Genomic DNA, 57,671 nt, shown 5'->3' with positions numbered 1-57,671 from the left:
TTGACTGCCAGGCCGCCTTCGCGAGCAAGCCAGCTCACACTTTGGATCGTCGTGTGTCAGTCAGATCAGCGTCGCTGGCAGGTCGTCACGGGAGCAACAAGCCTCACTTCATGGCCCGGCGAGAAAATCCATTAACCACGATATAGAGCAAAGGCCCTACCGACACAAACACTGCCGTCAGTAAAAAATACGGCAGCACTGAGACCATCGACCGCCCTCGCCTACGCGCATCCCGGTACATCCACACACACGCCAGCACCGCCATCAGATACAGGTCAATCACCACCTGCGCCGTATCGGGCCGGGACATCAGTTCCCATCCAAATGCCAACAGTGATTGCTCGGCCGTGAGCATCGTCGCCACCGTATAGAGGGTAAACCCGAGCAAGGCAGCCAGGGCGATATAAGGTCTGTGCATGGTCTCTTCCTTGAAGTGCAACGTTAATCAACGCGGCCACCTTAGCGATAAAGGGCGGCCACTCGCAATGTTGCTGACGCCTTGCTTGGTGATGTCGTTCCCGCCGCCTACACGAAGTATGCCGCGCTGGTTTTGTGAAATATCTGTACGTAGACTGCCGCCATACCCCCACTTGAAGGCGGCGAAAAAAACGTGATGCAAGTTACTGAAGTCTCTATTGCCCAATTGCGCGCTGCGCTTGAAGCCGGCCAGACCACGGCAGTTGAACTGGTGCAGGCGTACCTGGCGCGGATCGATGCCTACGATGGCCCGCAGACGGCCACTGCACTGAACGCCGTGGTGGTACGCAACCCCGATGCGCTCAAAGAAGCCCAGGCGTCCGATGCGCGCCGTGCCAAGGGGCAAACCCTGGGGCCGCTGGATGGCATTCCTTACACCGCCAAGGACAGTTACCTGGTCAAGGGGTTGACGGCTGCATCCGGCAGCCCGGCGTTTGCCAAGCTGGTGGCCCAGCGCGATGCCTTCACCATTGAGCGTCTGCGTGCCGGTGGCGCTATCTGCCTGGGCAAGACCAACATGCCGCCGATGGCCAATGGCGGTATGCAGCGTGGCGTGTACGGTCGCGCCGAAAGCCCCTACAACGCCGACTACCTCACCGCGCCGTTTGCGTCGGGTTCCTCCAACGGCGCTGGTACCGCCACCGCCGCCAGCTTTGCCGCGTTCGGGCTGGCTGAAGAAACCTGGTCCAGCGGTCGCGGCCCGGCCTCCAATAATGGCTTGTGTGCCTACACGCCGTCCCGTGGCGTGATTTCGGTGCGCGGCAACTGGCCACTGACCCCGACCATGGACGTGGTGGTGCCTTATGCTCGCACCATGGCCGACCTGCTGGAAGTGCTCGACGTCGTGGTGGCCGAAGACCCGGACACACGTGGTGACCTGTGGCGCCTGCAACCCTGGGTGCCGATCCCCAGCGTCACCTCGGTGCGCCCGGTGTCCTACGCCGCGCTGGCAGTCGACAGCGAAAACCTGGCCGGCAAGCGCTTTGGCGTGCCGCGCATGTACATCAACGCCGACCCGGATGCTGGCACCAGCGAAAAACCGGGTATCGGCGGCCCGACCGGACAAAAGATCCACACCCGCGCCACGGTGATCGAACTGTGGCAAGCCGCGCGCCAGGCATTGGAAGCGGCGGGTGCCGAAGTGATCGAAGTGGATTTCCCGCTGGTGTCCAACTGCGAAGGCGACCGCCCCGGCGCGCCGACGGTGTTTACCCGTGGCCTGGTCTCTAAAGAGTTCCTCCACGACGAGTTGTGGGAGCTGTCTGCATGGGCCTTCGATGATTTCCTGCGTGCCAACGGCGACCCGCACCTGAACCGCCTGGCCGATGTGGACGGGCCGAACATCTTCCCCCACGACCCCGGCACCCTGCCCAACCGTGAAGACGACCTGGCCGCCGGCATGGACGAATACGTGCGCATGGCCCAACGCGGCATCACGCCATGGGACCAGATTAGCACCGTGCCCGATGGCCTGTGCGGCCTGGAGCAAACCCGGCGCCTGGACCTGGAAGACTGGATGGACACCCTCGGGCTCGACGCCGTGCTGTTCCCCACCGTGGCCGACGTAGGCCCGGCGGATGCCGATGTGAACGAAGCGTCTGCCGACATTGCCTGGAGCAACGGCGTGTGGGTGGCCAACGGCAACCTCGCCATCCGCCACCTGGGCGTGCCCACCGTCACCGTGCCGATGGGGGTGATGGCAGACATCGGCATGCCGGTGGGGCTGACCTTCGCCGGGCGTGCCTATGACGATTCGGCGCTGTTGCGCTTTGCCTCGGCGTTCGAAGCCACCGGCAGCAAACGGATGATCCCGCCGCGTACGCCACCGCTGGCGGCTATCTAGCTGGGCTCCTCACTCAAATGCGGGCTTGCTGTGGGCGAGCAAGCTTGCTTGCGCTGGGGTGCGTAGCGCCCCCAAAAAGCCGGCTCCAGCTGCGCTATCGAGCGGGAGCAAGCTCCCTCGCCACAGCAAGCCCGCTCCCACACTTTTTGTTCATATTTCAGTTCAAACACCGTGGTGCGAGGATCGAAGCACCTCGTTGCGACGCTGCCACTCCTCCACCACATCCCCCAAAGTCTTGGGTGCGCCGTTACGAATCCACGCCATGAATGGACGGTTGAACTTGAACGCCGGGCCACACTGCTCAAGCATAAAGCGGCGCACGTTTTGGGTGTTTTTATAGCTAGGGGTGACGGGTGTAGCGCGGGTGATGACGTCGCTGTGCCAGTCAAAATCCATGATGTACCTCGGCTGCGCGGATGGTGATGAACACTCTAGCGCCTACTCACCTCAAGCTCCTGCAAAATTTCACTTTCCTTCCGCCTTGAGAATATTGCATGGTTGTACGACGACGTACCTCGTCGTATTTCTTAACAACAATAAGGAAACACCCATGTCCAACTTCAAAGTGCTGATCGGATTTCTGTGCCTCTTCTCCGGCTACGTCGCCGCCGCGCCCGGCGCCGCCGAGAAGGATGTAGCCCAGGCAGTCGATCAATTGACCCAAGCCATGCTGCATCTGGACCTCAAGCAGCTTCATGCACTGACGTCCGACAAGCTCACCTACGGCCACTCCAGCGGCAAGGTGCAAAACAAGGCGCAATTCATTGCCGACCTGGAAACCCATACCAGCGCATTCAAAACCCTGGAGATGCAAAACCAGACCATCACCCTCAACGGCGATACCGCCCTGGTGCGCAACCACTTCCATGCCCTGGCGGTGAACAGCGGTGTGGACACACCAACCGATATCGACAACTTTCAGGTTTGGCAAAAACAGCACGGCCAATGGCTGCTGATTGGGCGCCAGGCTTACAAGTACTGAGCAAACCTCACCACGCCACCACCTTGCGCACCTTCACCAGCGCCTCACGCAATGCCGCCATGGGCACCGAACCCAGGGCCAGGCGCAGCGCGTGGGGCACCTGGGCCGAGACCGCGAACGGTTCGGCGGTTGAAACCGAGATGCCCGCGCGCTGCAAGGTCATGGCGACCTGATCGGCGCGGGCGTCTTCCGCCAACGGTAGCCACAGAAAGTAGGAGGACGGGTGACTGATGATCTTCACGCCCCTCAGCACCTGTGCTGCCAACGCTTGACGAGCCTGGGCATCCGCACGCTTTTGCGCCTCCAGTTGCGCCACCGTGCCGTCCTCGAGCCAGCCCACCGCAATCGCGCTCATCACCCCCGGCACGTTCCAGGTGGTGGCCATGATCGTGCGTTCCAACCCGCTTACCCACGCCATAGGCGCAGCGATAAAGCCCACGCGCAAACCGGTGGCGACACTTTTGGACAACCCGCCGATGTACACCGTGCGCTCCGGTGCAAGAGTTGCCAAAGGCGGCGGCGCTTCTTCGGCGAGAAACGCATAGGCGCCATCCTCGATGATCATCAGGTTGTGCTGCCGGGCGATTGCCACCAAGCGCTCGCGCTGCTCCAGGCTCATCACCCAGCCCAGCGGGTTATGCAGGGTCGGCATGCTGTACACCGCTCGCACCGGGCGCTGGCGACACAGGCTGTGCAGGTGGTCAAGATCAGGGCCGTTGGCTGTGACTGGGATGGCGACCAGTTCCAGGTGCAGGGTTTCGGCCAGTACCTTAAACCCCGAATAGGTCAGCGCATCCACCGCGACCACATCCCCAGGCTTGAGCAAGGTCATCATGCTCACCGCCAGGCCATGCTGGGCGCCGCTGACCACCAGCACCTGCTCGGCTTGCACCGTCAACCCTCGGTTCAACAAGTGCCGGGCCACGGCGGCGCGCTCGTGCACACGCCCGGCATGGGGCTGGTAGCGCAGCAGCGCCTCCAGGTCGCCAGACAGGGCGAGTTGGCGCAACGCCGTGCGCAGCAGCTCGGCCTGGCCCGGCAAAGACGGATAGTTGAAATTCAGGTCAAGCAAACCCGCCGCAACCGTCATCTGCCCACTGCCCTGCCCCGATGGCAAGGCAATCTCACGTACGAAGGTGCCGCGCCCGGTTTCGCCACTGACCAGGCCCATGGCTTCCAGCTCGCTGTACACCCGGCTGGCGGTGACCAGTGCCAGGCCATGCTCGGCGGCCAATTGGCGATGGGTAGGCAACCGCGTGCCGGGCTGCAATTGGCCGCTGCGGATGGCCTCGGCGAAGGTATCGACCAGCGTCTTGTAGCGAGCACGGGGCATAGGGCTGTATCCATGACAATTTTTTGATTGTCTTAATCTTCAATCCTAGGATGCCCAGCACGCAACTGCCATTTTCGGACAGGTCCCCCATGGAACGCACTTCTCCTCTCGGCACTCTGGACAGCAGCACCCAGGGTTGGATCAACGGTTTTATCGGTGTGGTGATTTTCAGCGGCTCGCTGCCAGCCACGCGCCTGGCGGTCATGGAATTCGATCCGGTGTTCCTGACCATGATCCGCGCCACTCTCGCGGCGCTACTGGGGTTGTGCCTATTGGGGGTATTCAAGGAAAGACGCCCCACGCGCCAGCAATGGGCACCGCTGGTTATCGTCGCGCTTGGCGTGGTGATCGGCTTTCCACTGCTGACGGCCCTGGCCCTGCAGTACGTGACCTCGGCCCACTCCATCGTCTTTATCGGCCTGCTGCCACTGGCTACGGCGGTGTTCGGTGTGCTGCGCGGCGGTGAACGGCCGAGGCCGGTGTTCTGGTTGTTTTCGATCCTGGGCAGCCTGTTGGTGATGGGATATGCCGTTGCCCAAGGCTTGAGCGCCGCACCCGCGGGCGATGTGTTGAAGCTGTTGGCCGTGCTGGCATGCGGCCTGGGGTATGCCGAAGGCGCCAAGCTGTCGCGCAGCCTGGGCGGCTGGAAGGTGATCTGCTGGGCGCTGGTGGTGTCGCTGCCGGTGGTGGCGCCCTTGAGCCTGTTGTTGGCGCCGTCTACCCTCAGCGGTATCAGCTTGCCGGCCTGGTTGAGCCTGGGCTACGTGGCGGTGTTCAGCATGTTGATCGGCTTTGTATTCTGGTACTGCGGCCTGGCCCAGGGCGGGATTGCCGCGGTCGGCCAGTTGCAGTTGCTGCAACCGTTCTTCGGCCTGGCGCTGGCGGCGGGTTTGCTGCATGAACAGGTCAGCCTGGGCATGGTTCTGGTGACGGTGGCGGTGATCGGCTGCGTGGCCGGGGCGAAGAAGTTTGCTCGCTAACCCCTGGCCTGCTAAATAGAAGCGTCGCCCAAACAACAACAAGGACTCTGCATGCACAGCGCTTCTCTCCAGGACACCACGGCGCCGGAAGGCATCTGCTACGGCTGCGGCAGCAGCAACCCTCATGGCCTGCACATCAAGAGCCGCTGGGATGACGATGGCGTACACGTCATTGCCGAGCATCAACCCGAGGCCAAATACAGCGGCTGGCCAGACCTGGTCTACGGTGGCCTGATCGCCATGCTGGTGGACTGCCATTCCAACTGGACCGCCATGGCCTACCACTACCGCGCCGAACAGCGTGAACCCGGCAGCCTGCCGCGCATCGACTGCGTCACCGGTAACCTGGGGATCAAATTCATCAAGCCCACGCCCATGGGTGTGCCCCTGGTCCTGCGGGCGCGGGTCGAAGGCGAAATCGGTCGCAAAAGCCGGGTGGTCTGCGAAGTGTATGCAGGCAGCGTGCTCACCGCCGTCGGCGACTCGGTGTTCGTGCGCGTCGACACCGGGCAACTGGCCGCCGCCGCCCATGGCCGCGAGGTTTGATCCTGGTCTACAGTGACGGCAACCGCTAATCGAGGACTGCACCGATGACTCGTCTGACCGCGAAAGACTTTGCTCCCGAACTGCTGGAACTCTACGACGGCTATGCCCACGGCAAGATCAACCGCCGCGAATTTCTCGACCGCGCCGCGCTGCTCACCCTCGGTGGCCTCACCGCTTCGGCATTGCTCGCGGCCCTGAGCCCCAATTACGCCCTGGCCGAGCAGGTGAAATTCACCGACCCGGATATCGTCGCCGACTACATCACCTACCCCTCGCCCAAAGGCAACGGCACCGTGCGCGGCTATCTGGTACGCCCAGCCAGGGCGGCAGGCAAGCTGCCCGCCGTGGTGGTGGTGCATGAAAACCGGGGCCTGAACCCCTATATCGAAGACGTCGCCCGACGCCTGGCCAAGGCCGGCTTTATCGCCTTGGCCCCGGACGGCCTGACCTCGGTGGGCGGCTACCCTGGCAATGATGAAAAAGGCGTGGCCCTGCAGCAGACCGTCGACCCGACCAAACTGATGAACGACTTCTTCGCCGCCATCGAGTGGCTGATGCAGCACGACAGCAGCACGGGCAAAGTCGGCATCACCGGGTTCTGTTACGGCGGTGGCGTGACCAATGCAGCGGCGGTGGCCTACCCGGAACTGGGCGCGGCAGTGTCGTTCTACGGGCGCCAACCCGACGCCAAGGACGTGCCGCGCATCAAGGCGCCGGTCATGTTGCATTTCGGTGAGCTGGATACGCGCATCAATGAAGGCTGGCCGGCGTATGAACAGGCATTGAAGGCCGCGGGGACGAGGTATGAGGCGTTTATCTACAAGGGTGCCAATCACGGTTTCCATAATGATTCGACACCGCGCTATGACGAAGCAGCGGCGAACCTTGCCTGGGAACGCACCCTGGGATGGTTCCGCCAATACCTGATGTAGGAGCGAGCTTGCTCGCGAAAAACGACAACGATAACGCGGGCGTCCTGGATAGACGCGGCGCCTGGGAGTTTTTCGCGAGCAAGCTCGCTCCTACATAAATGAGGACCTGCCTCCCCAAATGTTATCCAACACTTGCCTGCAACCACCCCTTGAACGCCAACATCGCGGGTGTCTCAGCCCGCGACTGCAAGCGCGTCAACCAATAGCTGCCGGTGGTGATCCCCACCTCGAACGGCTGGCGGATCACATCGTTCTCCAATTGCCGTGAAAACATCAGGGCTGGCGCCAGTGCTACGCCAGTTCCTTGCAGCGCGGCCTCCATCATCGCCAGCGAAGAGTCGAACACCACGCTGCGCGGCACCCGTGTATCGCTGGGCAAACCGGCGGCCTGGAACCACAGGTTCCACTCATCGGCACGGTAGGAACGCAGCAAGGTGTGCTTCAGTACGTCAGCCGGGCTGTGCAGTTGTTCGGCAATCTGCGGCACGCACAACACCGTCAGCGGTGCCTCAAGCAAGGGGCAGGCGTCGGTGCCGTGCCACGCGCCGGCGCCAAAGCGGATGGCATAATCCAGGCCCTCGGCGGCGACATCCACGCGATTGTTGTGGGTGGACAAGCGCAAGTCGATCAACGGGTAGCGGCTGTGAAAATCCGCCAGGCGTGGCAACAACCAGCCCACCGCAAAGGTACCGACCGCCCCCACCGTCAGGACTTCACGGTAATGCCCGCCTTCAAACTGATCCAAGGTCAGGGCAATACGGTCGAAGGCGTCACGCAGCACGGGCAGCAGGGATTCGCCTTCGCTGGTGAGCATCAAGCCCCGTGGCAGGCGCTTGAACAGCGTGACGTTGAGTTGCGCTTCGAGACTTTTGACCTGATGACTGACCGCCGCCTGGGTCACGCACAGCTCAATGGCCGCACGGGTAAAGCTCAAATGGCGCGCCGACGCTTCGAAAGCGCGCAACGCATTGAGCGGCAGGTGGGAACGCAACATGGCTTGACCCAAATTTTTCTAATGGCAGGTGCGAGATATCATCGTTTGCCGACACCCGGAAATCCACCTACATTTGCCACGCCTGCGCAGGTTCCGATCGTCATTGCCTTATTTACATGGAAGCGAACCATGAAACACACCCTGAAAAAATATGCGGTTTCAGCCTTGTTGCTCGGCGCCGGCAGCTGCATGGCCGCCACCGACATGCGCCAGGTCGTGGACAGCCACGTCACCCCTCTGATGAAACAGCAAGGCATCCCGGGCCTGACGGTCGCGGTCGTCCAACAGGGCAAGGTGCAATACTTTAACTACGGCGTCGCCGCCAAAGACACCCAGGCACCCGTCACCGAAAACACCCTGTTCGAAATCGGCTCAGTGAGCAAAACCTTCAACGCCACCCTCGGCGGGTATGCCCAGGCCATCGGCAAGCTCAAGCTGTCGGACATGACCAGCCAACACTTGCCCATCCTGGCAGGCAGCGCGTTCGATCGCATCAGCCTGCTGCAACTGGCCACTTATACCGCCGGCGGCCTGACGCTGCAGTTTCCGGATGCCGCCGACAGTGCAACCACCATGATGGATTACTTCCAGCATTGGAAACCCACTTATGCGCCGGGGGAACAACGCCTTTACTCCAACCCCAGCATTGGCCTGTTCGGTTACGTGACCGCAAAAAGCCTGGGCCAGCCTTTCACCGTCGCCATGGAAAAAACCCTGCTGCCCAAGCTGGGCTTGACCAATACCTATACCCGCGTCCCCGCCGACAAGGCCGGCCAATACGCCCAGGGCTATGACAGCCAGCAGAAACCGGTACGCGTCAACCCTGGCGCCCTGGACTTCGAAGCCTATGGCCTCAAGAGCAGCAGCCAGGACCTGGCCCGCTACGTGATCGCGAACATGCACCCCCAAACCCTGGAACAACCGGTGCAACAGGCCATTGCCACCACTCACGCCGGCTACTACACCGTCAACGGCATGACCCAGGGGCTGAGCTGGGAACGCTACCCCTACCCCATCGGCCTGCAAGCGTTACTGGACGGCAACTCCACACCGATGGCGATGGAGCCGCACAAGGTCACCTGGTTGACACCCGCCCAGGCCGAGCCGGCCAACGTGCTGTACAACAAAACCGGGTCCACTGGCGGCTTTGGTGCTTACGTGGCGTACGTGCCAAGCAAGGACATGGGGGTGGTGATCCTGGCGAACCGGAACTACCCGAATGCCGAAAGGGTGAAAGTAGCGCACGCGATCTTGAGTGCGATGGACCAATAAGGCCGCCATCGCAGGCAAGCCAGCTCCCACATTTGGATCGCGGCGCGTCAGTTAGATCAGCGTCCGCCGTTGGGTAGTCACGGGAGCAAGCTCCCTCGCCACAGGGCCTGCGTCGTCCCTGAGTTGTGTAGATACCTATGCCCCGATGAGGGAGTGTCTGACTCATCGCCATCGGGGCAAGCCCCCTCCCACCCTACATTCCGAGCCACTGCGGCAGCGCCAGGGAAATGAACGGCAAGTACGTCACCATGATCAGGAACACCAACAGGATCATCAGCCACGGCATCGCCGCGCGAATAGTCTGCCCCAATGTCAGCCCGGTCACCGCCGAGGTCACGAACAGGTTCAGCCCCACCGGCGGGTGCACCAGGCCGATTTCCATGTTCACCACCATCACAATCCCCAGGTGAATCGGGTCAATGCCCAGCTTCATCGCAATCGGAAAAAAGATCGGGGCCAGGATCAGCACAATGGCCGAAGGCTCCATAAAGCTGCCGGCAATCAGCAGCACCACGTTGACCATGATCAAAAAGCCAATCGGCGTCAGCCCTTCCGAGATTACCCACGCGGTGATTTGCTGGGGGATCTGTTCGGTGGTCAGCACGTGGGCAAACAGCATGGCGTTGGCGATGATGAACATCAGCATGATCGACAAGCGCCCCGACTCCAGCAGCACCTTGGGGCAGTCGCGCAGCTTCATGTCCTTGTAGACGAACAGCGCGACGAATGCTGAATACACGGCCGCCACTGCCGCCGCTTCGGTCGGGGTGAACATGCCGCTGTAAATGCCGCCGAGGATGATCACCAGTAGCAACAGGCCCCAGAACGCTCGACGTGCACAGCTCAGCCATTCACGGAATGTCGCCCGGGGTTGCGCCGGCAGCTTCTTGATGCGGGCGACGATGTAGATCGCGACCATCAACATCAGGCCCAGCAGCAAGCCCGGAATCACCCCGGCCATGAACAACTTGCCCACCGAGGTTTCGGTCGCCGCCGAATACACCACCATCACAATCGACGGCGGGATCAGAATGCCCAAGGTCCCGGCATTGCAGATGATGTCCGCACCAAATTCCTTCGGATAACCGGAGCGCACCATGCCCGCCACGGCAATCGAACCCACTGCTGCCACCGTGGCCGGTGACGACCCGGACAGCGCTGCAAACAGCATGCACGCCAGCACCGCCGCAATCGCCAGGCCACCGCGGATATGCCCGACACAGGCGTTGGCAAAGTCGATCAGCCGCTGGGCCACGCCGCCGGTGGTCATGAAGGCACCGGACAACAGGAAAAACGGAATCGCCAGGAAGGTGTAGGCATCGCTGGTTTCAAACAGCTTGATCGCCAGGGAACTCACCGAGTCCTGGCTGAACATCAGGATCGACACCGCACCGGACAGCCCCAGGGCAATCGCAATCGGCACGCCCAGGAACATGAACACGAACAACAGCAAAAACAGACAGAGCACGGCCATCAGTGACGCTCCTCATGGCTGCCGGCCAACTTGCTGGCCTCACCGGCCTCGTCGGCCAACCCCAACCCGACCTGGCGGTGGGTAAAGATGCGGTAGAAAATTTCCAGGTAGCGGATCAATACCAACGCAAAGCCAATGGGCACGATCACCACGATGTCGCCGACATCGATGCCGAACTGGTCGAGGTCTTCGGCGCCGATATGCGCGGTCATCACCGCACTTACCCACTTGTAGCTGGCCACCATGAACAGCCCGGCATAGGCCAGGCAGCACAGGCAGGCGAGCATGCCGAGCAGACGCTGCACCGGGCGCCGGGTCAGCCGCACCAGCGCGTCCACACCCAGGTGGCCAGCAGTGCGCACGCCGTAGGAAATGCCGAAGAAAATCAACCAGCCGAACATGGCCTTGGTCAGCGCCACACTCCAGGTCATCTCTTGGGCCCACGTCATGCTGCCGTCGCCCAGGGCATTGAAGAAGGGGCTGCTCCAGGCCCATTTGTCGGCCAGGGTAAAGAACAGGGTGTAGACGTTGTTGAGCATGACGTAGACGAACGTCACCAGGGTCATGGCGGCCAGCAGGAAAGCGATAAAGCCTTCCTCCAGGTGCTCCCAGACGCGTCTTAGCGTTTGCATGGCAAAACCTCGCGAGGCAGAGATAGGTAAAAAGCCAGGTCAACCTGCTAGATCGTTCTCACGCTCCGCGTGGTAATGCCGCCCCGGACGTTCCACGTTCTGTATCACGCCGTGCGTAAGGCGACGCGGAGCGTCACGGGATGCATTACCACGCGGAGCGTGGGAACGATCAGTCGCGGGCAAGCCCGCTCCCACAGGGGATTACTGATTGGACTGGTCCGCCGCCTTGATCAGGCCGGCCCCAATCTCGCCTTCGAACTTCTGCCACACCGGGCGCATGGCTTCGCGCCACAGCGCACGTTGCTCGGGGGTCAGTTCGATGATTTCGCTGGTCTTGGCGTCGATGATCTTCTGCTTGGCCGACTGGTTCAGCGCTTCGGCCTGCTTGTTCACCTCCACGGTGACCTCGGCCATGATCTGCTCCAGGGTGCTGCGCACATCCGGCGCCAGGCCGTTCCAGAATGTCGCGTTAGTGATCACCATGTAGTCGATCAGGCCGTGGTTGGACTCGGTGAAGTACTTCTGCACTTCGTTGACCTTCTGGCTTTCATAGTTCGACCAAGTGTTCTCGGTGCCATTCACGGTACCGGTCTGCAGGCCCTGGTAAACCTCGGCAAAGCTCATCTTGCGCGGGTTGGCGCGGATCGCCTTGAACTGTTCTTCGAGCACACTGGAAGCCTGCACGCGGAACTTCAGGCCACGGGCGTCCTTGGGTTCATGCAGGGCCTTGTTGGCAGAGAGTTGTTTGAGGCCGTTGTGCCAATAGGCCAGGCCGAGGATGTTTTTATCCTGCATCGAGGTCAGCAGTTGCTTGCCCTGGGCCGCCTGGAAACGGTCGACGGCGGCCAGGTCGTTGAACAGGAACGGCAAGTCGTAGATCTGCACTTGCTTGGTGTAGTGCTCGAATTTGGCCAGGGACGGGGCCAGCATCTGCACATCACCCAGCAGCAATGCTTCCATTTCCTTGCCATCGCCAAACAGCGACGAGTTCGGGTACACCTCGACCTTGACCTTGCCGGGCAGGCGCTCTTCAGCAAGCTTTTTGAACAGCAGCGCGCCTTGGCCTTTAGGGGTGTTTTCAGCAACCACGTGGGCGAACTTGATCACAATCGGGTCTGCCGCCTGGGCCAGGCCAGCGGTAAACAAGGTGGCGGCGCACAGCAGCGCCCGGGAAAGCTTGAGCATGGGAATCACCTTCTTATTGTTGTGTTTAAGGCAAGGTGCCTGATGTTACGCGTGTCGTGAATTTCGAATTTTAGATACCTGCGTTCGGCCTGGCCGAATGCGTCCAGTGTGGGAGCTGGCTTGCCTGCGATAGCGGTGTGTCAGGCAACACAGACATTGACTGTTCTGCCGCTATCGCAGGCAAGCCAGCTCCCACATTTGGCTCCAGGTTCCGTCAGTCAGAGCTGGCAGTGAGCAGCCGTTGCGCGCGCAGCAAGACCGGCGCATCCACCATCTGCCCATCAATCTGATAAGCCCCTGCCCCATGGGCGCCCGCCTCCACCACCCGCCTGGCCCAGGCCAGCTCTTGGGCGCTCGGCGCTAGCGCGGCATGGATCACCGCCACTTGCTTGGGATGAATGCACAACGCCCCGGCAAAACCCATCTCATAGGCGTGCCGGATCGAACGGTGCAGGCCTTCGGGGTCGTCGATGGCCGGGTGCACGCCGTCCAGCGGCGCCGCCAGGCCCGCGGCGCGCGAATGCACGATCAACGCCAGGCGCGCCTGGTCGAGGGCCAATTCGGCGGCACGGGAGTGACTGCTCAGGTTCAGGTCCAGCGCCAGGTCCAAGCCACCGAACGACAGGCGCTCCACCTGGGGCGCCTGGGCAATCTGCGCCAGTGCCAGCAAACCGCGTGCGCTTTCGATAATCGGCCAGATAGCCTTGCCGGTCGCGGCCATCACAGCCACCTGGGCCGCGCTTTCGACCTTGGGCAGCAATACCCCGGCGACATTTGCATGGGCCTTGCAGAACGCCACGTCCTCAAAATGCTCGGCATGTTGCGGCGCGTTGATGCGCACCCACACCTGGGCCTCAGGATGGGCGTGCAGGAACGCGCCCAGATTATCCCGGGCCTGACGTTTGAGCGGCTCTTCCACCGCGTCTTCAAAATCCACAATCACTGCGTCGGCGCCGCTGGCCAGGGCCTTGGCAAACCGCTCCGGGCGGCTGCCCGGCACAAACAGCGCAGAACGTACTAAAGGCTTTGGCATCACGTGATTCCTGATTAGATAACGCCGCGCTCACGCAGACTGTTAATGGCCTCAACGGAGTAACCCAACTGGTCGAGGATGCCTTGGCTGTGTTGCCCCAGCGCTGGAACGCCGTCCATGCGCGGGGTAAACGCGGCGTTACGGGCCGGTGGCAGCAGCGAGGGCAACGGCCCCGCCGGGCTGTCGACGTCACGCCAGCTGTCGCGGGCCTTGAGTTGCGGGTGGTCCCACACGCCTTGCATGTCGTTGACCCGGGCACTGGCAATTTGCGCGTGCTCCAGGCGCTGGATCACCGCCTCGACGTCCAGTTGGGCAAAGCGCTCCACAATGATCTGGCGCAGCACCTCGCGGTTGGCCGAGCGCTTGAAATTGGCGCTGAAGCGCTCGTCCGTCGCCAATGCCGGGGTGAGCAGCACTTTGTCGCAGAACGCCGCCCATTCGCGCTCGTTCTGCAAGCCGAGCATCACCGTGCCGCCGCCCCCGGTGGGAAACGGCCCGTAGGGGTAAATCGTCGAATGCGCGGCACCCGCACGCGGTGGCGGCGGCGCGCCGTCGAAGGCGTAATACATCGGGTAGCCCATCCACTCCACCAGGCTTTCGAGCATGCTCACATCGATGCGACTGCCCTGGCCGGTTTTGCCGCGCAGCAGCAGCGCCGACAGAATGCCGCTGTAGGCGTACATCCCGGCGGAGATATCCGCGATGGAGCAACCGGCCTTGGCCATCTGCTCTTCACCTGGGCCACCGGTCACCGAGAGAAAGCCGCCCTCGCTCTGGATCAGCAGGTCGTAGGCTTTCTTTTTCTCGTAGGGCCCGCCTTCGCCGTAGCCGGAAATATCGCAGACGATCAGGCGTGGAAAGCGCACGTGCAGCGCCTCGAACGATAAGCCCATGCGCGCTGCCGCGCCGGGGGCAAGGTTCTGCACCAACACATCGGCATCGGCCAAAAGCGCATCCAGAATAGCGCCCGCCTCGTCCTGCTTGAGGTCCAGGGTCAGGCTTTCCTTGGAGCGGTTGGTCCAGACGAAATGCGACGCCAGGCCACGCACCCGCTCGTCATAGCCACGGGCGAAGTCGCCGGTGCCGGGTCGCTCTACCTTGATGACCCGGGCACCGAGGTCGGCCAGCTGGCGCGTGCAAAATGGCGCGGCAATCGCGTGTTCCAGGCTGACGACGGTGATGCCGTCCAGCGGTCGTTGTTCAGTCATGACAAATCCCTCAAAGCCAATGGGCCATGGACGCGGTAGTACGCAGGTTCCACACCTGCTCGATCAGGCCTCTGGCCTGGGTCGGGGTGCGGGCGCCGCTGAAGTGGGCCAGGCGCTGGAACTTATCCGCCAGTTCGGCCCGACTCAGGGTGTTGCCCGGGTCGCCCTTGGGTTCATCAATGGCACCGCGCAGCGTGCGGCCATCGGTGGTGGTGACCGTGACGCGGCCCAGCCAACGTTGCGGGTAGGCGCTGTCGACTTCCGCGTCCAGGGTCATGCTGACCTTGTCGCGAAACGCCGCGACCGCAGGATCGGTCAACGCCAGCTCATGGAATTCAGGCAACCCGGCCTTGCCATGCACAGCGATCAGCCCAAGCACGGTGCCCATGGAAAACTTCGCCTGGTGCACGGTGGCCGGTACCGTCACTCGGCCGAGTACGTCAATGGCGCCTTGGTGCACGTGGGTTCGCACCTGGGAGATCTGCGCAGCGCTCAAGCCTTCACGCTGCATCACGGCCAGCAGCGCGTCGGCAGCAGGATGGGTGTGGCGACAGGAGGCGTGGAACTTGAACGAGGTTTCCACCAGCGCCCAACGGCTGCCCAGCTCGGCAGACAATTTGCCCGGCTGGGCATCACTGGACATACCTGCCGCCAAACCTTGCTCACCTTCAAGGATATTGCGCGCGCCGGTCAGCCCATCGGCCGTAAGGTAAGCCGCCAGCAAGCCGTCCGCCGCCGCCTTGGCCGTGTGCAGTTGTTTGGAGTCGGCGGCATCGCGCAGAAACTCCCACAGCCCGGCAGCCTGGGTGCCGGCGCTGCCGAGCAGGTTGATGAATTGTTCTTCGTTGAAATCGAGCAACTTGCCCACCGCGACCGCCGCCGCCAGGGTGCCGACCGTGGCCGTGGTGTGGAAGATGCGGTAGTGCGAGCGGCCCATGAACTCACCGATGCGAATCCCCGCCTCGTAGCCGGCCACCGAGGCCAGCAAGAGTTCACGGCCAGCCTTGCCGAGGTCCTGGGCAGCCGCCAACGCGGCGGGAAACACCACGGTGGCCGGGTGCAGCACGGAGCTGTTGTGCAGGTCATCCTGCTCCACCAGGTGTGAGGAGGCGGCGTTGACCAGTGCGGCGAAATACGCGCTGGTGCCGGTGCCGTTGACGATCACCTGGGCCGGGCCGCTGCTCGGGCCCATCTTCTGCGCGTAGCGTTCAAACAAGGGAATCGGGTGCGCGCCTTGGCTGGCCAAGGCGGACGCGAGCCAATCCAGGTACAGCTCTTCGGTACGCGCCAGCACGGGCTCGGGCAATTGTGAGTACGTCAGCTCGGCCAGGAACCGGCACAGGGCTTGGGTATGATGCATGCTCAAGGCCCTCAGAAGCTGCGTGGCAATTCGAGCAAATGCTCGGCCACGTAGGACAGGATCAGGTTGGTGGAGATCGGCGCCACCTGGTACAGGCGGGTTTCGCGGAACTTGCGCTCCACGTCGTACTCGCAGGCAAAGCCGAAGCCGCCGTGGGTTTGCAGGCAGGCGTTGGCCGCTTCCCAGGACGCCTTGGCCGCCAGGTACTTGGCCATGTTGGCACTGGCCCCGGCGTTCTTGCCGCTGTCGTATTCCTCGCAGGCACGCCAGCGCATCAGGTCGGCCGCTTCGATCTCGATATGCGCCTCGGCAATCGGGAACTGCACGCCCTGGTTCTGCCCGATTGGCCGGCCAAACACCACACGGTCGCGGGCATAGGCGCTGGCCTTTTCGATGAACCAGCGGCCGTCACCGATGCACTCGGCGGCAATCAGCGTACGCTCGGCATTCAGGCCATCGAGGATGTATTTGAAGCCCTTGCCCTCCTCGCCAATCAGGCTGTCCAGGGGCAGCTCCAGGTTGTCGAAGAACAGCTCGTTGGTCTCGTGGTTGACCATATTGGCGATGGGCTGCACGGTGAGGCCGTTGCCGATGGCCTGGCGCAGGTCCACTAGGAAGATCGACATGCCTTCGGACTTTTTCTTTACGTCGGCCAAAGGCGTGGTGCGCGCCAGCAGGATCATCAGGTCGGAATGCTGTACCCGAGAGATCCAGACTTTCTGGCCGTTGATCACGTACTTGTCGCCGCGCTTGATCGCCGTGGTCTTGATCTTGGTGGTGTCGGTGCCGGTAGTGGGCTCGGTGACGGCCATCGACTGCAGGCGCAATTCACCGCTGGCCAGCTTGGGCAGGTAGTAGCGTTTTTGCGCCTCGCTGCCGTGACGCAGCAGGGTGAACATGTTGTACATCTGGCCGTGTACGGTGCCCGAGTTGCCGCCGCAGCGGTTGACTTCCTCAAGGATCACCGAGGCTTCGGCCAGGCCCAGGCCGGAACCGCCGTATTCCTCGGGGATCATGGCCGACAGCCAACCGGCGTCGGTCAGGGCCTTGACGAAGGCTTCAGGGAAGCCTTTTTTTTCATCGATCTTGCGCCAGTAAGCGGCATCGAACTCGGCGCACAAGGCGCGCACGCCTTCGCGGATGGCCTTGAGTTCTTCGTTGTCATGGGCATTCATTAACGGCTCTCCGCCTGTTGTTATCGGGTTATTCGAAATGCACTTGGGCGGTCTGTGCCAGGCCTTCAGTGTTGCCAGCCCAGAGTTCTGCGACGCCGGTTGCGGTGATGCGCCCGCCGACCTCAAAAGGCTGTGGCGCAATCAGTGGGCGCACGCCGCGATAGGCAAAGCGGCGCAGGGTCGCCTCAGGGTGCGCCCGGCAGAACGCACGCAGGTTCAAAGTGGCGATCAGCGGGCCATGCACCACCAGGCCGGCATAGCCTTCGGTGCCGGTGACATAGGGGTAGTCGTAGTGGATGCGGTGGCCGTTGAACGTGACGGCGCTGTAGCGGAACAACAGGGTCGGCGTCGGCTCGACGGCCTCTGTCCATTCGCCCCGGGCCAGCGCGTCGCCGCTGCCAGGCTTGGGTGGCGTGGGTTCGCGGTAGACGATGTCCTGTTCCTCGCGGATGGCCAGCCGCCCTTCCTGGGAGTAGTCATGGCGCACAGTGACAAATAGCAGTGAGCCGGTGCGCCCGGTCTTTTCTTCGACCTGGGTGATGGTCGACACGCGCGTAGCCGCCTCGCCAGCCCGCAGTGGCTGCAGAAATTCAAGACGCCCACCGGCCCACATGCGATTGCGGTTATCGGCCGGCGGCAGGAACCCGCCGCGTGCCGGGTGGCCGTCGCTGCCCAACGCCACCTCCGGCAGCGGGTCCTGGAAAAAGCACCATTGCCACAACGCAGGCACAGCGTCGCCGTCGGCAGGCACCTCTTCACCTAACGTCGCGGCGATGCGCTTGAGCAGGTTATGACTCAGGTGGTCGTGGGCGGTCTCACTTCGGCCGATCCAATCAGTGGCGCTCATCGGGTGCAGGTCCTCAGGCAGTGGGTGTCTGCCGTGGATCATGCAAGGGCCTGCCCGTTCTGAGAATTTGCATTTCAATAAACCAGCGTTCGGTTAAGCTGAACGCACCATTCCTATGCGTACCTCTTGTGGCGAGGGAGCTTGCTCCCGTTGGGGCGCGAAGCGGCCCCAAAAAACAGGTCTGCTTCGCAGTCCAGCGGGAGCAAGCTCCCTCGCCACGGGTGATCACAAGCCTGGAGTTTTGCATGCACTTCGATCTCGCCGACCTGCGCCTGTTTATCCATATCGCCGAATCCCCCAGCCTCACCCAGGGTGCCAAGCGCGCCTTCCTGTCGCCGGCTGCCGCCAGTGCGCGGATCAAGGCCCTGGAAGGCCAGCTCGACACGCGCCTGTTGTACCGCGACAGCCGAGGCGTGGAGATCACCCCAGCAGGCGAGCGCCTGTTACACCATGCGCGGTTGATCATGCGCCAGGTGGATTACCTCAAAAGCGAGTTCACCCAATACGGCGTGGATTCGGCCGGGCATATCCGTATCTTCGCCAACACCACGGCGGTCACCGAGTTTTTGCCGGAGGTCTTGGCAGGCTTTCTGTCACAGCGCCCGGGCGTCACCGTCGACCTGCAGGAGCGCCTGTCGCGGGACATCGTGCGTGGGGTGCTCGATGGCACCAGTGACATGGGCATCATCGCCGGCCCCGTGGAAGCCTCCGGCCTGCAAGTGTTGCATTTCAGCACCGACGAACTGGTGCTGATGGTACCCGTCGGGCATCCGTTGGCCGACCAGCCTTCGGTGACCCTTGAGCAGACCCTGGCGTATCAGCATATCGGCCTGCATGAAGGCAGCACGCTGTTGAGTTTCCTGCGCGAACACGTCGAGCGTCTGGGCAAGCAATTGTCGCTGCGTATCCAGGTCTCGAGCTTCGAGGCGATCTGCCGGATGGTCGAGGCCGGCGTGGGCATCGGTATCATTCCCGAGTCCGCCGCCCTGCGTCACAGCCGCACCATGCAGCTGGTGACGGTAAAACTGGACGAGCCCTGGGCGATTCGCGAGCGCAGCATCCTGGTACGCGAGCTGGAAGCGCTGCCGGGGACCATTCGCGCCCTGATCGCCACGTTGATGCCCGCACCCCTGGGCAAATCCTGATGTTTTTATAAGCGGCCGTTAACAGTCTTTGACAGTTTCCCGACAAAGCACTCAAAGATTCTCGGCCCCCGCCGCCCTAGCATTCCAGCATCCAAATCATCATTCGGGTGCTCTTGATGTTTCGCAGATTGCGCGGTATTCCGCTCTTGGGTTGCCTGTTGGGCAGTATCGGTTGCCACTCGCAACCGCCTGTCCCGCCGCCGATTCAAAAAGGCGATTACGGCGCAATCATCCGCTACCTGCAAACCCGCATTCCCCGGGAGATGGCTCGGGACAATGTGGCGGGATTGTCGATTGCCCTGGTCAATGGCCAGGAGCTGATCTGGGCCCGCGGCTTTGGCCTGGCTGACAAAGACCTGGGGGTGCCGGTCACGCCCAATACCGCGTTTCGCGCAGGTGGCATCTCCAAGCTGCTGACCGCCACGGCGGCGCTGCAACTGGTGGAGCAGCAACACCTGGCGCTGGATGCGCCGATCCAGCAGACCCTGCGTGAGTTCTACGTGCGCTCCCGCTTTCACAGCGACCAGGCCAAGGCGGATCGAGCGATCACCTTGCGGCGCTTGCTCAGCCATCAATCCGGCTTGCCCAGCGAGCACCTGCGCGACCTGCGCAGCACCTATGCCATGGGGCAGATGCCGATGCGTGTGTCGGGTGTGTGGCTGAGCAGCCTGCCGGGCTCCCAAGTGGCGTATTCCAACCTTGGCTATGCCTTGGTGGGCGCCGCCATTGAGCGCAGCAGCGGCAAAAGCTTCGAAGCCCAGTTACAAAGCAGCCTGCTCACACCCTTGAGAATGAACCAGTCCAGTTTCCTGGGCACCGGTGCGCAAATGAGCTATCGCGCCCACGGCTACGAGGATGGCAAGGCCAGCACCGACCCACAGGTGCGTGACCTCGCCGCCGGCGGCCTGTGGACCAGCCCCAAAGACCTCAGCCGCTACGTACGCATGCTGTTTGCCAAGGGCACCTACAAGGGCAGCCAGATCCTCGGTAGCACGTCTATCGACGCCATGTTTACCCAGCAAAACACCGGCAATGCCTTGGATTTCGACTGCCAGATGGGCTTGGGCTGGTTCTTGGCGCCCTGTGGTGACGAGCCCATCGGCCCCGGTGTGCGCACCTACCAGCACAGCGGTGGCGGCGACGACTTCGTGGCCCAGTTGACCCTGCTGCCGGATCAGCAACTGGCCGTGGTCATCATGGCCAACGACAGCAACGCCGAAGACATGGTGGTGTCGCTGACCACCGACAGCCTGCGCCTGATGCTCCAGGCTCAGACCGGCAAGCCCGTATGCGCCGATGACTGCCAGGCCCCCAGCCACGGCCTCAAGCTGCGCCATGTACCGGCGGCGGTGGATCGCAAGCGCCTGGCAGGCTTCTACGCCACCGCCTGGGGCGTGTTCCGCATCAGGGATGAGCATGCGCGCTTGAGCGGTGAACTGGCCGGCTACAATTTCCAGCTATTGCGTGATGAGCAAGGCTGGCTGCGGGCGCAGAAAAAGATACTGGGTTTCTGGCGCAAGGACCTCGGCGAGTTGGGCCGCGTGCAGTTCGATGTGCTCACGGTACAAGGCCGCCAAATGCTCACCGCCCGCAGCCACGGCCAACGCATTGCCATCGGCGAGCGCATCGAGCCGCCGCCCTTGTCCGCCGCGTGGGCCAACACGGTCGGCACCTACCAGGTGCTCAACAGCCATGAACCCGACGCGCCATTGAGTGGCATCAGCGTGCGCCAGGAGGACGGTTTCCTGGTGATTCGCGGCCAATTGCACGGCGAGCCGTTGACCGACTACATCCTGCTGCCCATCGACAACGCCCATGCGGTGCTGGCCGGCAACGGCTACGGCCTGGGCGATACCGTCAGCCGCCAGGTCAACGGCCTGAGTGCTTCGGGCTACTCGTTCAAACGCACCCATTCACCCCACACACCCTTGAACCTCTAACCAGGAAAACACCCTGATGCACTCAAAAAACCTGTGCCTGTCATTGACCTCACTGTGCCTGCTCGCCGCCGCCGATACGGCGTTTGCCGAAGACTGGCAATACAGCCTCGAGGCCGGCATGGCCAACGCCCCCCGCTACAGTGGCAGCGACGAACGTATGACGGCGCCTGTGCTCGGTGGCAAAATCATCAGCCCCTGGGGCGTCTTCCTCGACACTGATACGGGCTTGGGCTGGGGTTACGAAGGTAATGCCCTGAGCTTCAGCGCATACGTTGGCGCAAGCGATTCGCGCAAGGATAAAAATGAAAGCATGCATGCCGGCTCCAAACGCCTCAAAGGCATGGGCGAGATCAAGTCACGTCCGCAATTGGGGGTGAGTGCCGCCTACAACCTCGGCGGTGTGATCATCGGCGCCACCCTGGAACATGCGCTTGAAGAAGATAAACACAAGGAAACCGGCAAGGCTTTTACCCACCTGGAGTTGAGCCTGGGTACCAATCTCTATGAAGGCCGCTACGGCTCCGTCGATGCCGCCATCAACAGCCACTTCGGTGACCGCAACTACCTGCAAACCTGGTACGGCGTGACTGCCGACCAGGCCACCCGCAGCCGCTTCAAGGAATACAAGGCAAGGGCCGGCAATATCAGCAATGGCATGAACCTTTCATGGAGCGTGCCGATCAACGAACACACGCAGTTCTCGACCTTGCTGGATGTGCAATACCTGGCCGATGAAGCAGGCAAGAGCCCGATCGTGGAGCAGCGGCTGCAGGCATCGGTGTTGGGGGAGCTGCAGTACACCTTCTGATCTGACTTGCCCTCTGTAGGAGCGAGCTTGCTCGCGAAAAACTCGCAGGCGCCGCGTTTATCCAGAGAACACGCGTTATCGTTGAGGCTTTTCGCGAGCAAGCTCGCTCCTACAGGATGGCATTGGGGCAAGCCCCCTTACTCTGCATAGGCCCACGTCATTCGAAACGACGCCCCGCCCCACTCCGAATCCTGCACTTCCACCTGCCCGCCATGCCACTGGCTGACACGCTTGACCAGCGCCAGGCCCAGACCAAATCCGCCTGTGCGGCGGTCGCGGCTGGCGTCAAGGCGCAGGAAGGGTTCGAATATCTTGGTGCGACCCTCCAGCGGTACTCCCGGCCCATCGTCGTTGACCCGCACTTCGTAACCGCTGCCAAACTTGACCAGCGACACTTCCACGCGACGATCGGCATAACGAATCGCGTTGCGCAGCAGGTTGATCACGGCCCGCGCCATAAAGCGTGGCTCGATCTGGATAACGTCCACCTCGCAGGTGCGCAACGACAACTGCACCCCTTCCGCTTCGGCCTCCAGGGCCACGCTGCCGATCACACTGTCGAGCCAACTGTGGGCCTCGATTTGCTCGCGAGTCACCTGGGTCGCGCCTGGCTCAAGGCTGGCATAGGTCAACAGCTCGGAGACCATTTCTTCCAGCTCACCGAGGTCGGCGTACATGTCGTTGATCAATGCTCGGCTTTGCCGTGGGTCGCTCTGCTGCCTGAGCTGGTCCAGCTCGAATGACAGCCGCGCAATCGGCGTACGCAATTCGTGGGAGACCGCGTTGGTGAGTTCGCGCTGGTTGGCGATCAAACCTTCGATGCGCTCGGCCATCTGGTTGAAGTGCCCGGCCAGTGAACGCACGGTGGAGCGAGTCGGCAACAAGATGCGCGAGCCCAGGTCATTGTCACCGAAACGTTGCGCTGCCAGGCGGATGTGCTCCAGGTCGCGCCAGTGTGGACGCACCCAGAAATACAGGACGATGGCCAGGCTCACGCCCAGGAAAGCGTAGGCCCAGAGGTACAACCACTTGGGTTCCTCCGGCAATCTGATTTCGAGCAGTTGCGGGCCGTCGTCGATAGGCGCAAGAAATTTCATGAAGTCCTCGCGCACCACCACCTGGCCAGCCGCCAGGAGTTTCTGTTCCCGTTCGCTCAAATCCTGGGTGTCGCGCTGCACCAGTTCGAGCCGCAAGCCGTAATGCGGTTGCAGTTCGTCCAGGCGTGCCTGGCGCGCCTCTGCCTGCACGGGGCGCAACTGTTCCACCAGGGCCCAGGCCGGGCCGCGCAGGGCTTCACGGTTATAGGTCTCGTTGGACTCGGGCATGTAAGCGTCCAGGCCGAAGTTGACCAGCCAGATCGACCCGGCCAGGCCGAGCGCGAGAATCAAATAGAGGCGCAGGTACAAGCGCAGCATCTACACCTCCCACGCGAACGGGTTGAACAGGTAGCCCTTGCCCCAGATGGTCTTGATGCACACCGGCTCGCGGGGGTTGTCATTGAGCTTGCCGCGCAGTTTGCTGATGTACACGTCTACGCTGCGGTTCAGCCCGTCAAAGGCAATGCCGCGCATGCGGTTGAGGATGTCGTCGCGAGAGAGAATCTTGCCCGCGCTGCTGGCCAGCAACCACAGCAACTCGAATTCCATGGTGGTGAGGTCAATGGTCTCGCCGCCCAGGCGGACCACCCGGCAACTGCGATCAATCGACAAGCGGCCAAATTCCAGGGCACCGCGCACGGTGGGCTCGGGCACTTGACGGCGCTGCAGCGCACGCAGGCGCGCCAACAACACCGGCGGTTTGATCGGCTTGATCACGTAGTCGTCAGCACCGGACTCAAGGCCAAGGATATGGTCCAGGTCATCTTCCTTGGCGGTGAGGATCACGATGGGCGTGTCCGACACGTTGCGAATCTCGCGGCAGACATGCAGCCCGCTCTGACCCGGCAGCATCAGATCGAGCACGACGATCTTCGGCTTGAAATCCAGGAACGCCGCCAAGGCTTCATCACCCCGGTACACCACCCGTACCTCGAAACCATGCTGCGACAGAAAATGCGAGACCAGCCCTGCCAGCTTTTCATCGTCCTCAACGAGCAGGACCTTGCCCAGACCCAGGTTTTCCATAAGTTCTCAGTGTGGATGCGCGGATTGAAATGGGGCCATTATAGGTGGCAAGCTGGCCGACAGAGGTGGCTGACCAGTCCCCAGCGAAGAAGCTTCATGCTTTTAAGAGTTTTTAACAAATAGCCTGCAGTTTTTAACGCCATTGACAGGGAGTTCCATGCGCAAGGATTACCTGGCGTTCTTCATTTCGCTGTTCCTTTCACGGCTGGCCGACCAGGTTCTGCTGTTTATCGTGCCACTGATCGTGTTCCAGACCACGCAAAGCGTGTCGTGGGCGGGGTTGGCATTTTTTGTCGAGTCACTGCCGCGCTACCTGGCGTTTCCGGTGTGCGGGGCGTTGTGCGACAGGTTTTCACCGGTGCGTATCCTGCATATCAGCCAGGTGTATCGGGCCCTGGCCTGCGTGGTGGCGATGGCGCTGTATGGGCTGTTCGACGGTATCCATTGGCTGGTGATGCTGTCCGCGTTGTGCGGCGTGCTGACCACCCAGGGCATCATGGCGCGGGAAGTGGTGATGCCGCATATCTTCGGGCAGTACACCTACGCCAAGACCTTGTCCTATTCGCAGATCGCCGACCAGGGCGGACTGGTGCTCGGGCCATTGGTGGCGGCGCTGATGCTGGAAGTCTGGGCGTGGCCATGGGTAGTGCTGGGCGTCGCCGCGCTGTTTGTGCTGGCAGACCTGGCGATGCTGATCTGGCAGCGCAACACCACGGTGGACCTGCACATCCATGAACAACAGCCGGGTAACTGGCTGCAACCCCTGCGCACCGCTTTTGGCCACATCCTCAACCGGGTGGAGTTGAAACGCATCATCGTCCTGGCGGTCGGTGTGAACCTGATGGTCGGCGTGACGCTGGCTACCTCGGCTGCCATGGTCACCGGCCACTACGCAGCGGGCAAAGACGCCTATGCCCTGCTGCAAGCCGCCGGGGCGCTGGTGACAATCGCGATTCTGTTCTACCTGGCGCATTCATCACTGAAGCTGAAGGTACTGGGCGGGTTGTCGTACTCGATGATCACCGTCGGCGCGCTGATCACCGCGCTCAGCCCCGGCGTGTGGGCCTACACGGTGGGGTTCCTGCTGCTGACCGGCTTCGACAAGATGTTCAACGTGTACCTGCGCAGCACCCGCCAACGGGTGATTCCGGTGCAGGACTTCGGCAAGACCGTTGGCGTGATGACCTTGCTCAACAACCTGGCCCAGCCCTTGGCGGGCTTGATGATTGCCGTGTTGGCAGCGCCTTTGGGCACGCCAACGGTGATCCTGCTGCTGACCGGGATCACCGCCTTGATCGGTGTGGCCGTGGCCTCAGGCTGGCACGCCACTGTGAAAGCGGAACTCGACGTCGGGTGATTCGATCAGGTCCTGCTCGGTGGCCCGTACCCGCTCGATCACCTGGGCGATATCCTTGGCGTCGCCGTACTGGTATGCCAGCTTCAAGTAGCCCTGGAAGTGCCGCGCCTCGCTTTTGAGCAAGCCGAAATAGAACTTGCCGAGTTCTTCGTCCAAATGCGGCACCAGCGCTTCGAACCGCTCGCAACTGCGCGCTTCGATAAAGGCCCCCACCACCAGGGTATCCACCAGCTTGACCGGCTCATGGCTGCGCACCACCTTGCGCAAACCCGAGGCGTAACGGCCGGCGTGCAGTTGACGCAGTTCGACCTTGCGCTTTTTCATCAGGCGCATGACCTGCTCGTGGTGCACCAACTCTTCGCGGGCCAGGCGCGACATCATGTTGATCAGGTCAACGTGGCCGTAGTACTTGGCCATCAGGCTCAAGGCGGTGCTGGCGGCTTTGAATTCGCAGTTCTTGTGGTCGATCAGCAGGGTTTCCTGATCGGCCAACGCGGCCTGGACCCAGGCATCGGGGGTGCGGCAGCCGAGGAATTCATGGATTTCGGGCAGGTTCATCGGGCTCACGGGCAAAGGATCACAAAAGGGCGCCGATTATACCGACCCCGCCGCAGACCACCAGCCACCGGCCTTGATGTGTATCAACATGACGGCTGCGTAGCAGCAACTATAGTTATCCAACGCCTGCCCTTTTGGAGATCCCGACCATGCAAGCCATCCGCAGCATCCTGGTGGTCATCGAGGCCGAGCATTCGGAAAGCCTGGCCCTCAAGCGTGCCAAGCTGATTGCCAAAGTCACCGACGCGCACCTGCACTTGCTGGTCTGTGACAAGAAGCACGAGCATTCGGCGCTGCTGAGCCTGCTCAAGGAAGGCTTGAAAGAAGACGGCTACAGCGTCACCACCGAGCAGGCCTGGAACGACAGCCTGCATGAAACCATCATCGATGTGCAGCAAGCCGAAGGCTGTGGCCTGGTGATCAAACAGCACTTCCCCGACAACCCTCTGAAAAAAGCCCTGCTGACCCCGGCGGACTGGAAGTTGCTGCGCTACTGCCCAACGCCGGTGTTGCTGGTCAAGACCGCCACCCCCTGGGCGGGCGGCGTGATCCTGGCGGCCATCGACGTGGGCAACGCCGACGGCGAACACCGCTCGCTGCACAATTCGATCATCGACCATGGCTTTGATATCGCCAGCCTCGCCAAAGCGCAGTTGCATGTGATCAGCGCTCACCCCTCGCCCATGCTGTCGGCGGCAGACCCGACCTTTCAGCTCAAGGAAACCATTGAGGCGCGCTACCGCGAGCAATGCAAGGCCTTCCAGGCCGAGTTCGACGTGGACGACAGGCATCTGCATATCGAGGAAGGCCCGGCCGATGTGCTGATCCCACATATCGCCCATCGGTTGCAGGCGGCGGTGACCATTATCGGCACGGTGGCGCGCACGGGGATTTCCGGCGCGTTGATCGGCAATACCGCAGAAGTGGTGCTGGATGCGGTGCAAAGCGATGTGCTGGTGCTCAAACCGCAGACGCTCATGGACCATCTGGAAGAGCTGGCGACCAAGCCCTGACACCGACCTTCAGGCAATGTGGATCAAATGTGGGAGCTGGCTTGCCTGCGATTGCGGTGGGTAAGCGGGCGCATTTGCTCCTGACACACCGCTATCGCTGGCAAGCCAGCTCCCACATTGACCTCGCCAGTCAGTTACCCAGCGCATCTTTCAAGAACCCCGGCGCGATATAGCGCTGGTAATGCGCCTCGGACAAGATAAAGAACTCGCGATCAATGGCATCGCGCAGTTCAGGCAGCGCCCAGTCGCGAAACTCCGGCAACAGCACCATGCCATAGGCTTCCAGGTTATTGATCACCCGGGCCCCACGGGCGATCAACTGGTAGGCCCAGCAATACTCGGACTGGTGTGGCACAAAGCGAATCTTGCGTTGCTCCAACTGCCCGCGCAGGGTCTTGGGGTCGAAAACCTCCACTTTACCGGCCATGACCTGCACTAACAGCTGCTCAAGCCTGAGCCAGACCGCGCGTTTTTCTTCTTCGTTATAGCCGTTCCACTGGATCACTTCATGGTGGAAGCGCTTGCATCCACGGCACACGAGATCGCCGTAGACCGTGGAGCACAGGCCGACGCAGGGGGTCTTGATGGTTTGGTTGGGCATGGGCAGCAACACGCAAATCAGCGAAACAGTGCGCCATGTTAGCCCTTTGTCTAAGGTTGATCACCCAGCAAACTTGAGCAGGCAACTTACCTTTAGATTTTTTTTGCCGTAGAATCACCCGGCCTTGTAAGGCGCCAATAATCCGCTGGAAGCTGTTTTCAAAGCGTCACGAGCACAGTCGTTCCTTCAGAACGGTGTTGGCGCAGGTTCGACCCGGTAGGTCAGAGCCCGCGCCAACCCTCATCAGCTCCGTTCTGCAGGCGTAAAACTTTGAAAGCAGCTTCTGTAAGGAATGCCGGCAGCGCTGGCTTTGCGGCCCAAAAAGCCCCCGAGCGCATGCGTGCCGTTCATTTCTGGATGAGCGTCCCGTGGGACCACTGATGAGGGTAATAACTGTGCTTGAAGCCTACCGCAAACATATCGAAGAGCGTGCAGCACTGGGTATCGTTCCCCAGCCGCTCAACGCCGAACAAACCGCAGGCCTGGTCGAGCTGCTGAAAAATCCTCCGGCTGGCGAAGAAGAATTCCTCGTTGACCTGATCACCAACCGTATTCCACCAGGCGTTGACGAAGCCGCTTACGTCAAGGCCGGTTTCCTGTCTGCCCTGGCCAAGGGCGAAGCCACTTCCCCCCTGATCGACAAGAAACGCGCTGTTGAACTGCTCGGCACCATGCAAGGCGGCTACAACATCGTGACGTTGGTCGAGCTGCTGGACGACGCCGAACTGGCGCCCGTCGCAGCCGCCCAACTCAAGCACACCCTGCTGATGTTCGATGCGTTCCACGACGTCGCCGAAAAAGCCCGCAACGGCAACGAGCACGCCAAAGGCGTGATCCAGTCCTGGGCTGACGGCGAGTGGTTCCGCAACCGCCCTACCCTGGCCGACAAGATCAGCCTGCGCGTCTTCAAGGTCACCGGCGAAACCAACACCGACGACCTGTCGCCTGCGCCTGACGCCTGGTCCCGCCCTGACATCCCGCTGCACGCCCTGGCCATGCTGAAAATGGCTCGCGAAGGCATTGTGCCGGACGAGCAAGGCAAGACCGGCCCGATGAAGCAGATCGAAGAAATGCGCGGCCAAGGCTTCCCGATCGCCTACGTGGGTGACGTGGTCGGTACCGGCTCGTCGCGTAAGTCAGCGACCAACTCGGTACTGTGGTTCTTCGGTGACGACGTACCTTACGTGCCGAACAAGCGTGCCGGCGGTTTCTGCTTCGGCAGCAAGATCGCTCCGATCTTCTACAACACCATGGAAGATGCCGGCGCACTGCCAATCGAATTCGACGTCACCAACATGAACATGGGCGACGTGATCGACCTGTACCCGCATGCTGGCAAAGTCTGCAAGCACGGCACCGACGAAGTCCTGACCACCTTCGAAATGAAGACCCCAGTGCTGTTGGACGAAGTCCGTGCTGGCGGCCGTATCCCGCTGATCATCGGCCGTGGCCTGACCGACAAGGCACGCGCTGAGCTGGGCCTGGGCCCGACCGACCTGTTCAAGCTGCCTGAAGCGCCTGTCGACACCGGCAAAGGCTTCACCCTGGCGCAGAAAATGGTCGGCAAGGCCTGTGGCCTGCCAGAAGGCAAAGGCGTTCGTCCAGGCACCTACTGCGAGCCGAAGATGACCACCGTGGGGTCCCAGGACACCACCGGCCCAATGACCCGTGATGAACTCAAAGACTTGGCGTGCCTGGGCTTCTCGACCGACCTGGTGATGCAGTCCTTCTGCCACACCGCGGCTTACCCGAAGCCGATCGACGTGACCACCCACCACACCCTGCCTGACTTCATCATGACCCGTGGCGGTGTATCGCTGCGTCCAGGCGACGGCATCATCCACAGCTGGCTGAACCGCATGCTGCTGCCGGACACCGTCGGTACCGGTGGCGACTCCCACACCCGTTTCCCGATGGGCATCTCGTTCCCGGCCGGTTCTGGCCTGGTCGCGTTCGCTGCAGCCACTGGCGTAATGCCACTGGACATGCCGGAATCGATTCTGGTGCGCTTCAAAGGCAAGATGAAGCCTGGCATCACCCTGCGTGACCTGGTTCATGCCATTCCTTACTACGCGATCCAGGCTGGCCTGCTGACCGTAGAAAAGAAAGGCAAGAAGAACGCCTTCTCTGGCCGCATCCTGGAAATCGAAGGCCTGAACGACCTGACGCTGGAACAGGCTTTCGAGCTGTCCGACGCCTCGGCTGAACGTTCGGCTGCCGGTTGCACCATCAAGCTGTCCAAAGAGTCCGTCACCGAGTACCTGAACTCCAACATCACCCTGCTGCGCTGGATGATCGGCGAAGGCTACGGCGATGCACGCACCCTGGAACGTCGCGCCCAAGCGATGGAAGCCTGGGTTGCCAACCCGGAGCTGATGGAAGCCGATGCCGACGCCGAATACGCCGAAATCATCGAAATCGACCTGTCGGAAATCAACGAGCCGATCCTCTGCGCGCCAAACGACCCGGACGACGCCCGTCTGCTATCCAGCGTCGCTGGCGAGAAGATCGACGAAGTGTTCATCGGTTCGTGCATGACCAACATCGGTCACTTCCGCGCTGCCGGTAAGCTGCTGGAGCAGGTCAAGGGCCAGCTGCCTACCCGTCTGTGGCTGTCGCCGCCGACCAAGATGGACGCTCACCAACTGACCGAAGAAGGCTACTACGGCATCTACGGCAAGGCTGGCGCACGCATGGAAATGCCAGGCTGCTCGCTGTGCATGGGTAACCAGGCACGCGTTGAGCCGAACTCCACCGTCGTGTCTACCTCGACCCGTAACTTCCCGAACCGCCTGGGTGATGGTGCAAACGTCTACCTGGCATCGGCTGAGCTGGCGGCAGTCGCCTCCACTCTGGGTCGCCTGCCGACAGTCGAAGAGTACATGGGCTACGCAGCGAAACTGGACACCATGGCCAGTGACGTCTACCGCTACCTGAACTTCGACCAGATCGCCGAGTTCCGCAAGATCGCAGCAAGCGCCAACATCCCGGTGATTCAAGCTTAACGGTGTGTTGATGTGAAGAACGCCGCGTATCGCAAGGTACGCGGCGTTTTTTTATGCCTGGGATACAACGTCAATACCACCGCAAAACAAATGTGGGAGCTGGCTTGCCTGCGATAGCGGTGTATCAGTCATGAATGTAATGACTGACAGATAGCTATCGCAGGCAAGCCAGCTCCCACACTTTTAGAGCTGTGCAGTCAGACAGACCGCATCAGGGCTCAAGCAACCAGCGAATACACCAACGCCGTAATGGCAACCAAGCCGACTGCAGTCACAAACACATTCGACGCCTGCCCAAGGTACTTGGCCATGGCCGGCACCTTGCGGATGGCGTACATCGGCATCAGGAACAGAATCGACGCAATCACCGGCCCACCCAGGGTCTCGATCATGCCAAGGATGCTCGGGTTAAGCGTGGCGACGATCCAGCACACCACCAGCATGAAGGCGGCGGTCATGCGGTCCAGAGTCTTGGGTGCCGGACGGCGGCCAGTCTTGACCACCAGGCCCTTGAGGCCCTCGCTTGCACCGATGTAGTGGCCCAGGAACGACTTGGCAATCGCCACGAACGCAATCAACGGTGCGGCAAAGGCAATCGTCGGGTTATCGAAGTGGTTGGCCAGGTACGACAGGATCGACAGGTTTTGCGCTTTCGCTTCCGCCAACTGCGCGGGCGACAGGGTCAGCACGCAACTGAACACGAAGAACAGCACCATCGCCACCATCAGCAAGTGCGCGCGGGACAGGATCTGCGAACTGCGCTCCTCGGCGTGAGCGCCATACTGGCGCTTCTGGTCCACCGCAAAGGCCGAGATGATCGGCGAATGGTTGAACGAAAACACCATCACCGGAATCGCCAGCCACAGCGTGTTGAGCAACGCCGACGGTGCCGGCACTTCGCTGGCGGTACTGAGAATGCCGCCGGTCCAGTGCGGCACCAGGTACACCGCCAGGAACAGCAAGGCCACAATAAACGGGTACACCATCAGGCTCATGGCCTTGACGATCACCTGTTCACCGCAGCGCACAACGGCGAGCAGGCCGAGGATCAATACAAACGCCAGGATCGCCCGGGGCGGCGGCAGGATGTGCAGTTGGTGCTCCATGAAGCTGCTGACGGTATTGGTCAGCGCCACGCTGTAGATTAGCAGGATCGGGAAGATCGCAAAGAAGTACAGCAAGGTGATCAGTGCACCGGCCTTGATACCGAAATGCTCTTCAACCACGTCGGTGATGTCGGAACCTTCGCGGCCGGACAGCACGAAACGGGTCAGCCCACGGTGGGCAAAGAACGTCATCGGGAAGGCCAGCAACGCCAGGATCACCAGCGGCCAGAAGCCCCCCAGGCCCGCGTTGATCGGCAAGAACAAAGTACCGGCGCCAATGGCGGTACCGAACAGCCCGAGCATCCAGGTGGTGTCCTGGCGGCTCCAGCTTGTGAGCGTTGCAGGTGTCGTTGCATAGCGTTCGTCGACGCTATTGGCCTGATCATTCATCCGGTCGGATCTCCGCATTCACACGGCCAGGACGAGTCAGAAAAACCTGACAGGCAGCGCCCTGACCTTAACAGGGGCGCGATTGTCCGGGATTCTTGTGAATAAGCAAAGACTTAGCTGAGGAACGGCAATGCAGTGCAAAGCCTGGAAGGCGGTCCATGGGCAGCTCAGTTGAGTCAACGCCAGATGCGCACCGCCTTTACCCACCTCACGAGCCCCCCTGCCGGCGTGGCATTGGGAGGGTCGATCAGGCAAGGCCGGCGAAGCTGTGTTTAAACAAATCCAGTCATTCAAAGTTCTCCAGTGGCAAGCCGCTGACAGAAACCCAACATCAATTAAAGTTACGCACCCTCACATATAAGAAAGTTCTTACAGACAGTTAATCAGCGCATCTGGACTGAAACTCTAATTATTGCGGGTTTTGTTGCAAGGGTTTTCCCAAGCATTGAGAGCCCCTCCTATCACGTCTATATTCCAGCTCAGCTCAAAAAAACAAAGTCCTCTAAACCCACGACAGCAGAATTAAAAACCTCACTCGCCAGGAGCGACTTGATGAAAAAACACAACCTTATTTTCTCGCTGATACTTGCCACCGGAATGCTCAGCCCATTGGCCAGCCAAGCACAACCGGCAGTAGAAAACTCCGACGCAAGTGCCCTGGGCACATCCCCCCGCTGGCTGACGACAAAAGTTTATATAGAGGGCGCCCCAGAGATCGATGTAAAGGACAAGTACCCAGGTGTCGTTGGAATATCAGCGTGGGACCCTGAGCGTAATCGCTACGAATTTTTCTACACCGATACCGGGCTATCAAAATATGACAACGGCGGCGGCGGTTACTTCATGGTAACAGGGGACAGGAAAAACCATATCCTGATACCCGATAAAGGTGCAACGAGAACCATCGTCAGAAAACTTGAGACGTTGAACAATCAGGAATTCACTTACTCTCGTGAAGTGCCGCGCGACATGATCGACGCCAACCCTCTTGTTCGAATACATGTGGTTCATGCGCCCTATACCGGATCAGTAAAAACCACCCCCACCCACTAACCCTCAACACTCACCCCACGAGTAGCGACAATACTCATAAAAGGCCTCACTCAATGAAAACGCTATTAAAGCCTTTATTGGCGTCTGTTTTATTGTTCTCTACCCTTGTTTCAGGCGGCCTTCATGCGCAGGCTTCCACATCAGGAAAACCTGTCGCCATCAGCGCTGACAATGCGGTGCTGCTGACCGTTTTCCTCAAACATGACCAATCTCGCAACTTGAACGAAATAAGAACAAAACTCACCGAACAGGAACTCTTTAAAGTATTCCCTCCTGAAGGGGTAGAGATCGTCAGTTGGACCATCGCCATGGGGATCGGCCACGTCATCGTTCTACGCTTCCCCGCCTCGCGCCTGCGGGAGGTCAATCTCGCCATCGAACGCTCTGCATGGGGCCCCTTCAGGACAGAGTTCTTTCCTACCTACGATTACATGGACATCGTAGCGGCCGAACAGAGCAAGGTGCGCAAGCCTGCACCCGCTAAATAATTCGCCCGCGTGCAAACAGCGTCTCCCGCTCGCCGAGACGCTGGCACCTTTCGCAAAATCAGTCGCGCTTTCTCGGGTCCTCGGCATTTCGCGCAACAAAAATGCAGCATACTCAGAGCATCGAACTCACCGGAGAGCTGCCCCATGCCCACCACCGTTCTGGTCCTGGTTGAAACCATCAACGAGTACCTGCAAATCATCGAGAGCAATGACTTTCATGTGATTCTGGCGCCGACGCCCGTCGAACGCGCTCAGGCGATCAAGTTGCACGGTGGGCAGATCAAGGCCGTGCTGACCCGTGGCCCGCTGGGGTTGTACGCCGATGAAATCGCGGCACTGCCGTTGTTGGAAATCATCTGCGTGATCGGTGCCGGCTACGAACACGTGGACCTGCAGGCCGCGAGCAATCGTGGGATCGTGGTGACCAACGGTGCAGGGGTAAATGCGCCGTCGGTGGCCGACCATGCCATGGCGCTGCTGCTGTCGCTGGTGCGTGGCATTCCCCAGACGGATGCAGCGGTGCGGCGTGGCGAATGGCCGAAAGTGATGCGCCCTTCCCTGAGCGGTAAACACCTGGGGATTCTCGGGCTGGGTGCGGTGGGGATGGAGATTGCCCGGCGCGCCGCCCTGGGGTTCGGCATGGAGGTGAGTTATCACAACCGCCAACCCCGCGATGACGTGGATTACACCTACTGTGCGACGGCTGTCGAGCTGGCGCGTACCTCGGATTTCCTGGTGCTGGCTACGCCCGGCGGTGCCAGCACCCGTCACCTGATCGACCGTCACGCCCTGGACGCCCTGGGGCCGCACGGCTTTCTGGTCAACATCGGGCGCGGCAGCGTAGTGGTGACCGCCGACCTGGTCGCCGCGCTGGAGCAGCGCCGCATCGGCGGCGCCGCGCTGGACGTGTTTGACGATGAGCCTGCAGTGCCCGATGCCCTCAAGCGCCTGAGCAATACCGTGCTGACGTCCCACGTGGCCGGCCTGTCCCCGGAAGCGGCCCATGACACGGTGCAGCGCGTCGCTGATAATCTGGTGGAATACTTTGCCGGCCGCCCCGTGCTTACACCGGTGGCCTTGCCAGCGCCCGCAAAATGACCAATCAGGCACGCTGATCACCCTTCAACACGCTAACCTATTAAACCGCCCCGACCTTGTCGCTGGGCGGCTATGCGCATTAGATTAGGAAATAGTCCAAGGCCTTTAGAATAAGCAGAAGGGATAAGCATGGCGCTGAACGACCAATCGACCCAGATTCGCCCAGGCGAAGAACTTGATGCCAGCCTGATCGATCCCTACCTCAAAGCTCATATTCCGGGCCTGAGCGGTACCGTCAAAATCAGCCAGTTCCCTGGTGGCGCGTCGAACCTGACTTACCTGCTGGAATACCCCGACCAGGAATTCGTGCTGCGTCGCCCGCCATTTGGGCACAAGGCCAAGTCTGCCCACGACATGGGCCGCGAATACCGCATTCTCAACCAGCTCAAAGATGGCTTCCCGTACTGCCCCAAGGCTTATATGCACTGCACCGATGAATCGGTGATCGGCGCCGAGTTCTATGTGATGGAGCGCGTCAACGGCATCATCCTGCGTTCCGACCTGCCGGCTGAGCTGGGCCTGGACGCTACCCGCACCGAAGCCTTGTGCAAGAGCTTTATCGACAAGTTCGTCGAACTGCACCAGGTCGACTACCACGCCTGCGGCCTGGCCGACCTGGGCAAGCCTGAAGGCTACGTGGCACGGCAGATTCGCGGCTGGGGCGAGCGCTATGAAAAAGCCCTGACGCCCGACGCGCCAAAATGGCAGGCGGTACGCGCCTGGCTCAACGACAAGATGCCTGCCGACCACCCCACCTCCAGCATCGTGCACAACGACTACCGCTTCGACAACGTGATCCTCGACCCGCACAACCCGATGCAGATCATCGGCGTGCTGGACTGGGAGCTGACCACCCTGGGCGACCCGCTGATGGACCTGGGCAACACCCTCGCCTACTGGATCGAGGCCGCAGACCCGGCGCCGGTGCAATTGATGCGCCGCCAGCCGAGCAACGCCCCCGGCATGCTCACCCGCCGCCAGTTTGTCGACTACTACGCCGAGCGTTCCGGCATCCAGATCGACAATTTCGATTTCTATTACACCTACGGCCTGTTCCGTCTGGCCGGGATTGTGCAGCAGATCTACTACCGTTTCTTCCATGGCCAGACCCAGGACAAACGCTTCGCGCAGTTCATCCACATGAACAAACTGCTGGAGCAGATGAGCCTGAATGTCATCGGCAAATCAGCGCTCTGAGTGCAACTACAAGGAACCCTCATGTCCAAGACCAACCTGTTCGACCTCGATGGCAAGATTGCGTTTGTTTCCGGCGCCAGCCGTGGCATCGGTGAAGCCATCGCCAAGTTGCTGGCCCAGCAAGGCGCCCATGTGATCGTCTCCAGCCGCAAGCTGGAGGGTTGCCAGCACGTGGCCGATGCGATCATCGCCGAGGGCGGCAAAGCCACGGCCATTGCCTGCCATATTGGTGAAATGGAGCAGATCACCCAGGTGTTCGCCGGCATTCGTGAACAGTTCGGCCGCCTGGATATCCTGGTCAACAACGCCGCTACCAACCCGCAGTTCTGCAACGTACTGGACACGGACCTGGGCGCATTCCAGAAGACCGTTGACGTGAATATCCGTGGTTACTTCTTCATGTCGGTGGAAGCCGGCAAGCTGATGCGCGAGAACGGCGGCGGCAGCATCATCAACGTGGCCTCGATCAACGGCATCTCGCCGGGCGTATTCCAGGGCATCTACTCGGTGACCAAGGCCGCCGTGATCAACATGACCAAGGTATTCGCCAAGGAGTGCGCGGCGTTCGGTATCCGTTGCAACGCGCTGCTGCCGGGCCTGACCGATACCAAGTTCGCCTCCGCACTGGTCAAGAACGATTCGATCCTGAAAGTTGCCCTGGCGCAGATCCCGCTCAAGCGCGTGGCCGACCCCAGCGAAATGGCTGGCGCGGTGTTGTACCTGGCCAGTGACGCATCGAGCTACACCACGGGCGTTTCGCTCAACGTGGACGGTGGCTTCTTGTCCTGAAGCCACCGGCACTGTCGGTGGCGAACGGGCTCGCCTGTTTGTCACCGCGCACGTACAGCGCTCATGTCGATCTTAAATAGCACCAGTTTGCCATCTGGCAGGGTCGCACCAATGACCTTGAAAAGCCGTTGACGTGCCAGTGCATCCGCAACCTGCTGCCCGGCACCTGGATCGTGACTGTCCAGTTTGCTCAGGACCCGTGTGACCCAGCCATCCTCCATCTGGAAGTGCTGATTGACCCTAGCCATGCTGACGTGGCCGGATTTGGCATGTTTGACTTCAAGCACATAGACATCGCCCGCCGGCCCCATGAATACCAGATCGAAGCCATTCTGGCTGCCGCCGTAGGTCCCACCGGGAATGATTCGATAGCCATCATTTTTAAGTAACTCACGGTACATTTGCTCATTGGCCGCCCCACGCTGCCTGGTCTGCTTAATGTCCAACGCCCTCCATTGATCAAAAAAATCCTGTTCATCCCCGCGCCTGCCGCGATAGGGATAATGAAGCTGATCATTGACGGCAACGGCCTCTAGATTGAACGTTCCCTCACGACGGGCCGCCACGGTGGCCATGCCTTGAAACGCATCAAACTGCACAACACCCGGTGGTAGTGCGACGCCCTCAGCCCTGGCGTGCATCCCGAGCAACAGGCGGTCATACGGGTAGCCATGGGTCCAGATGTGTGCATCAATCATGCGATCTCGCTGCTGCACGGGCGCGTTGCGGATACGCGGGTTATCGAATGCAATCATCTGCCGCGCATATTGGCGCATATAGCAGTACGTCTGCTTGTCCACCGTCGACATCAAGCCCTGGCTCATGTCACTGGTAACACCGGTGTAGCCCAGCGATTTGCGGGCGGCGTTAATGATTGCGCCGATGCTGTCCAAGCGCATTTCGGGCACCCACGATGCCCGGCTGCCGCCAGTATCCAGGTAAATACCCGGCGCGCTGTTGGAACCATTCGGGATCAGTTGGTATTTATTTCTCGTGCTATCAAGCTCGACGCGAACCAGCACGCTCCCCACCTCCAAATAGGCGACGGCCGGGTCACCAGAGAGCTGAATCATCCCGTCTTCGGTGATGGAGCCGCGAGGCTGCAACACACCATTCGCATTCTGCATGTAGAGCCTGTTATCGCCTGCCTTGTAGTGGTCCAACGAAAACAGTTCATCACCGTAGTAGTTTTGCCCGCCAATGACGTACTGTTTTTTCCCCGGGATAGGAGTCCCCGTCGCTGCACCAGCACCTCGCGCATCGTAGAGCTGCAGATCCCACTGCGGATCTCGCGGCCCGGGTGCTGGCATCGTCACTGGCGTGGCTATCGGAACACTGGAATGCGCTGCGGTCGTCACGTTTGTCCAGGTTGAAGTATTCCCAACCCTCTGTACCACAGCGGAGCCGGCAGCCAGTTGATGCGCCAAGCGCGGGTGATAAGTACCACTGGCCGGCTGATGGACCACTTGCACCGTTTGCCCGGTATCCAGATTGACGTAACTGCGGCCGTTCACATCATGCATACCCTCGGCATTGACGGCTCCAAGCGTATCGCCTGTCACCCATACAGCCGTTGGCGGTGGCGGCCCAGGCAGATCCAAAGCACTTATTTGCGGGACCCCAAGCAAACCACCATTGCGGTATCGCGTGCGCTGCGCGCCTTGATACGCCGGTTGAGTGGTACTGGTCGGGCGGCCATAGTCCCTGACCATGACACTGTCGGCACCGTCACCGGCACGCCCAGAGGGTCGGCCGGCAGTTCTGGGCGATTGCGGTTTTTGCTGCATAAATAAAAAATCCCTTTTAATGATCAATCAGACTGAGTCAACACCGCTGAACCGCAAGTCCGCAGACGTTACGGTACGCAGCGGATCAACATCCGCCCCCCAGCAATCGCGGCCTGAATCGTAATGAACGCCTGACACCGTGCCGTCGCTCAGCTCCAAGCCGATAACGCGCAGCTGACGCGCCATCAAGGTTGACCACTGGCGAGAACGCCGCAACGCTTCCCAGACCTCGGCTACAGTCTGATAAGGGGAGGCATCCAGTTGCGCGAGATAGATGCCCCCCAGGTCCTGGCGGATGTCGTATTGCTCGCCCTGCTTGGTGAGTACGCTGACTTGTTCCAGCGGCACCGAAGGGTCTGTCACGGGTGGCAGCAGCACCTTCACGCTGCCGAGGGTCAGCGTGTTTTCGTTCAAGACGATGTGCGCCCGCTCAATCAGCTCACCAAGCTTGGCCGTGTTGATCCGCCAGAACGATGCGTCCGACTTTTTGGCCAGCGCGTCCGGCGTGGACAGGTAGATCGTTGAGCCGGTACTGGGCACCACTTCATAGGTCGACGCCCGCCCCATCAACGAGTAAGACTTTTGATAATGCGGTGGGGCAGGAATAACGACTTTCTGCGGCGACGATTGCAACCAGCCCCCCTTGGCGCTATGCGGTCGAAAAAAACCGTGTATCCCGGGCCTTTTTACCAATGCCGAGCTGCCATCGAAGGTATTGAAACCTGGTGAGGCGCGGTCCTGGCTATAGGTTTGCTGGGCCGCCTGTATCCGGTATGAGACGCCATCATTCATGACCAGTACAAACTGGCAGTCCAGTTTGAGGCTGACCGCGATGATGTTTGACGTCACGTTGGTGCGTATCGAGGATCGATCACTGGCATATTCGCAGAGGACCAACTGACTGCCGTCGGTGAAACTGATGGTTAATTTCACGTCGCTATAGGTCAGCGAATCGAAGTGAACCAACCTGCGTAGGGTCACACGGTAACCGGCCAATACCTGGAGAATCTCCTGCGACGAATAATCCACGTACAACACGCAAGCAGTCGCGTCGCTTTTAAGACGAACTTCGACCACCTTTCTGTGTGGCCCACGTTCGATGAAACAGCGGGTCGAACGCCCATGGGGCACCACGAACGTTCCGGCGTTCAACACCCTGTCCAGGCTGACGTCCTGGCCACCTGCTCTCACGGCGACGGTCACGTCGGCGTCCTCGTTGCCAACCAATGTCGGTTCGAGAATCGGCTCAAGCATGTAGCCGTCCTCCGTGAGAAACAGCAGGCTGTGCTTGTTCAACCAGCGCCGGTCATCACCTTGCGTATAGAGCTGCTCAAGCTTGATCACGTGCTGCGGCAGTTCGCCATTAACGCCCCGCCAGACCACAATGACCAACGCACACCCCTGGACGCCCCAATGGGCGATAGCCGAGAGAGGCCAGCGCATCTCGATCACGGCACCCTCGGCCCAGTCCTGCTCGTATAGCGAGACCGTGCCGCGGTTGGTGGCCAGAACATAACGGTCCTTGCCCGCTCCGCCGTCCACCCAGGCGTTGGAACCCAGCACGATCACCGTATCATTGCCCTGCGCGGCCTCGATCCGATCGCCATCGCCGTTTGCGATTATCGTATTGGCCTGTTCCGAACCCTTGACTTGGCTGGCAACCCCGGCTGGCGTGGCGATATTTTCTATCGAGTCGAGGCTGATCGAGTGATGAGGCAGCGGTTTGTCGATATCTTTGCGCCGCACGACGGTGCCCGCCTGCAGGTCGATGGCATAACCCTGCGTCTGGTGCTCATAGATGGCCGAGTTGGACAGGTAGAGCGTATCGCTGCCTGCCTCGCCACGCAGCTGACTGGCCGGGCGATGTGCGTCGGCCTCGTCCAGTGTGCCCGTCGGCATGTCATAGCTGAATACGTCGTCCCTGGCGCCACCGGTCAGCTGCTTTTGGCCTTCACCGAACTGAAAAATATTGGGGATCTCAGCGAAGCCTTTGACATCGTCATTGCCGCCCCCCAGCCGCCAAAGCACCGCGGAGTTCGCATCACCCTGACCAAGCACCACACCCGGCAGACGGCCAACCGAGGCGCTGGAAGCATCTATTTGATCATTCTGGTCGACGAGCATCGGCTCGGTGGTGTCGATGTAGGGATCCTCACCCTCGGCTTCGTTCCATCGATGCTTCCAATGCCGGACCGGGCTCAGCCGCACCTCAAACCCACCATTGACTACCGCCTGTACGGTGCCTCTGAGCGCCCCCCTGAGCCAGGTCTGGGCCTGATTGGTCAGGTGCTGCGCATACCAATTTTCCATCCTGGCCAGGGCGAACCGCTCACGTATTTCTTTCTCCGGTTCCTTGCCCTGAAATGCCAACCAGCCCGTGTGCAGCCGCTCGAAAACACTCAGCTCGATATAGTCATCAATTTCATCCACCTGACGAACCGCCGCATAGAGTTGCGCGCCAAACATCAATACGGCGGCGGCGGCAATACCCAGCGGGCCGGCCACGCCGAATCCAGCCAACGCTGCAACCCCCAGGGCCACACTGACGCTGGCGCTCACGATACTGAAGCCGGCGTTGACGTAATGATCAAGCGCTTCCTTGCCAGTGCTGTTCGCCGCCTTATGCAGCGATTGCTTGGCATTGTGATAGTCAAACGGCAACGTCAGCACCAGAGCGAACAGGCCGGCGCCCCGCCGCAGGGCCTGGCCAAGAGAACTGGCGCTGAAACCTGCTAACACCTTATGCCCGTTTTCCAGCAGTCGTCTGCCCAAGTGCTCCAGCGCCAACTCCAGTGCCGTGCCCGTGAGGTTGGCAAACAACTCTGCGCCTGTGACTACCGCCTCATTGATATCGCCGGTCTTGATCGCTTCGGCCAACGCGTTGATCGCACTGTAGTACCCGTAAACCTCCAGCCCCGCGCCCATTACCGCCAAGCTTCGGCTTTTCTTCGGCTCGACCCAACCAGGCATTCCCTCCAACTGCGCCGCTTGGTTGAGATTGGTTTTCTGCACTGAACGTAACAGCCTATCGAGCTTGCCCACTGCACCGGGATTTTCGTCTCCCGGCTTGACCACCAGTAAAGGCGCAGCTTGTGTAGAGCGCAACGCCGCGAACTCAAATAGCACAGCGGCGCTGCTGTCGCTGACAGAACTACTCCCACGAAGATAACGCTGCAGTCTGGATGCCGAGAACCGGATTGAATCCAGCAGCGTCTGATCTGCCTCGCGTACCGCCAGACGATGGGTCTTGACCGGTTTTCCCGCCACCTGGGCACCCATGGCGGCCAGGTCTATACGCGAGACAGTCAACTCGCCAACCACCAGCGGTCCCAGGCTCTGGTCCAGGGCGAGCAAGGTCTCAAGCCTCTTTTTAGTATGTGTTTTCGATGTCGTCATGAGTCCGGCTCCCTATGCCATCACGTTGAATAACGCGGGCGGCAGGCAATCGGTGCCTGCTATAGGGGAAATCATGGCGGCCGGTAATAGCCAGGCGACGGTAGATGCTTATACGCAGGGGCGACTGACTCATAGATATTTTGAGCCCGCACCGCAAGCGAGTAGTCTTGGCGCGGAGTGAAGCCTTGGGATGAAACATGGAACTGCACGTGGTAATCAATGGCCGCAAGGACCTGGCCGAACAGCTCTACCAGCAGTTGCGCGAAGCCATCGCCACCGGGCGGCTGTCGGCAGGCGCACAGCTGCCCCCCAGCCGACTGCTCGCCGAACAACTGGGCATCTCGCGCAAGACCGTGTCGGACACCTACGCCACCTTGACCTACGAGGGCCTGCTGATTGGCAAGATCGGCCGCGGTACTTTCGTCAATGCCTGGGCGCCACAGCCCGACCGCGTGCAAACCGCCACCGACCTGGCGTGTGCCGCCAACCTGGGCAAATGGGCGGCACTGCCCTCACCCATGGGCCACCCCGCCCGCGAGGAGATCCTGCGCTACGAATTTATCGGTGGCGCGACGACACGCCACCAATTCCCCCAGGATGAATGGCGGCGTTGCACCCAGGATGCGTTGCGTCGCATCGCCCAGAACAGTGGTTTTTACAGCCAGCCAGAAGGCGTGCCCGCCCTGCGCGATGCCATCGCCGGGCATATCGCGTTTTCCCGTGGGGTCAAATGCGGCGCCCGCGATATCGTAGTCACCAACGGCGCACAGCAGGCGCTGGACCTGCTTGCCCGCGTGGTGCTTGAGCCCGGCAGCATGGTCGCGATGGAAGACCCCGGCTACAGCCCCGCACGCCAATTGTTCGTCGCGATGGGCGCCCGCGTCGCCAGTGTTGCCGTCGACGAACAGGGCCTGCAGGTAGACCAGATCCCGGATGGCACGCGCCTGATCTATGTGACGCCGTCCCACCAGTTCCCCCTCGGCATGCCCATGAGCCAGGCGCGGCGCGAAGCCCTGCTGGACCGCGCCATTGCGCTCGGCGCGATCATCATCGAAGACGATTACGACAGCGAATTCCGCTACGAAGGCCGCCCCACCGACTCCCTGCAAAGCATGGATACCCGAGGCGTGGTCACCTACGTCGGCACCTTTTCCAAAACCCTGTCGCCGGAGTTACGCCTGGGCTACGCGGTGCTGCCGCCGGCCATTTATGGTGCGGTGCTCAAGGCCAAGCAATTGACCGACCAGCACAGCGCCACCTTGCCGCAGTGGGCGCTGGCCAAGTTCATCAGCGAAGGCTACCTGCTCAAACATATTCGCCGCTGTCACGGCGTCTACGCGGGGCGTCGCGAACGCATCCTGCAGCGTCTGGCGGGCGATCTGTCGCCGTGGTTCGAGGCAGTACCGACGGTGGCAGGCTTTCACCTGGCGGCCCTGTGCAAGGTGCCGGTGAATATTCCATTGCTGATGGAACGGGCGCGTCAGGTCGAGGTGGGTTTATATCCCTTGGACGTGTTTTTTCACGACCTCCCGGTGCGCTCGGGGCTGATTCTGGGGTTCGGCGCCATCGAGACCCTGGATATCGACCCGGCGCTGGACAAGGTGCGGGATATTCTCCTGCAGATTGGCTAGGCGGTTTTCCGGCGCATTGGTCATTGGTGGCAAGCCCTCGGCGGCGTAGGGTGAAGCGGTCTTTCACCCGATGGAACCCTCATCATGAAACGCTTGTTCGCTGCTACCCTGATGCTCGCCTCCCTCAGTGCATTTGCCCACGACCCGGTCTACAACAAGGAAACGCTCAAGGTGCTGCAAGAACACGCCTTGACCAACGTGCCGGGCAAGAAAACCATCATGCTCACCGTGGACTACGCCCCCGGCCAGGCCACCGTGCCCCACAGCCACACCGGCACCGCCGTGGCTTATGTGCTCGAAGGCGAGATCACCTCGCGGGTCAATGATGAAAAGGCGATCACCTACAAAGCCGGGCAATCGTTCTACGAACCGGCCGGCTCGCGGCATTTTGAGTCAAGCAATGCCAGCCAGACCCAACCGGCCAAGCTGCTGGTGGTGATGGTGCTGGATGACAAGGCTGAGGTACTTACCCCACTTCCCAAGTAATCAGCAACACCACAATACCCATGTGGGAGCTGGCTTGCCTGCAATAGCGGTGGACCAGCCAGCTCATCTTTTACTGGCCCACCGTTATCGCAGGCAAGCCAGCTCCCACAGTTTTAACCGTATCTGGTCAGGGACGTTTGAACAGGTTGCGCTGGTGTTCAATGCGCTGGCGGCACTCACAACCCTCCAGATGATCATTGACCATCCCCATCGCCTGCATCAGCGCATACATCGTGGTCGGGCCGACAAAGGTCCAGCCGCGTTTCTTCAGGGCTTTGGACAAGCGCACCGAAGCCGCTGAGGTCGGATTGGCCGTCCAGTAAGCCATGTCCACCACTGCCGGCCGCTCTTGCGCGCCGGGTTCGAACGCCCACAGCCAGCGCGCCAGCGAGCCGGTCTCTTCCACCAGTTCACAGGCCCGGCGCGCGTTGTTGATGGCCGAGACGATCTTCGCGCGATTGCGCACGATGCCCGGGTCGCTCATCAACCGCTCGATGTCCGCCTCGCCGTAGTGCGCCACCCGGCGAAAATCAAAACCCTCGAACGCCTGTCGAAAGTTTTCGCGCTTGCGCAGGATGGTGATCCACGCCATCCCCGCCTGAAAGCCCTCCAGGCAGATCTTCTCGTACAACGCGATGTCATCCGCCACCGGCACGCCCCATTCGTGGTCGTGGTAATGCAGGTAAGCAGGCGCTGCAGTGCGCCAGGCGCAGTACATGCGCCCTGCTTCGTCGGTTGTCAGCCCTGATTGGTCCATCCATCACCTCGTATGCCGAGGACGATGATACGCAAAAAAAATTAATCTCCGCCAACCGCTCAAGCATCGTACTTACCGACCAACTGGTCAGACCGGGACCTGCCAACCGCCAAATATTCACTTGTGATTTGAAAAAAACCGGGCGTAGACTGGCCCCGCACTGGACTTACCGGTAAGACCACAACAATTAAGCCCTGGAACCACCAGGGCACCGAATAGAGATCCCTCCCATGCTCAGATGGTGCTCGCGTTCGATTTTCCTGCAAGTCGTGATTGGCCTGATGCTCGGCATCGCCTGCGGCCTGGCCCTTCCCGAATTCTCCTCGCAACTCAAACCCCTGGGTGACGGCTTTATCAAGCTGATCAAAATGCTGATCGGCCTGATCGTGTTCTGCGTGGTGGTCAGCGGTATTTCCGGCGCGGGCGACTTGAAGAAGGTCGGACGCATCGGCCTCAAGTCGGTGATCTATTTTGAGATGCTGACCACCGTCGCCCTGGTGCTCGGCCTGATCATGGCCTTCAGCACCGGCATCGGCAGCGGCGCCAATATTCACCTGGAGCAACTCTCTTCCGCCGGTTTGAATGAACTGGCCGACAAGGGCCAGCACATCCGCGGCACCAGCCAGTTTCTGATGGAGTTGATCCCCAACTCGGTAGTTGGCGCCTTTGCCGATAATAACGTGCTGCAAGTGCTGTTGTTTTCGGTGCTGTTCGGCAGCGCGCTGAACCTGGTGGGCGAAGCGGCCAGCGGGATTTCGCGACTGATCAACGAATTGAGCCATGTGATCTTCCGCATCATGGGCATGATCGTGCGCCTGGCGCCGATTGGCGTATTCGGTGCCATCGCCTTCACCACCAGCACCTATGGCCTGGACTCACTGCAACACCTGGGCAGCCTGGTGGGGCTTTTCTACCTGACCTGCTTTGCCTTCGTGGCGGTGATCCTCGGGCTGGTGATGCGCCTGTCGGGCCTGCGCATGTTGCCGCTGCTCAAGTACCTGCGCGAAGAACTGCTGATCGTGATGGGCACCGCTTCGTCCGACGCTGTACTGCCGCAGATCATGCGCAAGCTGGAACATTTGGGCATTGGCAGCTCCACCGTGGGTTTGGTAATCCCCACCGGATACTCGTTCAACCTCGACGGTTTCTCGATCTACCTGACCCTGGCCATCGTCTTTATCGCCAACGCCACCGGCACGCCGCTGTCGATGACCGACTTGCTGACCATCCTCCTGGTATCGTTGATCACCTCCAAGGGCGCCCATGGCATTCCAGGCTCGGCGCTGGTGATCCTGGCGGCAACGCTCACGGCAATCCCGGCGATTCCGGTGGTCGGCCTGGTGTTGGTGCTGGCGGTGGACTGGTTCATGGGCATCGGCCGTGCGCTGACCAACCTGATCGGCAACTGCGTCGCCACGGTGGCGATTGCCCGTTGGGAAAAAGACATTGATATCCAGCGCGCCAACAAAGTGCTCGACGGCCAGCAAGGCTATGCCTTCCAGGCCAAGAAGCCGGTGCTGCCGGCGCATCAGGAGTTCTAGGACAACACCCACCCAATGTGGGAGCTGGCTTGCCTGCGATAGCGGTGGGTCAGCGTCAACTGTAGTGCCTGACACTCAGTCATCGCAGGCCTGCCAGCTCCCACACTGGACCTTCGCCAGACTGAATACTGTATGAGCAACATCAAGGAGCCTTCGACGTGATCAGCACCTCAACCGTCGTCAATTCAGTGGTAGAAAAACTGCGCGCCGCCTTGGCGCGAGGCCAGTGGCGCCGCGGTGAAATGCTGCCCGGTCAACGCGAACTGGCCGAACAGCTGGGCATCAGCCGCCCGAGCCTGCGTGAGGCTGTGATCGTGCTGGAGACCCTCGGCCTGGTGCGCTCCATGCCGGGCAAAGGCGTGGTCGTGCTGGAAACCAGCGTCAGCGAGCCGCAATCGAGCGACGCCGTGGCCGACGCCAGCCTCGAGGACATCCTACAACTGCGCTACACCCTCGAACCTTTCATCGTCGGCCTGGTGGCCCAGTCGATCAGCAGCAAGGAAATCGGCCAACTGCGCCTGACCCTGATGGACATGCGCGAAGCCCTGGATGCCGGCGATGCCGAAGCCGGCATGAACGCCTATATCGACTTCCATGAAGAACTCTTCGCCCTGACCTCCAACCCGATCTTCCAGAACGTGGTGCAGCAAACCAGCACCGCGCTCAAACAAAGCGCCCAGGTATTGCGCAACTCCCCTGAACACCTGGCCGAACGCTTGCAAGAGAACGAAGCCGTGGTACGCGCCATCCGCAACAAGAACAGCGCCCTGGCCAGTGCCGAAATGCGCCGGCACATCCTGCAGGAAGGCCTGCGCATGGGCATTCGCTTGAATATCCCGGACGACCATCTGGGCAGTTGATTTTCGGAGACCGGCCATGAACGCTCACGCCCTGCAACGCGACTCCACCCTCACGTCCCTACGCTGGACGCCCGAAAAAAAGCCCTCGGTGGACGATATCTACCCACGCTTGTTCGACGCCATTCTTGAGCAACGCATTGCGCCCGCCAGCCGCTTCACCGAAGAAGGCCTGGGCGAACTCTTTGGCGTGAGCCGCAGCGTGATTCGCCGGGTGCTCGCCAAGCTGTCCCATCAGCAAGTGGTCATCTTGCGCCCCAACCAGCGCGCCCAGGTCGCCGCGCCGGATGCCCAGCACACACGGCAGATTCTGGAAGCACGGCGCCTCACCGAAATGACCGTGGTGCAATTGGCCTCCGCCCAGGCCACAGCGATGCAAATTCGCCAACTGCGCGAGCTGATTGCACAGGAGCGCACCGCCATTGAGCGTGACCAGCGGGGGCCGGCGATCCGGTTTTCGGGAGAGTTTCATCTGCAACTGGCGCACATGGCAGGCAATGCGCCGTTGGCACAGTTTCTCAACAGCCTGGTGCCGTTGACGTCGTTGATCATTGCGCAATTTGAAACAAAGGCCTGCACCTATTGCGCATGGCAGGAGCATGTGGCGATTGTGGATGCCGTGGAACAGCGCGACGCCCACACGGCTGTCGCCCTGATGACCCAGCACCTGGATCACCTGGAAACCCGACTACTCAAACACCACTGATCCCCAGTGAATGAAGATCAACCTGTGGGAGCTGGCTTGCCTTAATGCCATTGTAGGAGCGAGCTTGCTCGCGAAAAACTCACAGGCGCCGCATTCATTCAGCAAGCACGCGTTATCGTTGACGTTTTTCGCGAGCAAGCTCGCTCCTACAGTAAGGTGGCAAGCCAGCTCCCACATTGATCGCATTCCAGATCAAACAAAAAGCCCCCGCATCTCACGATGCGGGGGCTTTTGGTTCAGCGAGGCATCAAGCCGGTTGCAACACCGACTGGCCACTCAACGCCAGGTCCAGCAACTCACGGTTGGCCACCGCGTACATGGCGTAGTCCGTGCCCACTGCGGCACGAATTTCCACCATCATGGCACGCCAGCGATCCGCCATGTCCTGATGCTGCTCAAGCCACAGGGCCACGCGGGCTTCCATGTCTTGTGGCGCATCGGCCATTTGCAGGACGGAGATGGTGATCGCCCGTTGCTGCCAGTCCACGTCATCGCGGAAGGCTTCGCGGGCCTGGGCCTGCCAGTTGTTGGCAACCGGCAGATCACTGATCTGCTGCAGGTACCATGGCAAGTCCAGGGCGCTGCCCACGGCGAAGTAAGCCTTGGCCACTTCGGCGGCGTCATGCCCGGTCACGTCGGCGGCTTCGATGATCGGCAGCAAGGTGTACAGGTGGGTAGTACCCGCAACCATGCGTGCCAACAACTCCGGTACGCCGGCCTGGGTGTAGGCCTGGTAGCGGTTCTGCCAGCCTTCGCGGGTCGGGCCTTCCAGCAGTTCGTCGAGCTTGAGGCCCAGCGCCGCCAGGTGCGGACCGAAGTGCGCGGTGTCGCGCCCGGCGTCTTGCTCGTTGCGACGGCTGCGCAGGAACCAGCGCGTAGCGCGACGGCCCAGGCGCATCAACTCGTCCATCAGCTCCAGTTGCACGTCAGCGGAAACCTGGTGGTCCAGGGCTTCAATCTGACGGAACCAGTGCGGGAGATGGAAGATGTCCCGCACGATCACATAAGCGCCCGCCACGTTCGCCGGGCTCATGCCGGTCGACTCTTTGAGTCGCTGTACGAAGGTGATGCCCATGTGGTTGACCAGATCGTTGGCGATCTGGGTGCTGACGATCTCGCGCTTCAGACGATGGCGACGCATGGCTTCGCCGAACTTGGCCACCAGGCTCGGAGGGAACGCGGTCTCCATGTCACGGGTCAGGTACTCGTCATCCGGTACCAGCGACTTGAGCAATGCTTCCTTGAGGTCGATCTTGCTGTACGAGATCAGCACCGACAGTTCCGGACGGGTCAGGCCCTTGCCGCTGGAGGCGCGCTCGGTGAGCTGCTCCTCGGTCGGCAGGTACTCGATGGCGCGGTCCAGCTTGCCACGGCCTTCCAGGTCGCTCATCAGGCGCTTGTACTCGGCAGCACGCTCGTAAGCCTTGCGCGCGGCCAGGGACAGGGCCTGGGTCTGCTTGTAGTTGTTGCCCAACACCAGGTTGCCGACTTCGTCGGTCATGCTCGCCAGCAGTTGGTTGCGCTGCTTGTCGGTCATGTCACCGGCCTGCACCACTTCGTTGAGCAGGATCTTGATGTTCACTTCGTGGTCGGAGCAATCCACGCCACCGGCGTTGTCGATGAAGTCGGTGTTGGAACCGCCGCCATTGAGGCCGAATTCCACACGCCCCAGCTGGGTCATGCCCAGGTTGCCGCCCTCGCCCACTACCTTGCAGCGCAGCTCGTTGCCGTTGACGCGCAGTGCGTCGTTGGCCTTGTCGCCCACATCGGCATGGCTCTCGGTGCTGGCCTTGACGTAGGTACCGATACCGCCGTTCCACAACAGGTCCACCGGCGCCTTGAGCAAGGCGTTGAGCAGTTCGGTCGGGGTCAGCTTGTCGGCCTGGATGTCGAAGCGTTCTTTCATCTGTGGCGAGATGGCAATGCTTTTCGCGCTGCGCGAGAAGATACCGCCACCTTCGGACATGATGCTGGTGTCGTAGTCGGTCCAGGCCGAACGCGGCAGTTCGAACAAACGCTTGCGCTCGACGAAGCTGGTGGCCGGGTTCGGGTTCGGGTCGACGAAGATATGCAGGTGGTTGAAGGCTGCGACCAGTTGCAGTTTGTCCGACATCAACAAGCCGTTACCGAACACGTCACCGGCCATATCGCCGACGCCTACCACTGTGATGCTGTCTTCCTGCACGTTGATGCCGCGCTCACGGAAGTGACGCTGTACACCTACCCATGCGCCCTTGGCGGTGATGCCCATTTTCTTGTGGTCGTAACCAGCCGAACCACCGGAGGCGAACGCATCGCCCAGCCAGAAGCCATAGTCGATGGCAATGCCGTTGGCGATGTCGGAGAAGGTTGCAGTGCCCTTGTCCGCCGCCACCACCAGGTACGGGTCATCGTCGTCATGACGCACGACGTTGGCCGGCGGCACCAGCGCGCCGTCTTTCAGGTTGTCGGTGATGTCCAACAGGCCGGAAATGAAGATGCGGTAGCAGGCGATGCCTTCGGCCGCGATCTCGTCCCGGCTGCCGCCCAATGGCAGGCGACGCGGCAGGAAGCCGCCCTTGGCGCCCACCGGCACGATCACCGAGTTCTTCACTTGCTGGGCTTTTACCAGGCCAAGCACTTCGGTGCGGAAGTCTTCTTCACGGTCCGACCAGCGCAGGCCGCCACGGGCCACGTTGCCAAAGCGCAGGTGCACGCCTTCGACCCGTGGCGAGTACACGAAGATTTCAAACTTCGGCACTGGCTTGGGCAGCTCGGGGATAGCACGCGGGTCGAACTTGAAGCTGAAGTACGACTTGTTCTGGCCGTTGGCATCGGTCTGGTAGAAGTTGGTACGCAGGGTGGCCTTGATCAGGTCCAGGTAGCGACGCAGGATGCGGTCTTCGTTGAGCACCTGAACGTCGTCCAGGGCGCTGAGGATCGCTTGCTCCAGGCGTTGCTGCTTGTCTTCCAGGTCGTCGGCAGTGAGCTTGCGCGCCAGGTAGAAGCGGGTCTTGAACAACCGGGTCAACTCGCGGGCGATGTCGGTGTGGTTGTTCAGGGTGCTGGCGATGTAACCCAGGTCGAAGCCCAGGCGAATCTGCTTCAGGTAACGGGCATAGGCACGCAGCAGCGCCACGTCGCGCCATGGCAGGCCGGCGGTGAGGACCAGGCGGTTGAACGCATCGTTCTCGGCGTCGCCATGCACGATATGCACGAACGCATCCTGCAGGGTGTCGTTGAGCTGCTGGATATCCAGGTTCACGCCTTCGGCGGCGATGAACGCAAAGTCATGGATCCAGAACTCGCGGCCATTGGCATGGCGCAGGCGATACGGGAACTCGCCCAGCACACGCAAGCCGAGGTTTTCCAGAATCGGCAGCACGTCGGACAACGCCAGCGGCGTATCGGCGTGATACAGCTTGCAATGCAGCTCGCGCTGGCCCGAGACCTGGCCCAGCGGCTGATAGAAGCTCATTACCAGCGGGTTGGCTTCGGTCAGGCTGTTGAGGTGCTGCATGTCGACCACAGCCGAATGCGCGGCGAAACGCTCGCGGTAGCCGGCCGGGAAGCCTTTGGGGAAATCCGCCAGCACGTTGGTGCCCTGGGCTTCGCCGAAGCTTTCCACTACCAGGCTGGCGTAGTCGTCCTGCCAGCTGCGGCAGGCCTGCACCACTTCTTTTTCCAGTTGCAGCGGGTCGATGTCCAGGCGGTTCTTCGGGTCAACCCGCAGAATCAGTTGTACACGGGCAAGCACGGACTCGGAGAAGAAGGTCCAGAACTCGCAGTCCGAGGCCTTCAGGCGGTCCATCAGCACTTGCTGGATCTTCTGGCGTACTTCGGTGGAGTAGATGTCGCGTGGCACGTACGCCAGGCAGTAGCAGAAACGACCATAGGGGTCTTTGCGCAGGAACACGCGGATCTTGTTGCGTTCCTGGATCTGCACAATCGACATCACGGTGCTGAACAGCTCGTCGACCGGAGTCTGGAACAGGTCGTCACGGGGCAGTACTTCCACCACCTGGGCAAGCTCTTTACCCAGGTGCGCCTTGGCCTGGAAACCCGAACGACGTTCGATTTCCGCGACCTTGCGACGGATGTAAGGGATCACCCGCACGCTTTCGCCGTACACCGAGGAGGTGTACAGGCCCATGAAACGGTGTTCCTTGATGACCTTGCCGTCGGCGCTGATCTCGCGGATCGACACGTAGTCCGGGTAAGCCGGACGGTGCACGCGGCTTGGGTGGGCGGCCTTGGCGAACGACAGTACGGTCGGCTCGCGCAGGTAGGCCACGGCGTAGTCTTCGATGCGCAGGTCTTCGGCGGTAAGGCCGGCGCGCAGCAGCTTGGTCAGACCGAGGAAGGAGCTGGCGTCATATTCGATATGACCGCCGTCCGCCTCGTCACGTACCACGAACTCTTCGTAGCCCAGGAAGGTGAAATGGTTGCCCACCAGCCATTCGAGGAAGTTCTTGATTTCGGCTTTTTCTTCGCCGTCGATGGCGAACGCGCTGGCGTCGATACCGGCCAGCAGGTCCTGGACCTTGGCTTTCATCGGTTCGAAATCGGCCACAGCCACGCGTACTTCACCCAGCACCTGCTCAAGCTCTTTGCTCAGCACGTTCAGTTCGGCGGCGTTGGCGCAGCGGTCGATCTCCAGGTACATCAGCGATTCTTGCAGGATGCCTTCGCCCTGGGTGCCCTTGGGCAGGATTTCCAGCAGCTCGCCCTTGCTGCCACGACGCACGCTGAGCACGGTGGTTTGCAGGGTATGGATGCTGTAGCCCCGGCGGTTCAGCTCGGTGCGTACCGAGTCGACCAGAAACGGCAGGTCATGGTGCAGCACTTCGACCGCGGTGTGGGTCGATTGCCAGCCATGACGTTCGTAATCGGGGTTGTAGACCCGCACTTGCGGTTGGGTGTGATCAAAGCGCTCAAGCAGGCGCCAGGCAGACAGGGTGCAACCGGCCAGGTCGGAAAGGCGACGCTGGGTCAGTTCGTCCAGGGAAATGATGCCGAAGAATTGTTCAGCGAACAGCGCCACTTGTGGCAGTGCCTGTTCACTGAGGTGCTGCGCCAGTGCCGCTTGCAGTTGATGCTGGAAGTCGGCCTTGCTGGCTGCGGTGAAGAACGCCATCTGTGGTACTCCGCTTGGGCTTGTTATTGATGAAAGCGTCGCGTGTTATCCCCTTGCGGGGAGACCGTCAGCTCTGTTCGCTGGTGTGCTGACAAGCACCATAAACGAATCAGGGTGACAGGTGGGTGAAGCTGGACAGGACAGTCAGGTCACATACAACTTCCATACGGCATGCCGTTGGCCAGATGACGATACGACGGGCAGGTCAGGCGCCTGGCACAGGGCACATCCGTTGCGCAGCTTAACGAGTGTAGGAAGAACGCTGCTTGCGACGCTGCGACATATTCGGTCATCGGTAAGCAGGGTGTCGGTTGCAACTTGGGCAACCCCGGATTTTCGGTAGAAAATCTTGCTACTTTGCACACCATCAGTACCAGAAATGACCGATCCGGCCCGTGAGGTCATGCCTGACTTCCGACACAGGATGAAGCACAAAATTCGCCGCAGTGGCACAATTGCCCTCCCCTACACAGGATTGCCCCATGCTGCAGCTGAAAACCGACGCCCTGATGGCCACCCCGTGCGACGACGAAGAAGACAACATGGCCATGCTTTGCTGTCACGGCAAGAACGGCGAAATGTTCATGCTCACCCGTTACCCGGATGAAGACGAAGTGGAGCTGACCTGGGACTACGAGCCTTCGACCCTCGATGGGCTGAAAGTGACGTTGGGCGACACCACCTTATTGATCGAACTGGCGGCCGGCGATGCCGATGCCCTGGGCGGCAAGGACCAGCTGGAGATCACCCACAGCACCGCCGCGTCAGACATGGCCGAAGTGCAGGAAACCCTGCAGAACATCCTCACAGGCACCGGCACGTTCATTCGGACTTGAAACCGGTCACTTGAAACTTCGGCACGACGCTAAATCTGTGGCGAGGGAGCTTGCTCCCGTGACGGCCTGACAGCCGACGCTGATCTGGCTGAGGCACGATCCAAATGTGGGAGCTGGCTTGCCTGCGAAGGTATCGACTCGGTGTGCCTGAATCACCGAGTTGACTGGATCGCAGGCAAGCCAGCTCCCACAGTGACCGTGCTCTACCTACCCAGCTGTTATACCGCTCACACCGCAATCCTGTAAGTTTCGCCAAAAATACCCATCAAGCCGTTAGTCGCCGCACCCCGCGATGCATTAAAGTAAACGCCCCAGGCCCGGTGTTCTGTCACGACACCCAGGCTCATCTTTCCAGGAACCGTCATCGATGGAACATCGTGAAGCGCTGCTTGCGCTGCGAACCTTTCTTTCTACGCAGATTCTCGGCCAGGAAAAACTCATCGATCGCCTGCTGATCGCCCTGCTCGCTGACGGCCATATGCTGGTCGAAGGCGCACCGGGGCTGGCCAAGACCAAGGCGATCAAGGAGTTGGCCGAAGGGATCGAAGCGCAGTTCCATCGTATTCAGTTCACCCCCGACCTGCTGCCCGCCGACATCACCGGCACCGAGATCTATCGTCCGGAAACCGGCAGCTTCGTATTCCAGCAGGGGCCGATCTTCCACAATCTGGTACTGGCCGACGAAATCAACCGTGCCCCGGCCAAGGTGCAGTCGGCATTGCTCGAAGCCATGGCCGAGCGCCAGGTCAGCGTGGGCCGCAGCACTTACGAGTTGTCGCCGCTGTTCCTGGTGATGGCCACGCAAAACCCCATCGAGCAGGAAGGCACCTACCCGCTGCCCGAAGCCCAACTCGACCGGTTCCTGATGCACGTCAAGATCGGCTTCCCGGACGCCGCCGTCGAGCGCCGCATCCTGCAGCAAGCTCGTGGCGAAGCATTGAATGGCGAAACCAAGCCCGAGCGGCGCGTTAGCCAGCAGGCGATCTTTGCCGCCCGCAAGGAAATCCTCGGCTTGTACATGGCCGATGCCGTGGAGGAATACCTGGTGCAACTGGTGATGGCCACGCGCACCCCTGCGAAGTTCGATCCGGAAATGGCCGAGTGGATCGCCTATGGCGCCAGCCCGCGTGGTTCCATCGCCCTGGACCGTTGTGCCCGGGCCCATGCCTGGCTGGCCGGTCGCGATTTTGTCAGCCCGGAAGATATCCAGGCGGTCTTGTTCGACGTGCTGCGTCACCGCATCATCCTGTCGTTCGAGGCCGAAGCCGCCGGTGTCGACCAGGACCGCGTGGTGCAACGCATTCTCGACGTCGTTGCCGTCGCTTGAAGTCGATGAACGCAAGCGATGGCATCCGCGTAACCCTCAGTGAATTGATTGAGATGCGCCACCGCGTGCGTGAGGTGCAGTTGTTCTCCACGCCTGGCCAGCGTAGCCCGCTGGTGGGCCTGCATCACTCCAAGCTGCGCGGGCGTGGCGTCGATTTCGACCAGGTGCGCGTGTACCAGGCCGGCGACGATGTGCGCACCATCGACTGGCGCGTGACGGCGCGTACCCAGGAGCCGCACACCAAGCTGTTCCACGAAGAGCGCGAGCGACCGATTTTCATCATGGTCGAGCAAAGTTGCCGGCTGTTTTTCGGCTCGGGGCAAATGTTCAAGTCGGTGCTTGCCGCCCAGGCCGCCAGCCTGATCGGTTGGGCCGCCCTGGGCCATAACGACCGGGTGGGCGGGCTGGTGTTCGGCGACAACGAGCACTACGAGATCAAGCCACGGCGCAGCAAGCAGAGCCTGTTGCAACTGCTCAACCGGCTGGTGCGGGTCAACCAGAGCCTGAACACCGAGCGTCAACCGGAAGCGGATGCCCTGGGCATGGCCTTGCGCCGTGGCCGCGAGGTGCTGCGCCCCGGCAGCCTGGTGGTGGTGATCTGTGATGAGCGCGCCCTCACCGAAGGCGCCGAGCAACAGCTGAGCCTATTGGCGCGCCATTGCGACCTGCTGTTATTACCGATCTCCGACCCGCTGGACCACGCCCTGCCCGCCGCCGGGCTGCTGCGTTTCGCGCAAAGGGGCGCGCAACTGGAATTGGACACGCTGAATATCGACCTGCGCCAGGCCTACAAGGCTCAAGCCGAAGCGCGTATCGCCCGCTGGGAACTGCTCGCGCAGAAACTGCGGCTGTTGTTGATGCCCTTGAGCACCCAGAGTGAAATGGTCGAGCAACTGCGCGAATACCTCAACCCGCAACGCCCGGTTAAAAAACCATGAGCAGCCTGGACCAACTGCAACCGCTGATCGCCCCGCCCGCCATTGGCTTCTGGCCACCGGCACCGGGCTGGTGGCTGTTGCTGCTGGTGATCCCACTGCTCGGTTGGGGCTTGTGGTGGCTGCGCCGTTTCCTGCCGGCCCGCCGCCCTGTGGCCCGCGCCGAACAACCACTGGACCCGTTGCGTATCGCCGCCCTGGCCGAGTTGGCTTTGATGCCCAAGCCCTACGACGGAGCGCCTGCGGGCGCCTGGCTGCAGCAACTCAACGGCCTGCTCAAGCGCCTGTGCCGTAACGACTACCCTTATAGCCAGAGCCATACCCTCAACGGGCGCAAATGGCTGGCCTTCCTGGACAACCGCTGCCCCGCCGCCGGCCTGACGCGCTGGATGGTGTTGGTGGAAGGCGCCTACAAACCCGAATGCAAGCTCGACGACAAAGCCATCGCCGGCCTCACCCAAGCCGTCGACACCTGGATTCGCAAACATGTTTGAGTTCGCCTGGCCGTGGATCTTCGCCCTGTTGCCACTGCCCTGGGTCATGCGCCTGGTGCTGCCCGTGGCCGACAGCGGCGAACCGGCGCTGAAAGTCAGCTACCTCAGCGACCTCGAAGGCCTGGCCCGCCGCCGTGCCCGCGTCAACCTGCCCGGCTGGCGCCAGCAAGCCCCATTCGTGGTGCTGTGGTTGCTGCTGTTGACCGCCGCCGCCCGCCCGCAATGGCTGGGCGAACCCTTGCCGATTGCTGCCAGCGGCCGGGATTTGCTGGTGGCGGTGGATGTCTCCGGCTCCATGGATTTTCCCGACATGCATTGGCAGGACGAGGACGTCAGCCGCCTGGCCCTGGTCAAGCACCTGCTGGGAGACTTTCTGGAGGAGCGTGAAGGTGACCGCGTGGGCCTGATCCTGTTCGGCAGCCAAGCCTACCTGCAAGCGCCCCTGACCTTTGACCGCCGCACCGTGCGCACCTGGCTGGATGAAGCGCGCATCGGTATTGCTGGCAAGAACACCGCCATCGGCGACGCCATCGGCCTGGCCATAAAACGCCTGCGCCAGCGCCCGGCGCAAAGCCGTGTGCTGATCCTGGTCACCGACGGCGCCAACAACGCCGGGCAGATCGACCCGTTGACCGCCGCGCGCCTGGCGGCCGAGGAAGGCGTGAAAATCTACCCCATCGGCATCGGCGCCGACCCCGAGCAAACCGGCTCCCTGGGCATCCTAGGCGTAAACCCGAGCCTGGACCTCGACGAACCGGCGCTCAAGGCACTGGCCGAGACCACCGGCGGCCAGTATTTCCGCGCCCGGGACGGCGAGGAACTGCTGAAGATCAAGGACACCCTCGACACCCTCGAGCC

48 protein-coding genes are annotated in these 57,671 nt (G+C 61.2%); 27 read left to right on the top strand and 21 right to left on the bottom strand.

Going from position 1 to position 57,671, the window contains the following annotated elements:
* Positions 1-103: 103 nt before the first annotated feature.
* Positions 104-418 (bottom strand): DUF2834 domain-containing protein, encoded by a 315-nt coding sequence (locus GIW79_RS19355; protein ID WP_034127600.1) that lies wholly within the window; start codon positions 416-418, stop codon positions 104-106.
* A gap of 192 nt (positions 419-610) precedes the next feature.
* On the opposite strand from GIW79_RS19355, the gene GIW79_RS19350 reads away from it, so the two are divergent.
* Complete coding sequence (locus tag GIW79_RS19350; protein ID WP_054897343.1) at positions 611-2,320, top strand: amidase; 1,710 nt, start codon at positions 611-613, stop codon at positions 2,318-2,320.
* A gap of 162 nt (positions 2,321-2,482) precedes the next feature.
* Here the strand turns inward: GIW79_RS19350 and GIW79_RS19345 are convergent, their stop codons facing one another.
* Positions 2,483-2,716 carry a DUF6434 domain-containing protein gene (locus GIW79_RS19345; RefSeq protein WP_003190852.1) on the bottom strand — a complete coding sequence of 78 codons (234 nt, stop codon included), beginning with the start codon at positions 2,714-2,716 and terminating at the stop codon, positions 2,483-2,485.
* 154 nt (positions 2,717-2,870) lie between these two features.
* Between GIW79_RS19345 and GIW79_RS19340 the strand changes: the two genes are divergently transcribed.
* Positions 2,871-3,302 (top strand): nuclear transport factor 2 family protein, encoded by a 432-nt coding sequence (locus GIW79_RS19340; RefSeq protein ID WP_003190851.1) that lies wholly within the window; start codon positions 2,871-2,873, stop codon positions 3,300-3,302.
* Positions 3,303-3,309: 7 nt separating this feature from the next.
* Here the strand turns inward: GIW79_RS19340 and GIW79_RS19335 are convergent, their stop codons facing one another.
* Complete coding sequence (locus tag GIW79_RS19335) at positions 3,310-4,635, bottom strand: aminotransferase-like domain-containing protein (protein WP_236455767.1); 1,326 nt, start codon at positions 4,633-4,635, stop codon at positions 3,310-3,312.
* Positions 4,636-4,724: 89 nt separating this feature from the next.
* On the opposite strand from GIW79_RS19335, the gene GIW79_RS19330 reads away from it, so the two are divergent.
* From GIW79_RS19330 to yghX, 3 genes are read left to right on the top strand one after another with little or no spacing between them, the layout of a single operon-like run.
* Complete coding sequence (locus GIW79_RS19330) at positions 4,725-5,615, top strand: DMT family transporter (RefSeq protein ID WP_236455764.1); 891 nt, start codon at positions 4,725-4,727, stop codon at positions 5,613-5,615.
* Positions 5,616-5,666: 51 nt separating this feature from the next.
* A complete protein-coding gene (locus GIW79_RS19325; RefSeq protein ID WP_054897340.1) occupies positions 5,667-6,161 on the top strand; it encodes a PaaI family thioesterase in 495 nt (164 codons plus the stop codon).
* Positions 6,162-6,205: 44 nt separating this feature from the next.
* Complete coding sequence (yghX, locus tag GIW79_RS19320) at positions 6,206-7,093, top strand: YghX family hydrolase (protein ID WP_236455762.1); 888 nt, start codon at positions 6,206-6,208, stop codon at positions 7,091-7,093.
* A gap of 121 nt (positions 7,094-7,214) precedes the next feature.
* Here yghX and GIW79_RS19315 read toward each other — a convergent pair whose 3' ends face one another.
* The gene (locus GIW79_RS19315) at positions 7,215-8,087 is read right to left on the bottom strand and encodes a LysR family transcriptional regulator (protein ID WP_197901455.1); all 873 of its coding nucleotides are present in this window, start codon (positions 8,085-8,087) and stop codon (positions 7,215-7,217) included.
* A 129-nt stretch (positions 8,088-8,216) separates the two neighbouring features.
* Between GIW79_RS19315 and ampC the strand changes: the two genes are divergently transcribed.
* A complete protein-coding gene (ampC, locus tag GIW79_RS19310) occupies positions 8,217-9,359 on the top strand; it encodes a class C beta-lactamase (RefSeq protein ID WP_236455761.1) in 1,143 nt (380 codons plus the stop codon).
* A 193-nt stretch (positions 9,360-9,552) separates the two neighbouring features.
* Here ampC and dctM read toward each other — a convergent pair whose 3' ends face one another.
* The 8 genes from dctM to GIW79_RS19270 form a co-directional block, all read right to left on the bottom strand.
* The gene (gene dctM, locus GIW79_RS19305) at positions 9,553-10,833 is read right to left on the bottom strand and encodes a C4-dicarboxylate TRAP transporter large permease protein DctM (RefSeq protein ID WP_236477401.1); all 1,281 of its coding nucleotides are present in this window, start codon (positions 10,831-10,833) and stop codon (positions 9,553-9,555) included.
* Complete coding sequence (locus GIW79_RS19300; RefSeq protein WP_034125996.1) at positions 10,833-11,465, bottom strand: TRAP transporter small permease; 633 nt, start codon at positions 11,463-11,465, stop codon at positions 10,833-10,835. Before GIW79_RS19300 ends, dctM begins: the two co-directional genes overlap by 1 nt.
* 201 nt (positions 11,466-11,666) lie before the next feature.
* Positions 11,667-12,650 (bottom strand): TRAP transporter substrate-binding protein, encoded by a 984-nt coding sequence (locus GIW79_RS19295; RefSeq protein WP_034125997.1) that lies wholly within the window; start codon positions 12,648-12,650, stop codon positions 11,667-11,669.
* A gap of 214 nt (positions 12,651-12,864) precedes the next feature.
* The gene (locus tag GIW79_RS19290; protein ID WP_236477400.1) at positions 12,865-13,683 is read right to left on the bottom strand and encodes an HpcH/HpaI aldolase/citrate lyase family protein; all 819 of its coding nucleotides are present in this window, start codon (positions 13,681-13,683) and stop codon (positions 12,865-12,867) included.
* 14 nt (positions 13,684-13,697) lie between these two features.
* Entirely contained in the window at positions 13,698-14,891 is a 1,194-nt protein-coding gene (locus GIW79_RS19285) for a CaiB/BaiF CoA transferase family protein (RefSeq protein ID WP_034125999.1), read from the bottom strand.
* 10 nt (positions 14,892-14,901) lie between these two features.
* On the bottom strand, positions 14,902-16,251 hold the full coding sequence (locus tag GIW79_RS19280; protein ID WP_236455690.1) for an MmgE/PrpD family protein: 1,350 nt from the start codon (positions 16,249-16,251) through the stop codon (positions 14,902-14,904).
* An 11-nt stretch (positions 16,252-16,262) separates the two neighbouring features.
* A complete protein-coding gene (locus GIW79_RS19275; RefSeq protein WP_072446330.1) occupies positions 16,263-17,426 on the bottom strand; it encodes an acyl-CoA dehydrogenase family protein in 1,164 nt (387 codons plus the stop codon).
* A 28-nt stretch (positions 17,427-17,454) separates the two neighbouring features.
* On the bottom strand, positions 17,455-18,273 hold the full coding sequence (locus GIW79_RS19270) for an FAS1-like dehydratase domain-containing protein (RefSeq protein WP_072446329.1): 819 nt from the start codon (positions 18,271-18,273) through the stop codon (positions 17,455-17,457).
* 245 nt (positions 18,274-18,518) lie between these two features.
* Between GIW79_RS19270 and GIW79_RS19265 the strand changes: the two genes are divergently transcribed.
* The 3 genes from GIW79_RS19265 (at position 18,519) to GIW79_RS19255 (ending at position 22,166) form a co-directional block, all read left to right on the top strand.
* Positions 18,519-19,418, top strand: coding sequence for a LysR family transcriptional regulator (locus tag GIW79_RS19265; RefSeq protein WP_034126002.1), 900 nt, complete (start codon positions 18,519-18,521; stop codon positions 19,416-19,418).
* 116 nt (positions 19,419-19,534) lie between these two features.
* The gene (locus GIW79_RS19260; RefSeq protein WP_236455688.1) at positions 19,535-21,358 is read left to right on the top strand and encodes a serine hydrolase domain-containing protein; all 1,824 of its coding nucleotides are present in this window, start codon (positions 19,535-19,537) and stop codon (positions 21,356-21,358) included.
* A gap of 16 nt (positions 21,359-21,374) precedes the next feature.
* A complete protein-coding gene (locus GIW79_RS19255; RefSeq protein WP_236455686.1) occupies positions 21,375-22,166 on the top strand; it encodes a MipA/OmpV family protein in 792 nt (263 codons plus the stop codon).
* Positions 22,167-22,303: 137 nt separating this feature from the next.
* Here the strand turns inward: GIW79_RS19255 and GIW79_RS19250 are convergent, their stop codons facing one another.
* Positions 22,304-23,581 carry an ATP-binding protein gene (locus tag GIW79_RS19250; protein WP_034126004.1) on the bottom strand — a complete coding sequence of 426 codons (1,278 nt, stop codon included), beginning with the start codon at positions 23,579-23,581 and terminating at the stop codon, positions 22,304-22,306.
* Positions 23,582-24,289: a response regulator gene (locus tag GIW79_RS19245; protein WP_014718339.1), complete on the bottom strand. Its 708-nt coding sequence runs from the start codon at positions 24,287-24,289 to the stop codon at positions 23,582-23,584.
* Between the two features lie 157 nt (positions 24,290-24,446).
* Between GIW79_RS19245 and GIW79_RS19240 the strand changes: the two genes are divergently transcribed.
* Entirely contained in the window at positions 24,447-25,646 is a 1,200-nt protein-coding gene (locus GIW79_RS19240; RefSeq protein ID WP_197901288.1) for an MFS transporter, read from the top strand.
* On the opposite strand, the gene GIW79_RS19235 is transcribed toward GIW79_RS19240, so the two are convergent.
* Positions 25,602-26,204 (bottom strand): tRNA-(ms[2]io[6]A)-hydroxylase, encoded by a 603-nt coding sequence (locus GIW79_RS19235; protein WP_032892116.1) that lies wholly within the window; start codon positions 26,202-26,204, stop codon positions 25,602-25,604. The genes GIW79_RS19240 and GIW79_RS19235 overlap by 45 nt on opposite strands.
* 149 nt (positions 26,205-26,353) lie before the next feature.
* Here GIW79_RS19235 and GIW79_RS19230 point away from each other — a divergent pair, with 149 nt between their 5' ends.
* Positions 26,354-27,217 (top strand): universal stress protein, encoded by an 864-nt coding sequence (locus GIW79_RS19230; protein ID WP_236455684.1) that lies wholly within the window; start codon positions 26,354-26,356, stop codon positions 27,215-27,217.
* A gap of 130 nt (positions 27,218-27,347) precedes the next feature.
* Here GIW79_RS19230 and GIW79_RS19225 read toward each other — a convergent pair whose 3' ends face one another.
* The gene (locus GIW79_RS19225) at positions 27,348-27,818 is read right to left on the bottom strand and encodes a DUF1289 domain-containing protein (protein ID WP_032892118.1); all 471 of its coding nucleotides are present in this window, start codon (positions 27,816-27,818) and stop codon (positions 27,348-27,350) included.
* Between the two features lie 395 nt (positions 27,819-28,213).
* On the opposite strand from GIW79_RS19225, the gene acnB reads away from it, so the two are divergent.
* Positions 28,214-30,823, top strand: a complete 2,610-nt coding sequence (gene acnB, locus GIW79_RS19220; protein ID WP_003190828.1) for a bifunctional aconitate hydratase 2/2-methylisocitrate dehydratase — start codon at positions 28,214-28,216, stop codon at positions 30,821-30,823.
* Positions 30,824-31,041: 218 nt separating this feature from the next.
* On the opposite strand, the gene GIW79_RS19215 is transcribed toward acnB, so the two are convergent.
* Positions 31,042-32,319 (bottom strand): serine/threonine transporter, encoded by a 1,278-nt coding sequence (locus GIW79_RS19215; RefSeq protein WP_236455674.1) that lies wholly within the window; start codon positions 32,317-32,319, stop codon positions 31,042-31,044.
* A 552-nt stretch (positions 32,320-32,871) separates the two neighbouring features.
* Here GIW79_RS19215 and GIW79_RS19210 point away from each other — a divergent pair.
* From GIW79_RS19210 to GIW79_RS19190, 5 genes are all read left to right on the top strand, one after another.
* Complete coding sequence (locus GIW79_RS19210) at positions 32,872-33,372, top strand: DUF4822 domain-containing protein (RefSeq protein WP_034126009.1); 501 nt, start codon at positions 32,872-32,874, stop codon at positions 33,370-33,372.
* A 53-nt stretch (positions 33,373-33,425) separates the two neighbouring features.
* Positions 33,426-33,860 (top strand): hypothetical protein, encoded by a 435-nt coding sequence (locus GIW79_RS19205; RefSeq protein ID WP_054921314.1) that lies wholly within the window; start codon positions 33,426-33,428, stop codon positions 33,858-33,860.
* Positions 33,861-34,004: 144 nt separating this feature from the next.
* The gene (locus tag GIW79_RS19200; RefSeq protein ID WP_054921312.1) at positions 34,005-34,958 is read left to right on the top strand and encodes a 2-hydroxyacid dehydrogenase; all 954 of its coding nucleotides are present in this window, start codon (positions 34,005-34,007) and stop codon (positions 34,956-34,958) included.
* 129 nt (positions 34,959-35,087) lie between these two features.
* Positions 35,088-36,155, top strand: a complete 1,068-nt coding sequence (locus GIW79_RS19195; protein ID WP_236455313.1) for a phosphotransferase family protein — start codon at positions 35,088-35,090, stop codon at positions 36,153-36,155.
* Positions 36,156-36,176: 21 nt separating this feature from the next.
* Positions 36,177-36,944, top strand: a complete 768-nt coding sequence (locus GIW79_RS19190) for an SDR family oxidoreductase (protein WP_034126013.1) — start codon at positions 36,177-36,179, stop codon at positions 36,942-36,944.
* A 41-nt stretch (positions 36,945-36,985) separates the two neighbouring features.
* On the opposite strand, the gene GIW79_RS19185 is transcribed toward GIW79_RS19190, so the two are convergent.
* A complete protein-coding gene (locus GIW79_RS19185; RefSeq protein ID WP_236455311.1) occupies positions 36,986-38,731 on the bottom strand; it encodes a hypothetical protein in 1,746 nt (581 codons plus the stop codon).
* A 27-nt stretch (positions 38,732-38,758) separates the two neighbouring features.
* A complete protein-coding gene (locus GIW79_RS19180) occupies positions 38,759-42,127 on the bottom strand; it encodes a calcium-binding protein (protein ID WP_236455309.1) in 3,369 nt (1,122 codons plus the stop codon).
* 197 nt (positions 42,128-42,324) lie between these two features.
* On the opposite strand from GIW79_RS19180, the gene pdxR reads away from it, so the two are divergent.
* Complete coding sequence (gene pdxR / locus GIW79_RS19175) at positions 42,325-43,758, top strand: MocR-like pyridoxine biosynthesis transcription factor PdxR (protein WP_236455307.1); 1,434 nt, start codon at positions 42,325-42,327, stop codon at positions 43,756-43,758.
* An 84-nt stretch (positions 43,759-43,842) separates the two neighbouring features.
* On the top strand, positions 43,843-44,244 hold the full coding sequence (locus GIW79_RS19170; RefSeq protein ID WP_019820196.1) for a cupin domain-containing protein: 402 nt from the start codon (positions 43,843-43,845) through the stop codon (positions 44,242-44,244).
* 127 nt (positions 44,245-44,371) lie between these two features.
* On the opposite strand, the gene GIW79_RS19165 is transcribed toward GIW79_RS19170, so the two are convergent.
* On the bottom strand, positions 44,372-45,001 hold the full coding sequence (locus GIW79_RS19165; RefSeq protein ID WP_089041819.1) for a DNA-3-methyladenine glycosylase I: 630 nt from the start codon (positions 44,999-45,001) through the stop codon (positions 44,372-44,374).
* Positions 45,002-45,216: 215 nt separating this feature from the next.
* Between GIW79_RS19165 and GIW79_RS19160 the strand changes: the two genes are divergently transcribed.
* The 3 genes from GIW79_RS19160 to GIW79_RS19150 all read left to right on the top strand — a co-directional run bounded on the left by GIW79_RS19160 (position 45,217) and on the right by GIW79_RS19150 (position 48,105).
* Entirely contained in the window at positions 45,217-46,542 is a 1,326-nt protein-coding gene (locus GIW79_RS19160) for a C4-dicarboxylate transporter DctA (protein ID WP_169855370.1), read from the top strand.
* Positions 46,543-46,700: 158 nt separating this feature from the next.
* A complete protein-coding gene (locus GIW79_RS19155) occupies positions 46,701-47,402 on the top strand; it encodes a FadR/GntR family transcriptional regulator (protein WP_014718317.1) in 702 nt (233 codons plus the stop codon).
* Between the two features lie 16 nt (positions 47,403-47,418).
* Entirely contained in the window at positions 47,419-48,105 is a 687-nt protein-coding gene (locus GIW79_RS19150; protein WP_236455305.1) for a GntR family transcriptional regulator, read from the top strand.
* Positions 48,106-48,352: 247 nt separating this feature from the next.
* Here GIW79_RS19150 and GIW79_RS19145 read toward each other — a convergent pair whose 3' ends face one another.
* Entirely contained in the window at positions 48,353-53,221 is a 4,869-nt protein-coding gene (locus GIW79_RS19145) for an NAD-glutamate dehydrogenase (RefSeq protein WP_054897965.1), read from the bottom strand.
* A gap of 482 nt (positions 53,222-53,703) precedes the next feature.
* Here GIW79_RS19145 and GIW79_RS19140 point away from each other — a divergent pair, with 482 nt between their 5' ends.
* The 5 genes from GIW79_RS19140 to GIW79_RS19120 form a co-directional block, all read left to right on the top strand.
* The gene (locus GIW79_RS19140; protein ID WP_127881916.1) at positions 53,704-54,057 is read left to right on the top strand and encodes a hypothetical protein; all 354 of its coding nucleotides are present in this window, start codon (positions 53,704-53,706) and stop codon (positions 54,055-54,057) included.
* 367 nt (positions 54,058-54,424) lie between these two features.
* Positions 54,425-55,384: an AAA family ATPase gene (locus GIW79_RS19135; RefSeq protein ID WP_020301524.1), complete on the top strand. Its 960-nt coding sequence runs from the start codon at positions 54,425-54,427 to the stop codon at positions 55,382-55,384.
* Positions 55,385-55,389: 5 nt separating this feature from the next.
* Positions 55,390-56,322 (top strand): DUF58 domain-containing protein, encoded by a 933-nt coding sequence (locus GIW79_RS19130; protein ID WP_034126021.1) that lies wholly within the window; start codon positions 55,390-55,392, stop codon positions 56,320-56,322.
* Positions 56,319-56,813, top strand: coding sequence for a DUF4381 domain-containing protein (locus tag GIW79_RS19125; RefSeq protein ID WP_003190798.1), 495 nt, complete (start codon positions 56,319-56,321; stop codon positions 56,811-56,813). The genes GIW79_RS19130 and GIW79_RS19125 overlap by 4 nt, the downstream gene beginning before the upstream one ends.
* Positions 56,806-57,671 (top strand): vWA domain-containing protein (locus GIW79_RS19120; RefSeq protein WP_236477399.1); only part of this gene is annotated, 866 nt, incomplete at its 3' end. The genes GIW79_RS19125 and GIW79_RS19120, both read left to right, overlap by 8 nt.

The sequence above is a fragment of the Pseudomonas sp. PA-7-1E genome (genome assembly GCF_021605325.1).
GTDB classification, from domain to species: domain Bacteria; phylum Pseudomonadota; class Gammaproteobacteria; order Pseudomonadales; family Pseudomonadaceae; genus Aquipseudomonas; species Aquipseudomonas fluorescens_BV.
Note: the sequence above shows the minus strand (reverse complement) of the source record. Positions and strands in the feature narration are given on the sequence as shown.

Excerpts from the sequence above, each read along its gene's own strand:
- GIW79_RS19185 (WP_236455311.1), bottom strand. The coding sequence starts at position 38,731 with ATGCAGCAAAAACCGCAATCGCCCAGAACTGCCGGCCGACCCTCTGGG.
- GIW79_RS19200 (WP_054921312.1), top strand. The coding sequence starts at position 34,005 with ATGCCCACCACCGTTCTGGTCCTGGTTGAAACCATCAACGAGTACCTG.
- GIW79_RS19330 (WP_236455764.1), top strand. The coding sequence starts at position 4,725 with ATGGAACGCACTTCTCCTCTCGGCACTCTGGACAGCAGCACCCAGGGT.
- GIW79_RS19235 (WP_032892116.1), bottom strand. The coding sequence starts at position 26,204 with ATGAACCTGCCCGAAATCCATGAATTCCTCGGCTGCCGCACCCCCGAT.
- GIW79_RS19150 (WP_236455305.1), top strand. The coding sequence starts at position 47,419 with ATGAACGCTCACGCCCTGCAACGCGACTCCACCCTCACGTCCCTACGC.
- GIW79_RS19245 (WP_014718339.1), bottom strand. The coding sequence starts at position 24,289 with ATGGAAAACCTGGGTCTGGGCAAGGTCCTGCTCGTTGAGGACGATGAA.
- pdxR (WP_236455307.1), top strand. The coding sequence starts at position 42,325 with ATGGAACTGCACGTGGTAATCAATGGCCGCAAGGACCTGGCCGAACAG.
- ampC (WP_236455761.1), top strand. The coding sequence starts at position 8,217 with ATGAAACACACCCTGAAAAAATATGCGGTTTCAGCCTTGTTGCTCGGC.
- GIW79_RS19265 (WP_034126002.1), top strand. The coding sequence starts at position 18,519 with ATGCACTTCGATCTCGCCGACCTGCGCCTGTTTATCCATATCGCCGAA.
- GIW79_RS19250 (WP_034126004.1), bottom strand. The coding sequence starts at position 23,581 with ATGCTGCGCTTGTACCTGCGCCTCTATTTGATTCTCGCGCTCGGCCTG.
- GIW79_RS19215 (WP_236455674.1), bottom strand. The coding sequence starts at position 32,319 with ATGAATGATCAGGCCAATAGCGTCGACGAACGCTATGCAACGACACCT.
- GIW79_RS19280 (WP_236455690.1), bottom strand. The coding sequence starts at position 16,251 with ATGCATCATACCCAAGCCCTGTGCCGGTTCCTGGCCGAGCTGACGTAC.
- GIW79_RS19165 (WP_089041819.1), bottom strand. The coding sequence starts at position 45,001 with ATGGACCAATCAGGGCTGACAACCGACGAAGCAGGGCGCATGTACTGC.
- GIW79_RS19290 (WP_236477400.1), bottom strand. The coding sequence starts at position 13,683 with ATGCCAAAGCCTTTAGTACGTTCTGCGCTGTTTGTGCCGGGCAGCCGC.
- yghX (WP_236455762.1), top strand. The coding sequence starts at position 6,206 with ATGACTCGTCTGACCGCGAAAGACTTTGCTCCCGAACTGCTGGAACTC.
- GIW79_RS19325 (WP_054897340.1), top strand. The coding sequence starts at position 5,667 with ATGCACAGCGCTTCTCTCCAGGACACCACGGCGCCGGAAGGCATCTGC.
- GIW79_RS19125 (WP_003190798.1), top strand. The coding sequence starts at position 56,319 with ATGAGCAGCCTGGACCAACTGCAACCGCTGATCGCCCCGCCCGCCATT.
- GIW79_RS19205 (WP_054921314.1), top strand. The coding sequence starts at position 33,426 with ATGAAAACGCTATTAAAGCCTTTATTGGCGTCTGTTTTATTGTTCTCT.
- GIW79_RS19195 (WP_236455313.1), top strand. The coding sequence starts at position 35,088 with ATGGCGCTGAACGACCAATCGACCCAGATTCGCCCAGGCGAAGAACTT.
- GIW79_RS19230 (WP_236455684.1), top strand. The coding sequence starts at position 26,354 with ATGCAAGCCATCCGCAGCATCCTGGTGGTCATCGAGGCCGAGCATTCG.
- GIW79_RS19190 (WP_034126013.1), top strand. The coding sequence starts at position 36,177 with ATGTCCAAGACCAACCTGTTCGACCTCGATGGCAAGATTGCGTTTGTT.
- GIW79_RS19340 (WP_003190851.1), top strand. The coding sequence starts at position 2,871 with ATGTCCAACTTCAAAGTGCTGATCGGATTTCTGTGCCTCTTCTCCGGC.
- GIW79_RS19210 (WP_034126009.1), top strand. The coding sequence starts at position 32,872 with ATGAAAAAACACAACCTTATTTTCTCGCTGATACTTGCCACCGGAATG.
- GIW79_RS19355 (WP_034127600.1), bottom strand. The coding sequence starts at position 418 with ATGCACAGACCTTATATCGCCCTGGCTGCCTTGCTCGGGTTTACCCTC.
- GIW79_RS19335 (WP_236455767.1), bottom strand. The coding sequence starts at position 4,635 with ATGCCCCGTGCTCGCTACAAGACGCTGGTCGATACCTTCGCCGAGGCC.
- GIW79_RS19295 (WP_034125997.1), bottom strand. The coding sequence starts at position 12,650 with ATGCTCAAGCTTTCCCGGGCGCTGCTGTGCGCCGCCACCTTGTTTACC.
- GIW79_RS19270 (WP_072446329.1), bottom strand. The coding sequence starts at position 18,273 with ATGAGCGCCACTGATTGGATCGGCCGAAGTGAGACCGCCCACGACCAC.
- GIW79_RS19170 (WP_019820196.1), top strand. The coding sequence starts at position 43,843 with ATGAAACGCTTGTTCGCTGCTACCCTGATGCTCGCCTCCCTCAGTGCA.
- dctM (WP_236477401.1), bottom strand. The coding sequence starts at position 10,833 with ATGGCCGTGCTCTGTCTGTTTTTGCTGTTGTTCGTGTTCATGTTCCTG.
- GIW79_RS19285 (WP_034125999.1), bottom strand. The coding sequence starts at position 14,891 with ATGACTGAACAACGACCGCTGGACGGCATCACCGTCGTCAGCCTGGAA.
- GIW79_RS19140 (WP_127881916.1), top strand. The coding sequence starts at position 53,704 with ATGCTGCAGCTGAAAACCGACGCCCTGATGGCCACCCCGTGCGACGAC.
- GIW79_RS19260 (WP_236455688.1), top strand. The coding sequence starts at position 19,535 with ATGTTTCGCAGATTGCGCGGTATTCCGCTCTTGGGTTGCCTGTTGGGC.
- GIW79_RS19345 (WP_003190852.1), bottom strand. The coding sequence starts at position 2,716 with ATGGATTTTGACTGGCACAGCGACGTCATCACCCGCGCTACACCCGTC.
- GIW79_RS19255 (WP_236455686.1), top strand. The coding sequence starts at position 21,375 with ATGCACTCAAAAAACCTGTGCCTGTCATTGACCTCACTGTGCCTGCTC.
- GIW79_RS19130 (WP_034126021.1), top strand. The coding sequence starts at position 55,390 with ATGAACGCAAGCGATGGCATCCGCGTAACCCTCAGTGAATTGATTGAG.
- GIW79_RS19300 (WP_034125996.1), bottom strand. The coding sequence starts at position 11,465 with ATGCAAACGCTAAGACGCGTCTGGGAGCACCTGGAGGAAGGCTTTATC.
- GIW79_RS19315 (WP_197901455.1), bottom strand. The coding sequence starts at position 8,087 with ATGTTGCGTTCCCACCTGCCGCTCAATGCGTTGCGCGCTTTCGAAGCG.
- GIW79_RS19240 (WP_197901288.1), top strand. The coding sequence starts at position 24,447 with ATGCGCAAGGATTACCTGGCGTTCTTCATTTCGCTGTTCCTTTCACGG.
- GIW79_RS19145 (WP_054897965.1), bottom strand. The coding sequence starts at position 53,221 with ATGGCGTTCTTCACCGCAGCCAGCAAGGCCGACTTCCAGCATCAACTG.
- GIW79_RS19180 (WP_236455309.1), bottom strand. The coding sequence starts at position 42,127 with ATGACGACATCGAAAACACATACTAAAAAGAGGCTTGAGACCTTGCTC.
- GIW79_RS19135 (WP_020301524.1), top strand. The coding sequence starts at position 54,425 with ATGGAACATCGTGAAGCGCTGCTTGCGCTGCGAACCTTTCTTTCTACG.
- GIW79_RS19275 (WP_072446330.1), bottom strand. The coding sequence starts at position 17,426 with ATGAATGCCCATGACAACGAAGAACTCAAGGCCATCCGCGAAGGCGTG.
- GIW79_RS19225 (WP_032892118.1), bottom strand. The coding sequence starts at position 27,818 with ATGCCCAACCAAACCATCAAGACCCCCTGCGTCGGCCTGTGCTCCACG.